Annotated in this window: 58 protein-coding genes and 2 tRNA genes (2 of these 60 only partly in view); 25 read left to right on the forward strand and 35 right to left on the reverse strand. The window is 63.9% G+C overall.

Features of this window, described 5'->3' with window-relative positions:
• The 3 genes in view from V6N07_RS14500 to V6N07_RS14510 are tightly spaced (at most 10 nt apart) and all read left to right on the forward strand, a layout consistent with a single transcriptional unit that may run on beyond the window.
• Positions 1 to 840, forward strand: partial view of a DUF2927 domain-containing protein gene (locus V6N07_RS14500; RefSeq protein WP_371157040.1) — the 3' portion only. 537 nt of this gene lie to the left of the window's left edge; only the last 840 of its 1377 coding nucleotides appear in the window; its start codon lies beyond the left edge, outside the window; its stop codon occupies positions 838 to 840.
• A gap of 10 nt (positions 841 to 850) precedes the next feature.
• Positions 851 to 1012, forward strand: a complete 162-nt coding sequence (locus V6N07_RS14505) for a hypothetical protein (protein WP_371157041.1) — start codon at positions 851 to 853, stop codon at positions 1010 to 1012.
• A gap of 1 nt (position 1013) precedes the next feature.
• The gene (locus V6N07_RS14510) at positions 1014 to 2198 is read left to right on the forward strand and encodes a VWA domain-containing protein (RefSeq protein WP_371157043.1); all 1185 of its coding nucleotides are present in this window, start codon (positions 1014 to 1016) and stop codon (positions 2196 to 2198) included.
• Between the two features lie 9 nt (positions 2199 to 2207).
• Here V6N07_RS14510 and V6N07_RS14515 read toward each other — a convergent pair whose 3' ends face one another.
• Together V6N07_RS14515 and V6N07_RS14520 are read right to left on the reverse strand one after the other, a co-directional pair.
• Entirely contained in the window at positions 2208 to 2609 is a 402-nt protein-coding gene (locus tag V6N07_RS14515) for a hypothetical protein (protein WP_371157045.1), read from the reverse strand.
• 175 nt (positions 2610 to 2784) lie between these two features.
• Positions 2785 to 3294, reverse strand: coding sequence for a DUF421 domain-containing protein (locus V6N07_RS14520; RefSeq protein WP_371157047.1), 510 nt, complete (start codon positions 3292 to 3294; stop codon positions 2785 to 2787).
• Between the two features lie 83 nt (positions 3295 to 3377).
• Between V6N07_RS14520 and V6N07_RS14525 the strand changes: the two genes are divergently transcribed.
• The 5 genes from V6N07_RS14525 (at position 3378) to V6N07_RS14545 (ending at position 7455) form a co-directional block, all read left to right on the forward strand.
• Positions 3378 to 4067: a M48 family metallopeptidase gene (locus V6N07_RS14525; protein ID WP_371157049.1), complete on the forward strand. Its 690-nt coding sequence runs from the start codon at positions 3378 to 3380 to the stop codon at positions 4065 to 4067.
• Positions 4068 to 4140: 73 nt separating this feature from the next.
• Positions 4141 to 5049: an AEC family transporter gene (locus V6N07_RS14530; protein WP_371157051.1), complete on the forward strand. Its 909-nt coding sequence runs from the start codon at positions 4141 to 4143 to the stop codon at positions 5047 to 5049.
• Positions 5050 to 5090: 41 nt separating this feature from the next.
• Positions 5091 to 5960, forward strand: a complete 870-nt coding sequence (locus V6N07_RS14535; protein WP_371157053.1) for a PfkB family carbohydrate kinase — start codon at positions 5091 to 5093, stop codon at positions 5958 to 5960.
• 215 nt (positions 5961 to 6175) lie between these two features.
• Complete coding sequence (locus tag V6N07_RS14540) at positions 6176 to 6886, forward strand: DUF502 domain-containing protein (protein ID WP_371157055.1); 711 nt, start codon at positions 6176 to 6178, stop codon at positions 6884 to 6886.
• Positions 6887 to 6948: 62 nt separating this feature from the next.
• Positions 6949 to 7455, forward strand: a complete 507-nt coding sequence (locus V6N07_RS14545; protein WP_371157056.1) for an aggregation factor core — start codon at positions 6949 to 6951, stop codon at positions 7453 to 7455.
• 31 nt (positions 7456 to 7486) lie between these two features.
• On the opposite strand, the gene murD is transcribed toward V6N07_RS14545, so the two are convergent.
• From murD to V6N07_RS14600, 11 genes are all read right to left on the reverse strand, one after another.
• Positions 7487 to 8884 (reverse strand): UDP-N-acetylmuramoyl-L-alanine--D-glutamate ligase, encoded by a 1398-nt coding sequence (murD, locus tag V6N07_RS14550; RefSeq protein WP_371157057.1) that lies wholly within the window; start codon positions 8882 to 8884, stop codon positions 7487 to 7489.
• A complete protein-coding gene (locus V6N07_RS14555; RefSeq protein ID WP_371157059.1) occupies positions 8881 to 9096 on the reverse strand; it encodes a hypothetical protein in 216 nt (71 codons plus the stop codon). Before V6N07_RS14555 ends, murD begins: the two co-directional genes overlap by 4 nt.
• 72 nt (positions 9097 to 9168) lie before the next feature.
• Positions 9169 to 10254: a phospho-N-acetylmuramoyl-pentapeptide-transferase gene (mraY, locus tag V6N07_RS14560; RefSeq protein WP_371157061.1), complete on the reverse strand. Its 1086-nt coding sequence runs from the start codon at positions 10252 to 10254 to the stop codon at positions 9169 to 9171.
• A gap of 7 nt (positions 10255 to 10261) precedes the next feature.
• A complete protein-coding gene (murF, locus tag V6N07_RS14565; RefSeq protein ID WP_371157062.1) occupies positions 10262 to 11647 on the reverse strand; it encodes a UDP-N-acetylmuramoyl-tripeptide--D-alanyl-D-alanine ligase in 1386 nt (461 codons plus the stop codon).
• Positions 11644 to 13095, reverse strand: coding sequence for a UDP-N-acetylmuramoyl-L-alanyl-D-glutamate--2,6-diaminopimelate ligase (locus tag V6N07_RS14570; protein ID WP_371157063.1), 1452 nt, complete (start codon positions 13093 to 13095; stop codon positions 11644 to 11646). The genes murF and V6N07_RS14570 overlap by 4 nt, the downstream gene beginning before the upstream one ends.
• A 55-nt stretch (positions 13096 to 13150) precedes the next feature.
• Positions 13151 to 14944 carry a peptidoglycan D,D-transpeptidase FtsI family protein gene (locus V6N07_RS14575; RefSeq protein ID WP_371157065.1) on the reverse strand — a complete coding sequence of 598 codons (1794 nt, stop codon included), beginning with the start codon at positions 14942 to 14944 and terminating at the stop codon, positions 13151 to 13153.
• Positions 14944 to 15387, reverse strand: coding sequence for a cell division protein FtsL (locus V6N07_RS14580; protein ID WP_371157067.1), 444 nt, complete (start codon positions 15385 to 15387; stop codon positions 14944 to 14946). Before V6N07_RS14580 ends, V6N07_RS14575 begins: the two co-directional genes overlap by 1 nt.
• Positions 15388 to 15391: 4 nt before the next feature.
• Entirely contained in the window at positions 15392 to 16375 is a 984-nt protein-coding gene (gene rsmH / locus V6N07_RS14585; protein ID WP_371157069.1) for a 16S rRNA (cytosine(1402)-N(4))-methyltransferase RsmH, read from the reverse strand.
• Complete coding sequence (locus V6N07_RS14590; RefSeq protein ID WP_371157071.1) at positions 16372 to 16872, reverse strand: division/cell wall cluster transcriptional repressor MraZ; 501 nt, start codon at positions 16870 to 16872, stop codon at positions 16372 to 16374. The genes rsmH and V6N07_RS14590 overlap by 4 nt, the downstream gene beginning before the upstream one ends.
• Positions 16873 to 17600: 728 nt before the next feature.
• Positions 17601 to 18680: an Mrp/NBP35 family ATP-binding protein gene (locus tag V6N07_RS14595; RefSeq protein ID WP_371157073.1), complete on the reverse strand. Its 1080-nt coding sequence runs from the start codon at positions 18678 to 18680 to the stop codon at positions 17601 to 17603.
• 30 nt (positions 18681 to 18710) lie between these two features.
• Positions 18711 to 19901 carry an MFS transporter gene (locus V6N07_RS14600; RefSeq protein WP_371157074.1) on the reverse strand — a complete coding sequence of 397 codons (1191 nt, stop codon included), beginning with the start codon at positions 19899 to 19901 and terminating at the stop codon, positions 18711 to 18713.
• A gap of 202 nt (positions 19902 to 20103) precedes the next feature.
• On the opposite strand from V6N07_RS14600, the gene V6N07_RS14605 reads away from it, so the two are divergent.
• The gene (locus V6N07_RS14605) at positions 20104 to 20325 is read left to right on the forward strand and encodes a DUF1127 domain-containing protein (RefSeq protein ID WP_371157076.1); all 222 of its coding nucleotides are present in this window, start codon (positions 20104 to 20106) and stop codon (positions 20323 to 20325) included.
• A 562-nt stretch (positions 20326 to 20887) separates the two neighbouring features.
• Here V6N07_RS14605 and V6N07_RS14610 read toward each other — a convergent pair.
• On the reverse strand, positions 20888 to 23308 hold the full coding sequence (locus V6N07_RS14610) for an ATP-dependent helicase (protein WP_371157078.1): 2421 nt from the start codon (positions 23306 to 23308) through the stop codon (positions 20888 to 20890).
• A 174-nt stretch (positions 23309 to 23482) separates the two neighbouring features.
• On the opposite strand from V6N07_RS14610, the gene V6N07_RS14615 reads away from it, so the two are divergent.
• The 9 genes from V6N07_RS14615 (at position 23483) to V6N07_RS14655 (ending at position 34057) form a co-directional block, all read left to right on the forward strand.
• The gene (locus V6N07_RS14615) at positions 23483 to 24784 is read left to right on the forward strand and encodes a DUF2254 family protein (protein ID WP_371157080.1); all 1302 of its coding nucleotides are present in this window, start codon (positions 23483 to 23485) and stop codon (positions 24782 to 24784) included.
• Between the two features lie 102 nt (positions 24785 to 24886).
• A complete protein-coding gene (locus V6N07_RS14620; RefSeq protein ID WP_371157082.1) occupies positions 24887 to 28327 on the forward strand; it encodes a pyruvate carboxylase in 3441 nt (1146 codons plus the stop codon).
• Positions 28328 to 28479: 152 nt separating this feature from the next.
• A complete protein-coding gene (locus V6N07_RS14625; protein WP_371157083.1) occupies positions 28480 to 29226 on the forward strand; it encodes a hypothetical protein in 747 nt (248 codons plus the stop codon).
• 107 nt (positions 29227 to 29333) lie between these two features.
• Positions 29334 to 29408: transfer RNA gene (locus tag V6N07_RS14630), tRNA-Gly, on the forward strand.
• A gap of 223 nt (positions 29409 to 29631) precedes the next feature.
• Positions 29632 to 30591, forward strand: coding sequence for a DNA cytosine methyltransferase (locus V6N07_RS14635; RefSeq protein ID WP_371157084.1), 960 nt, complete (start codon positions 29632 to 29634; stop codon positions 30589 to 30591).
• A 66-nt stretch (positions 30592 to 30657) separates the two neighbouring features.
• Entirely contained in the window at positions 30658 to 31566 is a 909-nt protein-coding gene (locus V6N07_RS14640; RefSeq protein ID WP_371157086.1) for a NaeI family type II restriction endonuclease, read from the forward strand.
• Positions 31559 to 32152 carry a hypothetical protein gene (locus V6N07_RS14645; protein ID WP_371157087.1) on the forward strand — a complete coding sequence of 198 codons (594 nt, stop codon included), beginning with the start codon at positions 31559 to 31561 and terminating at the stop codon, positions 32150 to 32152. The genes V6N07_RS14640 and V6N07_RS14645 overlap by 8 nt, the downstream gene beginning before the upstream one ends.
• Positions 32139 to 33206 carry a DUF262 domain-containing protein gene (locus V6N07_RS14650; protein WP_371157089.1) on the forward strand — a complete coding sequence of 356 codons (1068 nt, stop codon included), beginning with the start codon at positions 32139 to 32141 and terminating at the stop codon, positions 33204 to 33206. Before V6N07_RS14645 ends, V6N07_RS14650 begins: the two co-directional genes overlap by 14 nt.
• Entirely contained in the window at positions 33203 to 34057 is an 855-nt protein-coding gene (locus V6N07_RS14655; protein ID WP_371157091.1) for a hypothetical protein, read from the forward strand. Before V6N07_RS14650 ends, V6N07_RS14655 begins: the two co-directional genes overlap by 4 nt.
• Here the strand turns inward: V6N07_RS14655 and V6N07_RS14660 are convergent.
• From V6N07_RS14660 to V6N07_RS14700, 9 genes are all read right to left on the reverse strand, one after another.
• The gene (locus V6N07_RS14660; protein WP_371157093.1) at positions 34041 to 34718 is read right to left on the reverse strand and encodes a tyrosine-type recombinase/integrase; all 678 of its coding nucleotides are present in this window, start codon (positions 34716 to 34718) and stop codon (positions 34041 to 34043) included. The genes V6N07_RS14655 and V6N07_RS14660 overlap by 17 nt on opposite strands.
• A gap of 84 nt (positions 34719 to 34802) precedes the next feature.
• Positions 34803 to 35060, reverse strand: a complete 258-nt coding sequence (locus tag V6N07_RS14665) for a phage integrase N-terminal SAM-like domain-containing protein (protein WP_371157095.1) — start codon at positions 35058 to 35060, stop codon at positions 34803 to 34805.
• Positions 35057 to 35386, reverse strand: coding sequence for a hypothetical protein (locus tag V6N07_RS14670; RefSeq protein ID WP_371157097.1), 330 nt, complete (start codon positions 35384 to 35386; stop codon positions 35057 to 35059). Before V6N07_RS14670 ends, V6N07_RS14665 begins: the two co-directional genes overlap by 4 nt.
• Positions 35387 to 35468: 82 nt before the next feature.
• Positions 35469 to 35924 (reverse strand): hypothetical protein, encoded by a 456-nt coding sequence (locus tag V6N07_RS14675; protein ID WP_371157099.1) that lies wholly within the window; start codon positions 35922 to 35924, stop codon positions 35469 to 35471.
• Positions 35925 to 36107: 183 nt separating this feature from the next.
• A complete protein-coding gene (locus tag V6N07_RS14680) occupies positions 36108 to 36866 on the reverse strand; it encodes a hypothetical protein (RefSeq protein ID WP_371157101.1) in 759 nt (252 codons plus the stop codon).
• Positions 36867 to 36917: 51 nt separating this feature from the next.
• On the reverse strand, positions 36918 to 37190 hold the full coding sequence (locus V6N07_RS14685) for a hypothetical protein (protein ID WP_371157103.1): 273 nt from the start codon (positions 37188 to 37190) through the stop codon (positions 36918 to 36920).
• A gap of 215 nt (positions 37191 to 37405) precedes the next feature.
• Positions 37406 to 37741 (reverse strand): hypothetical protein, encoded by a 336-nt coding sequence (locus tag V6N07_RS14690; RefSeq protein WP_371157105.1) that lies wholly within the window; start codon positions 37739 to 37741, stop codon positions 37406 to 37408.
• Complete coding sequence (locus V6N07_RS14695) at positions 37741 to 39264, reverse strand: primase C-terminal domain-containing protein (protein WP_371157107.1); 1524 nt, start codon at positions 39262 to 39264, stop codon at positions 37741 to 37743. The genes V6N07_RS14690 and V6N07_RS14695 overlap by 1 nt, the downstream gene beginning before the upstream one ends.
• A 4-nt stretch (positions 39265 to 39268) precedes the next feature.
• Entirely contained in the window at positions 39269 to 39481 is a 213-nt protein-coding gene (locus tag V6N07_RS14700; RefSeq protein ID WP_371157109.1) for a helix-turn-helix transcriptional regulator, read from the reverse strand.
• A gap of 157 nt (positions 39482 to 39638) precedes the next feature.
• Between V6N07_RS14700 and V6N07_RS14705 the strand changes: the two genes are divergently transcribed.
• Positions 39639 to 40061: a hypothetical protein gene (locus tag V6N07_RS14705; protein ID WP_371157111.1), complete on the forward strand. Its 423-nt coding sequence runs from the start codon at positions 39639 to 39641 to the stop codon at positions 40059 to 40061.
• Here the strand turns inward: V6N07_RS14705 and V6N07_RS14710 are convergent.
• From V6N07_RS14710 to V6N07_RS14730, 5 genes are all read right to left on the reverse strand, one after another.
• Positions 40058 to 40762 (reverse strand): hypothetical protein, encoded by a 705-nt coding sequence (locus V6N07_RS14710; RefSeq protein ID WP_371157113.1) that lies wholly within the window; start codon positions 40760 to 40762, stop codon positions 40058 to 40060. The genes V6N07_RS14705 and V6N07_RS14710 overlap by 4 nt on opposite strands.
• Positions 40752 to 41948 carry a tyrosine-type recombinase/integrase gene (locus V6N07_RS14715; protein ID WP_371157115.1) on the reverse strand — a complete coding sequence of 399 codons (1197 nt, stop codon included), beginning with the start codon at positions 41946 to 41948 and terminating at the stop codon, positions 40752 to 40754. The genes V6N07_RS14710 and V6N07_RS14715 overlap by 11 nt, the downstream gene beginning before the upstream one ends.
• 445 nt (positions 41949 to 42393) lie before the next feature.
• Positions 42394 to 43191, reverse strand: a complete 798-nt coding sequence (locus tag V6N07_RS14720; RefSeq protein ID WP_371157117.1) for an ATP-binding cassette domain-containing protein — start codon at positions 43189 to 43191, stop codon at positions 42394 to 42396.
• Positions 43188 to 44273, reverse strand: coding sequence for an ABC transporter permease (locus V6N07_RS14725; RefSeq protein ID WP_371157119.1), 1086 nt, complete (start codon positions 44271 to 44273; stop codon positions 43188 to 43190). Before V6N07_RS14725 ends, V6N07_RS14720 begins: the two co-directional genes overlap by 4 nt.
• A gap of 119 nt (positions 44274 to 44392) precedes the next feature.
• Positions 44393 to 45412: a sugar ABC transporter substrate-binding protein gene (locus V6N07_RS14730; protein WP_371157121.1), complete on the reverse strand. Its 1020-nt coding sequence runs from the start codon at positions 45410 to 45412 to the stop codon at positions 44393 to 44395.
• A 172-nt stretch (positions 45413 to 45584) separates the two neighbouring features.
• Here V6N07_RS14730 and V6N07_RS14735 point away from each other — a divergent pair, with 172 nt between their 5' ends.
• Positions 45585 to 46781 carry an ROK family transcriptional regulator gene (locus V6N07_RS14735; protein ID WP_371157123.1) on the forward strand — a complete coding sequence of 399 codons (1197 nt, stop codon included), beginning with the start codon at positions 45585 to 45587 and terminating at the stop codon, positions 46779 to 46781.
• Between the two features lie 154 nt (positions 46782 to 46935).
• On the opposite strand, the gene V6N07_RS14740 is transcribed toward V6N07_RS14735, so the two are convergent.
• Together V6N07_RS14740 and V6N07_RS14745 are read right to left on the reverse strand one after the other, a co-directional pair.
• Positions 46936 to 48963, reverse strand: a complete 2028-nt coding sequence (locus V6N07_RS14740; RefSeq protein WP_371157125.1) for a nidogen-like domain-containing protein — start codon at positions 48961 to 48963, stop codon at positions 46936 to 46938.
• Between the two features lie 601 nt (positions 48964 to 49564).
• A tRNA-Tyr gene (locus V6N07_RS14745) sits at positions 49565 to 49648 on the reverse strand.
• 109 nt (positions 49649 to 49757) lie between these two features.
• Between V6N07_RS14745 and rlmB the strand changes: the two genes are divergently transcribed.
• From rlmB to V6N07_RS14760, 3 genes are all read left to right on the forward strand, one after another.
• Positions 49758 to 50546 (forward strand): 23S rRNA (guanosine(2251)-2'-O)-methyltransferase RlmB, encoded by a 789-nt coding sequence (gene rlmB, locus V6N07_RS14750; protein ID WP_371157127.1) that lies wholly within the window; start codon positions 49758 to 49760, stop codon positions 50544 to 50546.
• Positions 50539 to 50829 (forward strand): hypothetical protein, encoded by a 291-nt coding sequence (locus V6N07_RS14755; protein ID WP_371157129.1) that lies wholly within the window; start codon positions 50539 to 50541, stop codon positions 50827 to 50829. Before rlmB ends, V6N07_RS14755 begins: the two co-directional genes overlap by 8 nt.
• Positions 50830 to 51019: 190 nt before the next feature.
• Positions 51020 to 51493, forward strand: coding sequence for a CoA-binding protein (locus tag V6N07_RS14760; RefSeq protein WP_371157131.1), 474 nt, complete (start codon positions 51020 to 51022; stop codon positions 51491 to 51493).
• A gap of 201 nt (positions 51494 to 51694) precedes the next feature.
• Here the strand turns inward: V6N07_RS14760 and V6N07_RS14765 are convergent, their stop codons facing one another.
• The 3 genes from V6N07_RS14765 to hisA all read right to left on the reverse strand — a co-directional run bounded on the left by V6N07_RS14765 (position 51695) and on the right by hisA (position 53564).
• The gene (locus V6N07_RS14765) at positions 51695 to 52003 is read right to left on the reverse strand and encodes a phosphoribosyl-ATP diphosphatase (protein ID WP_371157133.1); all 309 of its coding nucleotides are present in this window, start codon (positions 52001 to 52003) and stop codon (positions 51695 to 51697) included.
• Between the two features lie 3 nt (positions 52004 to 52006).
• Positions 52007 to 52768 carry an imidazole glycerol phosphate synthase subunit HisF gene (gene hisF / locus V6N07_RS14770; protein WP_371157135.1) on the reverse strand — a complete coding sequence of 254 codons (762 nt, stop codon included), beginning with the start codon at positions 52766 to 52768 and terminating at the stop codon, positions 52007 to 52009.
• A gap of 76 nt (positions 52769 to 52844) precedes the next feature.
• Positions 52845 to 53564, reverse strand: a complete 720-nt coding sequence (gene hisA, locus V6N07_RS14775) for a 1-(5-phosphoribosyl)-5-[(5-phosphoribosylamino)methylideneamino]imidazole-4-carboxamide isomerase (protein ID WP_371157137.1) — start codon at positions 53562 to 53564, stop codon at positions 52845 to 52847.
• A 133-nt stretch (positions 53565 to 53697) separates the two neighbouring features.
• Here hisA and V6N07_RS14780 point away from each other — a divergent pair, with 133 nt between their 5' ends.
• Entirely contained in the window at positions 53698 to 54084 is a 387-nt protein-coding gene (locus tag V6N07_RS14780; protein WP_371157139.1) for a DUF2147 domain-containing protein, read from the forward strand.
• A 48-nt stretch (positions 54085 to 54132) separates the two neighbouring features.
• Here V6N07_RS14780 and hisH read toward each other — a convergent pair whose 3' ends face one another.
• Positions 54133 to 54771 (reverse strand): imidazole glycerol phosphate synthase subunit HisH, encoded by a 639-nt coding sequence (gene hisH / locus V6N07_RS14785; protein WP_371157141.1) that lies wholly within the window; start codon positions 54769 to 54771, stop codon positions 54133 to 54135.
• Between the two features lies 1 nt (position 54772).
• Positions 54773 to 55360 (reverse strand): imidazoleglycerol-phosphate dehydratase HisB, encoded by a 588-nt coding sequence (hisB, locus tag V6N07_RS14790; protein ID WP_371157143.1) that lies wholly within the window; start codon positions 55358 to 55360, stop codon positions 54773 to 54775.
• A gap of 189 nt (positions 55361 to 55549) precedes the next feature.
• Here hisB and V6N07_RS14795 point away from each other — a divergent pair, with 189 nt between their 5' ends.
• Positions 55550 to 55646, forward strand: the beginning of a protein-coding gene (locus tag V6N07_RS14795; RefSeq protein WP_371157144.1) for a hypothetical protein. The gene runs 392 nt beyond the window's last position; the window shows 97 of its 489 coding nt (coding positions 1-97); the start codon lies at positions 55550 to 55552; its stop codon lies beyond the right edge, outside the window.

The following is a 55646-nucleotide window of genomic DNA, read 5'->3' on the forward strand; positions in this document are numbered from 1 at the left end:
CGCAGCCGCGCCAGCGTGTTCCTGCCCTCGGATGTCAGCCCGCAGGAAATCCGCGACTGCCTGCATGAAGAGATCGCGCAGGCCCTCGGCCCGCTGAACGATCTGTATCGCCTGCCCCAGTCGGTCTTCAACGACGACAACATGCATGTCGTCCTGACGGATTATGACATGACGATCCTGCGTGCGACATATGCGCCGGAACTGGCGTCCGGCATGACACAGCAACAGGTGGCGGCACGGTTGCCGGGCATTCTGGCCCGCGTGAACCCGCAGGGGCGCCGCCCCGACACCGCCCCCGTCGCCGAAAGCACACCTGAATGGAACGCGGCGATCACCGGTGCCCTTGCCCCCGGCGGATCCGATCGCGCGCGGCTGATCGCGGCCCAGCGCGCGGTGACTGCCGCGCAGGCCGCGGGCTGGACGGACGCACGATTGCCGTTTTCCCACCTTGCCCTTGGCCGCGCGGCACTGGCGACCGACCCGGACGCGGCAATTTCGGCATTCCTGACGGCGGGCACCGGGTTTCGCGCGCTGTTCGGTGACGGCATTCACGCCGCCCATGTCGCGATTCAGCTTGGCGCCTTCTCACTGACGTCGGGACAGGCCGAGTCGGCCCTGCGGATCATCGACAGGGCGATACCTGCCGCCGATGATGCGCAGAACGCGGCGGTTCTGGCGACGCTGCTGCTGCTGCGCGCGGAGGCGATGGAAATGCAGGGCGCGCGCCCCGAAGCCGCGCGCACGCGTCGCGAAGGCCTCGCATGGGGCCGGTATGCCTGGGGTGATGACGTGCTCGCCCGACGCACGGCCGAGGTTGCAGCCCTGTCGCCGGGCGCGTAAGCCTGCAGTCATGTTGCCAATACTCACCGCAATCGCGGGTGCCGTTGCGGGTGCCCTTTATGTCCGTCGCAAGAACGGCACCGCGTTCGACATGGCACAATATGCCGCTGTCTGGGCCATCATCTTCGGCCTGCTGGGGCTTTTGGCCCTGATATTGCTGACCCGGGTCTGACGTGTTCCTGCGCTTCTTCGAGGCGCTGAGGGGCGCGGGCGTGCCGGTGTCGTTGCGCGAACACCTCGCCTTTCTCGATGGCATGGCCGCCGGCATCGTCACCTACGACGTGGACGGGTTCTATTACCTTGCCCGGACCGCATTGGTGAAGGACGAGCGTCATATCGACCGTTTCGACCGGGCCTTTGCGGCGACCTTCGCGGGGTTGGAGGCAATCACCCCCCAGGACGTGTTGGAGGCGCTGGACCTGCCGGCCGACTGGCTGGAGAGACAGGCCGAAAAGCATCTCAGCCCCGAAGAACGCGCCGAAATCGAAGCACTCGGCGGGTTCGACAAACTGATGGAGACGCTGAAGGAACGGCTGCGCGAACAGCAGGGGCGCCACCAGGGCGGGTCGAAGTGGATCGGCACGGCCGGCACATCGCCATTCGGAGCCTATGGCTACAACCCCGAAGGGGTGCGGATCGGTCAGGATCAGAGCCGCCATCAGCGCGCGGTCAAGGTCTGGGACAAGCGGGAATTCCGCAACCTCGACGACAGCGTCGAACTGGGCACGCGCAACATCAAGGTCGCGCTCAAGCGGTTGCGCAACTGGGCCCGCGACGGGGCCGCCGACGAGTTGGACCTCGACGACACGATCCGGTCCACGGCCAAGGCCGGATACCTGGACGTCAAGACGCGGCCGGAACGGCGCAACGCGGTCAAGGTGCTGCTGTTCCTTGACGTCGGCGGATCGATGGATCCCCACATCAAGGTGGTCGAAGAGCTGTTCTCAGCCTCAAGGTCCGAGTTTCGGACCTGCGAATACTTCTATTTCCACAACTGCCTGTACGAAGGTGTCTGGCGTGACAATCGCCGCCGCTGGAACGCGGTGACGCCCACGCAGGAGGTGCTGAACACCTACGGCCCCGATTATCGCGCCATCTTCGTCGGCGACGCATCCATGTCCCCTTACGAGATCGCCTATCCCGGCGGAGCGAACGAACATTGGAACGAAGAGGCGGGTCAGGTCTGGTTGGAGCGGGCGCGCACGCAGTGGGCGTCGAACCTTTGGATCAACCCCCTGCCTGAAACCCACTGGCCCCACACCCATTCCGTGCGCATGATCCGCGAGATCTTCGAGGACCGCATGGTCCCGATGACGCTGGACGGTCTCAGCCGCGGAATGCGCCTGCTGACGCGGTGACGCCCCGCATCAAAGGCGACAGGACAGCGCCCCCACAGTCAGCGCCCCGAGAATGGGCAGGCCGACGCGCGCAATCCGCCAGCTGCGCCCGGCGACGGGACGACCCGTGCCTTGCGGCATCACCACCCCGATCAGATCGCCGCGCCCGGCGTTCCACAACCAGTCGATGGACAGGATGGTCTGACGCCCCCGCATGGCCGACCTGAGGGCGTCATTCACATCGGAGGCCGACATTCCGTCCTCGGCAAGCAATTCAGCCGCCGCGACCAGCAGCGCGGCCCGTGCATCCCCCGGACGATACCGAAGGATCGCAGCCCGCCGGAACGCGAAGGCCGCTACGGGCGGGGCATCGACAACGTCCTCCAGCAGGGCGTCGAGGAAGAGGGTTTCCCAAGGATCCAGGTCAATCATCCGGCGTGTTCTCTGTCTGCTGCATGGGCATCTGCCAGCCCCGTTCTCTCTTCCACGTCGCAGATGCTGCGATCCGTCGCGAGATTTGTGGAGCTTTTCCAACATTCCCGAAGAGAGATGAGGTTTCCGGCTTCTGCCCGCAAGGGATCGCAGGCCGCAAAAACGCACAGCCCACTCAGCCGCCCGTGGCAGCCCCGCCTTGCGCGACGTTGTCGAGCAGCGTCTCGTTCAGGTCATCGCCATGCAGAACGCTGATATCGCCGGTCGTTTCCAGCACCATGGCCTTCACCTGCCCGAACTGCAGGGCATTCGCCTCGCGCAGCTTGGCCATCACTTCGGACCGCGTGATCCGGGCGTGTTTCATGTTCCGTTCGAGGAACTGGCCGTTTCGCATCAGCAACAACGGCTCATTGTCGGTCAGGGTGCGAACGGCTGCGATGCGCGAACGCGCCAGACCGATGGTCCATTGCACAAGGAACAAGGACGCCATCGCCAGCATCCCCTGCCACAGGGGCGTTCCGGGATTGAGGACCGTTCCCGCAAGCACCGAACCGAAGGACACGGTGACGGCAAAATCATAGGACGACATCTTGGAGAATGCCCGCAACCCCGCAAGCCTGACGCAGAACACCATGAAGGGAACGAGTATCGCGGCGTCCACGAGGGGGGTGATCCAGTCGGGCATTGTCATCCTCCGTCTTGCATGGGGCAAACGGACGCGGCGCGGCGGCGGTTCCCTTTGGACGCGATGCGCCCCATATCTGGACCATGTTGAAGCTGCCCATTCTCCTTCTGACCATCGGTTACGGCGTCGTGATGTGGTTCTTTTCCGCATGGCGCCTGAAAAAGCAGATGGACGAAACCTCCACCCCGCTTGCGGACCCCGGGCTGGAGGCGGAATTCGCACGCATGGCCCGCGTTCTGGATGTCGACCGGATCAAGGTGCACGTGCATGAGGTCGAGCCGGTCAACGGCCTCGCCGCGCCGGATGGCCGTATCTTCATCACTCGGGGGTTCCTGCGAAAGTACCACGCGGGTGAGGTTACGGCGGCCGAGATGGCAAGCGTCGTTGCCCATGAACTGGGGCATGTCGCGCTCGGGCATGCCCGGCGTCGTCTGATCGATTTTTCGGGACAGAATGCGATCCGCGTCGTCCTTGCCGGGGTCCTCGGGCGCATCCTGCCGGGGGTCGGTGTCTATGTCGCGAACGCGCTGGCGTCGCTGGTCGCGGCCCGGCTGTCGCGACAGGACGAATACGAGGCCGACGCCTACGCCAGCGCCCTTCTGGTCAAGGCCGGGATCGGCACGGCGCCGCAGAAATCGCTGTTCGGCAAGCTGTCCACGCTGACGGGGATGGGCGGCAACGGGATGCCTGCCTGGTTGATGAGCCATCCGAAGACCGAGGAGCGCGTGGCCGCCATCGAAGCGCTGGAGGCACGCTGGCAGATCAAGGGCTGAGACGGCCGCTGGCCGGACGTCCGATCCCCTGCTAAGGCGTCGATCCGATACGTCCGACCGGAAAGACGGCCCCTTGTCCCCTTTTGCGGCCCTCGCCGACCCGATCCTGCCGATCTTCGCGATCCTTGCCTTCGGTTTCGGCCTGGGGCGGGCCAGATTGATGTCGCGCGACGATGCAAGGGTCATCAACCGCTTTGCCATGACCGTGCTGGTGCCGATCGCGGTGTTCGGCCTCCTGGCGAATGCGCCTGTCGACAGCTTCGCCGCACTGCCGATCCTTCTCTATTCGCTGACCCAGGCCGTGATCTTCGGCGGGGGCTACCTGCTGGCCCGGAGGCTTTTTGCCGCCAGCCCGGCAGAGGCGGTGATCCTGGCCTATGCGGGCATCTTCGCGAACACCCTGTTCTACACCCTGCCCATCAGTACGCTTCTGTTCGGGGCCGACGACATTCTGCCTGTGACGATGGTCGTCGTCCTCGATTCCGTGGTGTCGTTCGGCGGGGTGATGATCATCCTCCAGATCATCAGCGATGGTCGGGCGTCGCCATTGTCCGTGGTCCGGATATTCGCACGCACGCCTGCGTTGCTGGCGATTGCAGCCGGGACGTTCGCCGCCCTTCTGCACCTGTCCCTGCCCGATGCGGTGCAGACCTTCGTGACGTTCAACGGCGTGGCCGCCGCACCGGTCGCGCTGTTTGCTCTGGGCGTGATCCTGTCGGGCACACGGTTTCGCGCAGATGGCGCGGTGGCGGTGTTTTCCGCGATCAAGCTTGTCGCCCTGCCGGTGGCGGTGTTCGCCGCCATGATTGCCGCGGGCATCGCGCAGGACACCGCGCGCCTCTTTACCTTCACCGCCGCAGGCCCCGCCGGGGCGATGGCGCTCAGCCTTGCGTTGCTGCACGGTGTCCCGACCGACCGCGTTGCTCAGGTTCTGGTCTGGACCTGCGGCCTGTCGCTGATCACCATGGCCGTTCTGGCCTGACGCGACTGGACGCCCCCGGACGTCTGGGGCAAACGGGACGGATGACACCAGACATTCTTTGCATCGGGTCTGTCCTTTGGGACATCATCGGTCGGTCCACCGCCCATATGACGACCGGGTCCGATCGCCCCGGTCGGATCACCCGCCTGCCCGGTGGCGTGGCGCTGAACATCGCGATGGCGGCGCGGGCCTATGGCATGACGCCCGCCTTGCTGTCCGTGGTCGGACGCGACACCGAGGGGGATGAACTGATCACCGCGCTGTCGCGCATGGGTCTGGTGACGGAAACGCTCTACCGGTCGGACGACCTGCCGACGGATGTCTACATGGCCGTCGAAGGTGCGAATGGCCTGATCGCTGCGATTGCGGATGCCCATTCCCTCGAAGCCGTGGGGGACAAGATCCTGCGCCCCCTCGACGGTCCCTTGAAGGGGTGGACCGGCCCCGTCGCATTGGACGGGAACCTGACACAGGACCTGTTGGCCCAGATCGCAACCGATCCGCGTTTTGCGGCGACCGACCTGCGCATCGCACCTGCGTCGCCCGGCAAGGCGGAGCGATTGCTGCCCTTCCTCACGCACCCCACCGCCACCCTCTACGTCAATCTGGAGGAGGCCGGCCTGCTGCTCCACACGGCGCAAACCGATGCGGCGGCGGCGGCGGCGGCCTTGCGCGCACGCGGCCTCTACCGCGCGCTTGTCACGGACGGTCCACGGCTGGCCGCCTGCGCACATCCCGGCGGCGTGGAGGTCGAGCGTCCGCCCGAAGTCATGGTCACCCGCGTCACGGGTGCGGGCGATACCTTCATGGCGGCCCATATTGCCGCCGAACGCGCGGGCGCAGCCCCCGAAGCCGCGCTTGGCAGGGCGGTCGAGGCGGCGGCGACCTATGTCTCGGGCGATACGTACTGACGGATCAGGCATCGCCGGATTGCGCCCCATTCCGGGCGTGACGCCACAGTGACGCCAAGGGCCGCGCCTGATCGAAAAGCGCTGCAACCGCAGGCAAACCCGATACCGGATCGATCATTTCGTCGTCAGGTCATCACCTTGCGGGCCAGTGTCTTGTTACCGCCACTTGCACGGCCTATGTCCGATCCGACCGTATCGATCCCGACTGGGCCATCATGCAACTTGGCGACGACCTTTCCCCACGGCCGGCACGTCCCGGCCTGTTCACCCGGATCAGAAACAACTTTCTGACCGGGTTGGTCGTGATTGCGCCCATCGGCCTGACGTTCTGGCTGATTTGGTCCGTCATCGGGTGGATCGACGGCTGGGTCCTGCCGTTCGTGCCCCTGTCCTATCGTCCGGACATCTGGCTTTTGCAGAAGTTCGGTCTCGATGTGGACATCCGCGGCATCGGCGTCGCCTTCTTCTTGCTGTTCACCCTGCTGGTGGGCTGGCTGGCCAAGGGTCTGATCGGGCGTTCCATCCTGCGCTGGGCCGAGAACCTCGTGCAGACGATGCCGGTTGTTCGCTCAGTCTACGGCGGCCTCAAGCAGATCGCGGAAACCATCCTCGCACAGGATCAGAGCAGTTTCGAGAATGCCTGCCTCGTGGAATATCCGCGCAAGGGCCTTTGGGCGATCGCCTTCATCTCGACCTCCGCCAAGGGCGAGATCAAGCAGCGGGCCGGCGTGCCGATGATGTCCGTCTTTCTGCCCACGACGCCGAACCCGACCTCCGGTTTCCTGCTGTTCGTCCCCGAAGAAGACGTGGTCATCCTCGACATGACGGTCGAGGATGCCGCGAAACTCGTGATTTCGGCGGGTCTCGTCTACCCAGCTGGACAAGTCCCCCCCGACGCCCCAGCTTCTGCCAAGGCGGTCAGCTGATCCGACCCGGCATGGGGTCGGGGCGATGCCGTCACCGGACCATCATGAGGATTGGAATGACCATGACCCGAACTTTCCCCCGACGCGGCGTTCCGGCCCTTGCCGCCATATTGCTGGCCACGCCGACATTTGCCGACGTGACCGTGACCTTCCGCGAGGGCGCGCCGAAGGACAGGTTTACCATCGAACAGACCGGCGAATGTGGCCTTGGGTCGACGGATGTGACGATCGACCTGTCCGGTTCCGCCTCCGGCCTTGTCTTCGATGTCACGGGCTCGGGGGCCGGGGTGCAGGTGTTTCAGCCTTTCGAACTGGTCGCGGGTCAGGACCTGCTGTCCGGGCAACCTGTCGTGCGGGACGGCGACCAGCGGATCACCCTGCCGGTGACGGGCCTGTTGGCCGGACAGACCATCGCCTTCACGATCGATGTGGATGACACCGTCGGCACGCGGGAGATCACGGTCTCCGACTCCGAAATCATCGGCGCCTCCGTACGGGTCGGGGACCGCTCGGCAGAGTTCGGCGCCGACGCGATTGCAAGGCTCTCCCTGCCGGATTGCTTGTCCTGACCCTTCGGGGCGGATGACAATTCGGCCGGGGTCAGCCTTCGTCCATAGGCACGGTCCGGGCCACGCAGGCCGCGAAATCCTCGCCTCGCCGCTCGAAACTGTCGTATTGATCGAAGCTTGCCGCGGCGGGCGCCAGAAGGACGGTATCGCCCGGACCGGCATCCTCGGCCGCGCGGGCTACTGCGGTCGCCATGTCGGTGCAAACCTCCGCATCGACGCCAGCCCCGAGGGCAAGGGCGAATGCCTCCGCTTCGCGACCGATGACATAGGCGCGGGTCACGCGATCAAGATAAGGGCGCAGGGCATCGAGGCCCCCGTCCTTTTGCAGACCACCGCAGATCCAGCGGATATTCGCGAAGGCCTGCAGCGCCTGAACCGCCGCATCGACGTTCGTCGCCTTGGAATCGTTCACGAAGGAAACGCCACCGGCCCTGGCGATGACCTGACTGCGGTGGGGCAGACCGGGATAGCTGCGCAGGCCCGCCTCGATATCGCGCGGGCCAAGGCCCAGTGCACGTGCGGCGGCCCACGCACAGCAGGCGTTCTGATGATTGTGGCGCCCCGGCAGGCCGGGAATGTCGCGCAGATCGACGCTTGCCACCTGACGGCCCTTGCGGACCTCGGACAGCCATCCCTTGCGGGCGGTCACCTGCCAACCCGGCCCGGACAGCTTGCCGGTCGATACGCGGATGACGCGATCGTCGACGGCGGACTCCTGCAGCTGACCCGCGAGGAAACGTCCCTCGGCTTCATCGACACCGATCACCGCCCGGTCGGGCCCGCCTTCGGCGAACAGCCGACGCTTGGCCGCGAAATAGCCGCCGTGGCCCGCGTGGCGATCAAGATGATCGGGCGACAGGTTGGTGAATACGGCGACATCCGGTGTCAGCGACCGGGCCAGTTCGGTCTGATAGCTGCTCAGTTCGAGGACGATGACCTCATCCTCGGCCGGCATGTCGAGATCGAGAACCCCGCGCCCGATGTTGCCGGCCAGATGCGCCTTGCGGCCAGCCTGCAAAAGAACGTGGTGCAACAGGGCCGAGGTCGTCGACTTGCCGTTCGAGCCGGTCACGGCCACGACGCGCGGGGGGCTATCCCCCCAGCCGAGGCTGCGGAAGAACAACCCGATATCGTTGTCGACCACGACGCCCGCGTCCCACGCGGCGGCGATGGCCGGGTGCGGAGCGGGATAGAGGTGCGGGATGCCGGGGCTGGTCACGAGGGTGGAAACACCTTCCAATGCGCCCGAACGGGTCAGATCACGTACCTCGAACCCTTCGGCCTCGGCGGCCTCGCGCCCCTTTGCACCGTCGTCCCAGACAACGACTGCCGCCCCCCCGGCGCGCAGGGCGCGCGCCGCCGTCAGGCCGCTGCGCCCAAGGCCCAGAACGGCGACCGTCGCGCCGTCATACCCACGCACCGGGATCATTGCGCATCCTCCTGCATGGCCAGTTCCCAACCGAAAAGGCGCATCTCCTGCCAGCCGTTCACGGGGCTGGGGGGCGGATCCCCGGCGGATGCGGCGGCATAGCCCTGAACCACCGGGATCATCAGGATCAGCAGTCCGAACAGAAGCGCCACCGCCCCGTAGCGGGCCGCCTTCGTCGAAAGGCTCAGAGGGTTCTCACCACGTGTCAGCATATCGTCCCCCCATTACGCCCCCGCGGGCCTGCCATGTCATTTACCGGCGCCGGGTCTGTCCGTTCGCCGCAGTCACCGAACCTTGAGTGTCGCCAGACCGATCAACGCAAGGATCAGCGCGATGATCCAGAACCGGATCACGACCTGCGGCTCCGCCCAGCCCTTCTTTTCGAAGTGGTGGTGGATCGGCGCCATGAGGAAGACGCGTTTTCCCGTGGCCTTGAAATAGGCGACCTGAATGATGACCGACAGGGCCTCGACCACGAACAACCCGCCGATGATGGCCCAGACCAGTTCGTGCTTGGTCACCACCGCCGCGGTGCCAAGCCCGCCGCCAAGGGCAAGCGACCCGGTGTCGCCCATGAAGACCGCAGCCGGGGGCGCATTGTACCACAGAAAGCCGAGACCACCGCCGATCAGGCCGGCGGCGAAGATCAACAGCTCCCCCGAACCCGGCACGTAATGGACCTCCAGGTAGTCGGTGAAGTCGACCCGCCCCACCGCATAGGCGATGACGCCCAGTGTTCCGGCGGCGATCATGACGGGCATGATGGCCAGACCATCCAGACCGTCGGTCAGGTTCACGGCGTTTGCCGACCCCACGATCACGATCATCACGAAGGGAAGATACAAAATCATCCCCATGTTCCACAGAACATCCTTGAAGAACGGCACGGCGAGCGCGGCCTGAAGCTCCGGCGGATGCATCCAGACCGCAACCAGCCCGGCCAGCAGGGCAATGGTGAACCCCAGCGCAAGACGGACGCGCCCCGGCACACCCTTGGTGTTGCCCGCGCTGACCTTTGCATAATCATCGACGAACCCGATCGCCCCGAAACAGATCGTGACCCCCAGAACCAGCCAGACATAGGGGTTGTCGAGACGTCCGAACAGAAGGGTCGACACGGTCACCGCCCCTAGGATCAGGACGCCCCCCATGGTCGGGGTGCCCGCCTTGACGAAATGCGTCTCAGGACCGTCATCCCGGATCGGCTGTCCCTTGCCCTGCCTGCGGCGCAGCAGGTTGATCAGGGGCTTGCCGAAAAGGAAGCCAAAGACCAACGCCACGAAGAACGCGCCACCGGCCCGCACGGTGATATACCGAAACAGGTTGAAGACGTCGCCGCCGTCGGAAAATGTGGTCAGCCAATAAAGCATGTCGTTCCTACCTTTCGCCGCTGCGGTCGGTCAGCGCGCGCAGGCCATCCACGAGAATGGCCATGTTCATGGACAGCGATCCCTTGACGAGAACCGCATCACCCGGCCCCACCATGTCGCGCAGATGCGCGGCCATGTCGGCGGCCGTATCTTCGTGCAGGCCGCGCCGCGTGGCCGGCAGTGCGTCATGCAGATGTTTCATGAGCGAGCCGACGGTATGAACCTGGTCCACGCCTTCGGTCGCGGGCCGCGCGGCCAATGCCGCGTGCAGGTCCGGCGCCGTCGGGCCCAGCTCCTTCATGTCGCCCAGAATGGCAATGCGCCGGGCGCGGGCCGGAACCTGCGTTGCGGCCAACAGGTCGAGCGCGGCACCAACGCTTGCCGGATTGGCGTTGTAGGCATCGTCGATCAGGTCAAGCGCCGGGCGGTCCGGATCGAGTGTCACGGCATGCCGCTGACCGCGACCCTCGGGCGGGGTCCAGTCGGTCAATGACAGGGCCGCGCGGGCGACATCGGCGCCCACTGCGTCGACGGCGGCAAGAACGGCCAGCGCGTTCAACGCGAAATGCGCGCCCGGCGCCCCGATGCGGAACATCAGATCCCCGTGCGGACCATGCGCCGCACAGGCCGTGCTGTCGGCGCCGGTCACGACCTGTGTCAGCCGCCAGTCGGCGACCGTCGTGCCAAAGGACACCGAGCCTTTCTCGGCCAGGATCGGCGACGTTTCGAGATCGGCGTTCCAGATCGCCGTGCCGCCGGGCACGAGCCCGTCGAAGATCGCGGCCTTTTCGCGGGCAATCCCGCCGATGCCGTCGTCGAACGCCTCCAGATGCACGGGCGCGACGATGGTGACCATCGCGACATGGGGGGCGGCCATCTTGGCCAGGGGGCCGATTTCGCCGGGGTGGTTCATACCGATCTCGACGACCGCGAAATCCGCGTCGGGCGGCGTGGCGGCAAGGGTCAGCGGAACGCCCCAGTGGTTGTTGTAGGACTTGATGGCCGCGTGGGTCCTGCCCTGCGCCGCAAGCACATGGCGCAACATTTCCTTGGTTGATGTCTTGCCGACGCTGCCGGTCACCGCGATGACCCTGGCGCCTGTTCGGGCGCGACCCGCGCGGCCCAACGCCTCCAGCGCGGCCTGCACGTCTTCGACCAGCAGAAGGGGGCGGCCTTCGCACCCTTCGGGGATGCGAGACACGAGAGCGGCACCTGCCCCCTTGTCCAGCGCCTGCGCCGCGAAATCATGCCCGTCCCGCGCAGCCTGCAGGGCGACGAACATCTCACCGGGCTGAATCGTGCGTGTATCGATACTGAACCCTGTGACGGACCAATCCCCGATCGCCTGCCCGCCCGTCGCAGCGGCGGCATCCTTTGCGGACCAAAGCGTCATATTTTCCCCTCCAGAGCGGCGACGGCGATGGAGGCCTGCTCCACATCATCGAAGGGCAGCACCATGTCGCCCACGGTCTGCCCCGTCTCGTGCCCCTTGCCCATGATCAGCAAAGCATCGCCCGGTTGCAGCACGTCTACGCCGGTCAGGATCGCTTCTGCCCGGTCGCCGACATCCGCCGCGCCCGGGGCCCCCTCCAACACCGCCGCGCGAATGCTTGCCGGATCCTCGGAACGGGGGTTGTCGTCTGTCACGATCACGTGGTCCGCATTGTCGTGGGCCGCCTGTCCCATCAAAGGACGCTTGCCGCGATCACGGTCGCCGCCCGCGCCGACGATCGCAACGATCCGCCCCATCACATGCGGGCGCAAGGCGGTCAGGGCCGTGGCCACCGCATCGGGGGTATGCGCGTAATCGACGAATACCGCAGCACCGTTCGACCGGGTCGCGGCCAGTTGCATGCGTCCCCGCACACCGGTCAGACGGGGCAGAACGGCGAAGACGGCCTCCGCCTCCTCGCCCCCAGCGATCACGAGGCCGGCCGCCAACAGGGCATTCGCGGCCTGAAAACCGCCAATCAGGTTCAGCCGGACCGAGAAGGCGCGTCCCTGCCACTGAAACAGCAACTGCTGTCCCGTCGCATCGAACCGCTGCCCCGTCAGACGCAGCCGCGCGGCGTCGCCGCGACCCACGCCGATCACCTCCTGCGTGCGCGCCTCGCACCGGCTGGCCAGGGAAGGGCCATGGGGATCGTCGAGGTTGATGACCGCCACGCCATCGACGGGCAGGATCCGGTCGAACAGACCTTCCTTGGCCGCGAAATAGGCGTCCATCGTCCCGTGGTAGTCGAGGTGATCCTGCGTCAGGTTCGTGAAGCCCGCGGCTGCAAGGCGCACGGCCTCCAGCCGCCGTTGATCCAGCCCGTGCGAGGATGCCTCCATCGCGGCATGGGTGACGCCGGCATCGGCCATGTCGGCCAGCAGGCGGTGCAGGGTGATCGGCTCGGGCGTCGTATGGGCGGAAGGGGCGTGAAACGCGCCTTCGACACCCGTGGTGCCGATATTGGCCGCCGAAAGGTCCAGCGCTTCCCAAAGCTGCCGCGTAAAGGCGGCGACGCTGGTCTTGCCGTTGGTGCCAGTGACCGCGACCATGCACTCGGGCTGCGCGCCCGCCATGAGGGCGGCGGCAAACGCCAATGCGGCGCGCGGATCCTCGACCACGACCACGGGGGCGCCGACAGGCAGAAGCGACGCACCTGCGGGGTCGGTCAGCACGGCGACCGCGCCGCGATCCAGCGCATCTGCGGCATAGGTTGCCCCGTGCACGGTACTGCCCGGCAGCGCCGCGAACAGATCGCCCGCCCGCACACGCCGGTTGTCCACGGCCAACCCGTCAATGATCAGACCATCCGGCCCCGTCAGACCAAGTTCCGACAGCGTCTTGCCCATCCGTGCCCCCTGCCTCGCGCGGCCCGCGTCTAGCGCGCAGATGCCGCCCCGTCCATCAGCGCGCGGCGGCCTGTGTCAGATATGCACCGAAATCGTCACGTCCCGGATCGAAGTCCGGACGCAATCCCATGAGGGGCGCAACCCTGCGCACGATCTCGGAGGACACGGGGACGGCCGTCCAGCCAGCGGTGCGGCGATCTTCACCGGCTGCGTTGATCTCGGGTTCGTCGAGGGTGACCACGAGGACATATTTCGGATCGTTGGCGGGAAACACGCTGGCGAAGGTCGCAATGACGCGATCCTCCCAATAGCCACCGTCGTACTTGGGCTTGTCCGCCGTGCCGGTCTTGCCCCCGACCTGATAGCCCGGAACCTCGCCCATCGACGCCGTTCCGTCGATCACGACCTGTCGCAGCATGTGGCGCGACTCGGCGGAGACGCGGGGTGACACGATGCGCGGCCCCGGCGCGGGTGGCTGACTGCGCGCAAGCAAGGTCGGCGTGACCCGCGTGCCGCCATTGAGCACCGATGCGTAGCCGACCGCGAGGTGCAGGGGCGAAGCGGACAGGCCGTGGCCATAGCTGACCGTCATTGTGGTGATATCGGGCCACCGTGCGGGCACGAGCGGACGAATGCCGGGCGCTTCGGTCAGCTCCAGCTCCGTCGGCTCCATGAAGCCGAGCGAACGCAGGAATTCCTGCTGCCGGTTTGCGCCGATGTCCAGCGCCATGCGCGCCGTGCCGATGTTCGACGACTTGCGGATGACATCAGCCACCGACAGGCGCGGACCATAGTTGTCGAAATCCCGGATCTGGAACCGTCCCTGACGCATCGGACCGGCCGTGTTGATCATCGTGCCGGAGTTCGTCAGCCCCAGTTCCAGCGACTGCGCCGCGGTGAAGATCTTGAAGGTGGAGCCGAGCTCGTAGAGGCCCTGGACCGCGCGATTGAACAACGGGCTGTCGCCCGGATCACCCTCCGTCGCGGGGCGTGGACGGTCGTTCGGGTCGAAATCGGGCAACGAGGCGAGCGAGATGACCTCACCCGTATGGATATCCATCAGGATCGCGGCGGCGCCCTTTGCGTTCATCAGGCGCATACCGCCCGACAGAACCTGTTCGATCGCCGTCTGCACGGGGATGTCGATGGACAGGCGCAGGGGCGCGCCTTCCTGCGCGGGGTCGGACAGATAGGTATCAAAGGTCTTTTCGACGCCCGCGACGCCCTTGATCTCGGCCGCGCGCACATCCTGTTCGCCGTAACGTGCCCCGCCCAGCAGATGCGCCGCCAGCGGGCCATTCGGGTAGAGGCGCATCTCGCGCCGCCCGAACAGAAGGCCCGGCTCGCCCAGATCATGCACGGCCTGCTGCTGCTCGGGCGAAATGTTGCCCTTGAGCCAGAAGAACTTGGACCCGGAGGTAAACCGCCGCTGCCACGTTTCCGCATTCATGTCCGGAAAGATGACAGACAGGCCCTGCGCCGCGGCGATGGGATCGACCATCAGGTGCGGCTGTGCATAAAGCGCCGTGGCCGTGACGTTCGTGGCCAGCACCCGCCCCTCGCGATCGGTGATGTCCGCCCGCTGGCTGACGATCGCTGCACCGGACAGGGACCCGGTCGCAGGCTCGCGCGCTTCGGATGCGGCGATTGCGCCCATCTTCAGACCGACAACCACGAAGCCGAGCAGGAAACAGGAGGCGGTGAACTTGAGCCGCCGTTCCGCCCGCATCCTTGCCTTTTCCGGGTTTTCGCGCGGCAGGACCGGCGTGGGGTCCGGCGCGCGCGGAACCGTCGGCGTCACCGGAACGAAAGGATCGGAGGGTTGCGGGCGGCTTCGGCGACGGAACATCACGGCAATTGCTCTCCATCATCGGCAAGGGTCGGCGGTGCGATCACGGTTGCGGCGACATCGGCCCCATAGCGGTGGTTCATGATGATCACCTCGGACACCATGTCCTCCAACAGATCATCGGCCATAACGTCGTCAAGGGGATTTGGTACGTCTGGCGGGGCATAACCCACCTGCTCGGTCAGGGCGAAGTGATCGGGCGACAGGGGCATCAGGCCAAGGCGCTCGAAGTTCATCTCGGCCAGCGCATGCAGACGGTCAGGGCGGTTCAGGTAGGCCCATTCGGCGCGCAGCATCGACAGCTCCTGATGGCGCTCCCCAATCTGGCGTTCGAGGCTGGCCACCGCGCGTTCCGTGGCGCGGGTCTCATAACCTTCGCGGTAAGCCCAGAAGCCCAGGGCGACGACGGCAAAGACGGACAGAGTATAAAGCAGACCACGCATGGCGTTACCTTTTTCCCTCGGAATTGACGGCCTCTGGCAGGCCGAGTTGACGGCGTGTGACCTCCCCCGCGGGCGCATCCGTGCGACGCGCCAGTCGCAACCGCGCAGAACGGGCGCGCGGGTTGGCGGCCACTTCGGCCTCGCTGGGTGAAATGGCCCGGCTGACCCGGTCGAAACCGGGGATCAGGGCGGCGCGTTCCGGCAAATGGCGACTGCCACCGCCGCCCGTATCGGACCGGGCCGCAAGGAACCGCTTCACCGCGCGATCCTCGACCGAATGAAACGTCACGACCGCAAGCCAGCCGCCGGGCGCCAGCGCGCGTTCGGCGGCATGCAGCCCCTCGATCAGCTCACCAAACTCATCGTTCACGGCAATGCGGATCGCCTGAAAGCTGCGGGTGGCGGGATGGCTCTGACCGGGCTTGGACCGGGGCAGGTTCGCGGTGATCGTCTCGGCCAGTTGCAGGGTCGTCGTATAGGGCGTCTCTTCGCGCGTGCGCAGGATCGCGCGGGCGATGCGGCGGGCGGCCCGTTCCTCGCCGTAGCGATGCAGGATATCGGCAAGCACCCCTTCGGGCGCGGTGTTCACCAGATCGGCGGCGGTCGCCCCCTCGTCGCCCATCCGCATGTCGAGCGGGCCGTCGCGCATGAAGCTGAAGCCACGGTCCGCCCGGTCAAGCTGCATGGAGCTGACGCCCAGATCGAGGACGACGCCGTCCACGCCCTGCGCAACCTCGTCCATGCGGGAGAAGACGGTCTTGACCGTCCGAAGGCGATCACCGAACGCCGCGCCCCACTCCGCCGCCATCTCATGCGCAAGGGGGTCGCGGTCCAGCCCGATCATCAGGTCGGCGCCCGCATCCAGCATGGCGCGGGTATAACCACCGGCGCCCATCGTGCCATCGATCCACGTTCCCGACATGGGCGCGACGGCATCGAGGATCGGCCGCAAGAGGACCGGAACGTGAGGGGCGGCCGTAGCCGTCATTGCGTCGGTCCCGTGTGCGGAAGCAGCGTCAGGGGCGAGGTGTTCACGGGTTGGTTTGCCATCAATTGCGACAGGACGCTGACGGCAGCGGAGGGCGCCTCAGGGGAATAGATGCGGAAACTGTCGCGGTACCCGGCAAACACGGCCATGTCGGTCAGACCCACGAGATCCCTCAGGCGCTTGGGCAGGACGAAGCGGCCGTTGTCGTCGAGGGTCACCTCTTCGATGTTGACGAAAAGGTATTCCTCCAGCGCCTGACGCTCGATGCTGCCGGGCTGCATCTCGTCGATGCGGGCGGACAGGACCTCCATGCCCGCGAAGGTATAGGCTGTCAGGAATGCTTGGTTGTCGGAATGGGCGATGAACATGGTGGCGTTCTCCCCCTCTTCGCGGTCCGGGTGGTTCGCCTCCAGGGCACGACGGAAAGATGCCGGAAAGGACATACGTCCCTTCGCGTCGATCTTGACGTCCTTCTTGCCCCTGAAAACGTCTCTCACCTGGTTCGACGCCCTTACCTGTTCGAAGGGGGACCGGGCGGCCCGCCCTGATGTTTCTGTCACCCGCCGGAACGGCAAACGGCGGTTCGGGGTCTGCCGTCCCGAACCGCCGCCTGTGCCCCGTTAGTCCGGGCATCCGTCACGCGCAGTCACCTGGGGGGATGATGTGCTCGATGCGCGTCGCGGATCTTCATCGTCTGGAGACGTTGGAAGTGCCTTAAAGCCTGCCTCAATGTGCCGGTTCGGGTTCGTTTTTCTGTGACCCTGTTTCCGTCGTGCTCCGTGAGGAGAGTGATGACATGACCACGCGGGGCAGACCAGATGTTTCTTGGGAATTTGGACCGCCGCGTTTATCCACAGATTGGGGATAAGCTGTGTGTAAGGCGATTTTGATACTATATGTAGTAAGTCTTTTGTCGGATGGTAGTATTTGTTGATTTTCAGAAAGTGGTAATTATTCCCAGCCCGTCATAACCTCGTGGCACAAAACCCACATTTCACGGCAAACTACAGACCGTTTCAAATTCGGGCATCCTGCGAACCCTGCCCTTTCACAGCTGCCGCGGAGCGGCGTCTATCCACGAGATTCAAGCGCTTAGGACGCATGCACCCTCGGGGTGACAGAATCACCCTGACGATTCGCAGTCAACGGCACAACAAAGATCCCGCGCCGACGGATGTCGGGGCGGGATCAGGTCGGATGCCAGGATGCCGGTGGTGGAGTCGCCTCAGGCGAGGTCGTCGGACACGAGCTTGCGCGCGATTGTGGCATAGGCCTCGGCCATGTCGCCGTCTTCTGCCGCGATCGGCCGGCCCGCATCCCCTGCAAGGCGGGTGTCGAGATCGATGGGCAGCGCCCCGAGGAACGGCAGCCCGAGGCGCGCGGCCTCGGCGGCCACGCCGCCGTGGCCGAAAACATGGGATTCGTGACCGCATTTGGGACAGTGGAACGTCGACATGTTCTCGATCAGGCCAAGCACGGGTGTCTTGAGGGTCGCAAACATGTCCAGCGCCTTGCGCGCATCCAGCAGGGCCACATCCTGCGGTGTGGACACGACGATGGCCCCCGTCACCACCGCCTTGGTGCAAAGCGTCAACTGCACGTCACCTGTACCGGGCGGCAAGTCGACGATGAGAACATCCAACGGCGCGCCCCCGGTGTGATGCGTCCATTCGACCTGACCCAGCATCTGCTGAAGGGCCCCCATCAGCATCGGACCACGCCAGACCACGGCCTTGTCCTCGCCCAGCATCAGGCCGATGGACATCAGCGTGACGCCATGGGCCTGAAGCGGATGGATCGTCTTGCCATCGGGCGAGGCCGGACGTTTGGTCGCGCCCATCATCCGCGGCTGACTCGGCCCGTAGATATCCGCATCCAGCAGGCCGACCTTGCGTCCCTGCCGCGCCAGCGCCACGGCAAGGTTCGAAGAGACCGTCGATTTCCCGACGCCCCCCTTGCCCGAGGCGATGGCGATCACGCGCTGCACGCCCGGTACGCGCATGGGGCCATCCTGTGGCTTGGGGTGTCCGCCGACCTTCAGGGACGGCGGCTGCTTCGTCTCGGTCGGGGCGGACAACACTGCCTGCACCTGGGAAATGCCGGGCAGTTCGGCGATCAGGGACTGCGCGGCCGCGCGAATCGGCTCCATCTTGCGGGCAATGTCCGGATTGGGGGCCTCGATGACGAAACTGACGCTGCCCTCCCTTATGGTCACGGCGCGCACCATGTCGCGGGACACGATGTCCCCGCCATCCGGCAAGGTCAGCCGGGACAATTCTGCAAGGATATCGTCGCGCGTGGCCATGAACTGTCCTCCGGGGTCATAGGGTCGACGTTAGGTGGCGGCGTTTTGCGCGGAGCGCAAGGTCAGCACGATGGTCACGGCGCCACCCAGGCACCCTGCCCCGACCAGGGTCAGCGGCAAACCGAACAGGCCGGCAAGCCCGCCCATTGCGCCGGACCCCAAGGCGACGGAACCGATGCCGACCACGACCCACAACGACATCACCCGGCCCCGCAGGTCGTCGGGCAGATCCTGCTGCACCGCCGCCTGCAGGGTGACACCGCAGAAGGTAGAGGCAAAACCGAGTACCGCCGTCCACGCCAGGGCCGCCCACCACCCCGTCGCCAACCCGAGCGGCAACAGGGCGCAGACACCCGCGATCAGGACGCACCGGAGCAGGCGTGTGACGCCGGCCTTGCGGGCAGACGCCTTGGCAAGGGCCGCCAGCAGCGCACCGCCCCCTGCGGCGGCCGTCAGCAGGCCCAGGCCTTCTGCCCCCCGATCATGAACGCCTTCGGCCATGACGGGCAAAAGCTCCAGGTAGCCCCGAACCGGAATCGCCATTGCCGCCGTCAGAATGACGGCTTGTCGCGCGACCGGTGTCGTCAGGATATATCGGCCTGCCGCCCGCACCCCCACCATGATCGGATCGCTGCCTGCACCGGGCGGCAAGGGCCGTGGGTCCATCCACCGGACGGCAAACAGCATCGGCAGATACAGCGCGGCCGAGGCCCAGAGGGTCGCCACCGCACCGACGGAGGCCAGCGCGGTGCCCGTCAGAGCAGGCGCAATAAGCCGCGCCATGTTGAAGTTGAGGGCCGACAGGGCCACGACGCCGGACACATCGGCGCGCGGCACGAGGCGCGGTCCGAGTGACATGCGCACCGGATGGTGCGCCGAGGAGACGACCCCGACCGACAGGGCAAGAAACGCCAGACCACCCTGCCCCAGCGCCCCGCTGCCGGCCAGCACGGCCGCAAGAACGAGAAGAGCCAGCATCGCGGCAGAGGTTGTCATGATCGCCCGCCGGATATCGGCCCGATCCACCAGCACGCCGAAGACCGGTCCGGATACCAGCACCGGAACAAGGCCCAACGCCGCGATCAGACCGACATAGGCAGCAGACCCCGACATGTCCCATGCCAGCCACCCCAAAGTGACCCGCTGCGCCCAGAGGGCCTGCGTCAGCGGCACCGCAGCAATAAAGTAGGCACAAAAGCCCGGATGGGACAAAGCGGACATGGGCGTCAGACCGGTATTGTAACGGTGGTATGAAGGCTTCCCTTAGGAAACATATGCAGATGCTGCATAGCGGCATTGAACAACCTAGGCGTTGTGCAATCGCAGCATTCGACCCAAATAGGTCTCACGAAACACGGACACCGGCACTTCGGTCGGGACGTGGTTGGGGGCAAAACGCCCCTTCATTGAGAAAGGGTCTATCATGGCTTTCACCACTTACGGCAATACGGCCGGCGCTTCCATCTCCCTCCGTGACCGTCTGGTCGCGCGCCTTGCAACGCTTCGCACCGATTGGGCCAACTGGCGCCTGTATCGTCAGACCGTCAACGAACTGTCGGACCTGTCGAACCGCGAACTGGCCGACCTCGGCCTGAGCCGGTCGATGATCCGCTCGATCGCCCTGGAAGCTGCCTACGGCAAGTAAGAATACCTGTTTCCGTCACTGTCCTTTCCTCCCATCGGACAGTGCGGAACGCAGTCCGGCCACTCCTCCCTTAGGCCGGGTTGCAGCCTGAAGGTTCTTTCCTCCCAAGGAACCTCGGGTTCGGCCTCTCCCTCCCGAGAGGTCTTCGAGACCGGACCGGCGGCGCCCTCCTCCTCCCTTTAGGGCGTCGTCGGGACCCGGTCGGAACAAATCGGACGACAAGCGCGTTCGACTACAGATTTCGACGGTTGGCGCTCCTCCCAATAGCCGACCGATCGAATAGATCGCCGCTCCTCCTCCTCCCTTGGGGTTGGCGATCACACTTTGAACGGCGGCGCTCCTCCTCCCTTAGGCGCCGTCGTTCTTTGTTTTTCAGCCCCCTGCTTTTGCGCAATTCGGCATCTGGCGTTCGGCATCGACGTCAACGCCATTGACGCGTCGATGGACGTGTTTTCGTCCGGCGTCCGGCGCCGGGTCATGGCCGCGCATTTCCCGTAGAGAGATACAACGCCGCCGCATCATGCGTGCGGCCGTCGAAACCTGACGCCGCCGGTCCGTCCGATCAAAACGGAACGTCGCCCGCCTGGTCCGCGGGCAGCAGGAATCGCCCGACGATCTTCTTGGATCCGGCCTTGTCGAACGCAACGTCGAGCTTGTCGCCCTCGATCGCCTTGACGGTGCCGTAACCGAATTTCGTGTGGAATACCCTGTCCCCTTCCGAGAACGCCGAAACGACGGTGGCATTGATCGTCAGGTTCTTGGCTTCGCTCGGCTGACGCATCGGGCGTTGCGCGTTCGTCTGCAGCCGCTTCCATCCGGGAGAGTTGTAGACATCCGCATTGGCCGCCTTCTGCGGCATATCCGATTCGACACCGCCCGACATCGCCGCGTGTTGCGCGGCGGCCATGCCCGTCGCGCCGAACCCGCCGCCATAAAGACCCGGAGGCGTCAGAACCTCCACGTGGTCTTCGGGCAACTCGTCGACGAACCGGCTGGGCAAGGCTGACTGCCACTGGCCATAGACCCGGCGATTGGCGGCAAAGCTGATGGTGGCGATACGTTCGGCGCGGGTGATGCCGACATACGCCAGCCTGCGCTCCTCCTCCAGCCCCTTGACGCCGCTCTCGTCCATCGACCGCTGCGAGGGGAACAGGCCGTCCTCCCAGCCGGGCAGGAAGACGACCGGAAACTCCAACCCCTTGGCACCATGCAGCGTCATGAGGGTGATCTTGGGCTCCTCGGCCTCCGACTCGTTGTCCATGATCAGGGAGACGTGTTCGAGGAATCCCTGAAGGTTCTCGAATTCGCCCAGCGAATTCACCAGTTCCTTGAGGTTCTCGAGCCGCCCCGGTGCTTCGGGCGTCTTTTCGTTCTGCCAGAAGGTCGTGTACCCGGATTCGTCGAGGATCTCCTCGGCAAGGCGGATATGGTCGCGCCCGTCCAGCATTTCGGCCCGCCACCGCGCCAGCCCGTCGACCAGTTCCTGCAACGCCTTGCCGCCGCGCCCGCCGATCGTCTTGGATGTCACGCACAGACGCGCCCCTTCCAGAAGCGACAGGCCGTTCGACCGCGCCATCACCTGAATCGTCTGCTGCGCCTTGTCGCCCAAGCCGCGCTTGGGGGTGTTCACGATCCGCTCGAACGCCAGATCGTCGTCGGGCGAGACGACCAGCCGGAAATAGGCCATCGCATCGCGGATTTCCAAACGTTCGAAGAATCGCGGTCCGCCGATGACGCGATACGGCAGGCCGATGGTCAGGAACCGGTCCTCGAAGGCGCGCATCTGGTGCGCGGCACGCACGAGGATCGCCATATCGTCCAGCGAGAACGGGTCGAGGTTGCGGGTGCCGCGCTGCAACGCCTCCGCCTCCTCCCCGATCCAGCGGGCTTCCTCATCGCCGTCCCAATGGCCGATCAGGCGGACCTTCTCGCCCTCCTCGGCTTCGGTCCAGAGGGTCTTGCCCAGCCGCCCCTTGTTTCCCGCGATCACGCCCGAAGCGGCGGCGAGGATATGGGGGGTAGAGCGATAATTCTGCTCCAGCCGGATGATCTCGGCCCCCTCGAAGTCCTTCTCGAACCGCAGGATGTTGCCCACCTCGGCCCCGCGCCAGCCATAGATCGACTGATCGTCGTCCCCCACGCAGCAGATGTTGCGATGCCCGCCCGCCAGAAGGCGCAGCCAGAGATACTGGGCGACGTTCGTGTCCTGATATTCGTCCACGAGGATGTAGCGGAACCATGTCCGATACTTGGACAACACGTCGTCATGCCGCTGAAAGATGTCGATCACATGCAGCAGCAGGTCGCCGAAATCGCAGGCGTTCAACGCGAGCAGACGATCCTGATAGGCCCGATAGAGTGCGACGCCGCGCCCGTCGAAGGCCTGCGCCTCGGAGGCGGGAACCTTGTCCGGCGTCCAGGCGCGGTTCTTCCACTGATCGATGATCCCCGACAGCATCCGGGGCGGCCACTTCTTTTCGTCCATGTCCGCGGCAACGATCAGCTGCTTGAGCAGGCGATTGACGTCGTCGGTATCGAGGATCGTGAAGTTGGAGCGCAGGTGCATCTCCCGCCCTTCGCCGTTCACCATGACGGTGCGGCCGACCAGTTCGGCGTGGCGCCGCAGCAGCTTGACGCAGACGGAATGGAAGGTGCCAAGCCACGGCATCCCCTCGGCCGCCTGCCCCATCATGCCACCAATGCGGGTGCGCATCTCGCGCGCGGCCTTGTTGGTGAAGGTCACGGCCAGGATCTCGTTCGGGCGTGCCTTGCCCTGTGCCATCAGATGCGCGATCCGCGCCGTCAGGGCGCGCGTCTTGCCGGTGCCCGCCCCGGCCAGCATCAGGACCGGCCCATTGAGGGTGTTGACCGCCTGCAACTGCGCCGCGTTCAGCCCCTCCAGATAGGGGGCGGGACGCGCAGCCATGGCACGGGACGAGAGGCTTGCCGCCTCCATCGCATCGGAGTCGTCGTGATATGTCATGCATGACCAATAGAACGGGCGGGACCGCAAGGAAAGCCCGCGTTCACGATGCGTTCGCATCCACGCGCGTTCATGGGCGGCTATCCGCAATCACGATGGCGTTTTGCCTCGCTGTTCCCATAGGCTATCTCGCAGTTGGCCGCTGACGGCCATGAGGGGACAAGGACGCCGCCCGTGTTGCAGGACATCATTCGCTCGACCGGTTCCTTCGTGGCGAATCGCCTGCTGGCTGGGATCTGGGGGCCATCGCTGGCCGCGATGATCCTGATGTTGCCGCTGGCCTTGGGCATGGGCCTGTGGGACCGGTCCGGATTGTCGGACGGGATCGCACGGATCGCCCCGCCGCTTGCCTTCGATGCGGCGGCGGCGTCGGATCACTTCGATGCCCTGCTGACGGTTCAGATTGCCATCCTCGGGCTGTATTTCTCGATCACGCTGCTGGTGCTGACGCTTGCCGCATCATCCCTCGGAACGCGGCTGATTGAACGCTGGATCGCCCGGATCGAGATCCGGTTCACCTTGATGCAATGGATGGCCCTCGTGACTTTGTCGCTGATGGGGCGGTTCTTCGTGGCCGAGGACGTCGTCGTGCCCCGCGGCCTGATCCTGCTGGATCTTGCCCTGACACTGGCGGCACTCGGATGGTTGGGTTTCGGGTATCATCGGCTGGCACGGACCGCGCATGTCGATACCTCCGTGGCGGATATCGGCGAGACATTGGCGCGGGACCGACGCGATTGGCCGATGTGCGACGGGCCCGATCCCACCCGCAGCCCCGACCACGTGGTCCATGCCACCTCTGCCGGATACCTCGGCGCGTTCGACAGACAATCGCTGATCGACGCGGCGCGCGACGCTGGCGCCCAGATCGCGCTACGGATCCCCGACGGGGAATTCCTGAACGAGGGCGATCCCTTGGCCCATGTATGGGGGGCGGGCGACGCGCTGGACCGCGTGATCCTGAAAACCTGCGAGATGACGGCGTATCGCAACGACCATCCGACCGGCCCCTTCGGCCTGACCCTTCTGGTGGAACTTGCCGCCCGTGCCCTGTCGTCCGGCATCAACGACCACCAGACGGCCGCCACCTGTGTCGACTGGATCGGTCAGGGTCTTTGCGGGTCGCTGCGCAACCAGATGCGCAGGGACGGATGGCTGGCGGATGATGATGGCCGCGCGCGGCTTCATGTGCCCGATAGCGGGATCATACCGCAATGGCGCCCCTACCTGACGGTTCTGCACCGCGCGACGGCACCGCACCCCTTCGTCGCCGGTCGCCTGATGGATGCCTATATCGCGGCCCGAAAGCGGGCGCGCGATGACCGGGATCATGCGGACCTGACCGACATGATCGGCGAGGTCGCGCAAGGCGCGCTCCGTTCGGCCACGCCATTCGAACGCGACGCCTTGACCGCACGGATGACCGCGGCGGACATTGCGCCCGCGCCAACCGGCACAGGTGTCAAAACGGGCTGACGCGCTGTCGAAACACTGTAGACAAGCGCCGCCGCGCATGAACCTGTTGCCGCAGTGCGGCATAACAGTTACGAAAACGTCACGGATATCCGAGGGATCGACATGGCCAACTTCAAGAAAATTCTGATTGCCAACCGTGGCGAGATTGCGATCCGCATCATGCGCGCCGCAAACGAAATGGGCAAGAAGACCGTCGCCGTCTATGCCGAAGAGGACAAGCTGGGCCTCCATCGCTTCAAGGCGGATGAGGCCTACAAGATCGGCGAAGGGCTTGGTCCGGTTGCCGCCTACCTCGCGATCCCCGAAATCATCCGCGTGGCCAAGGCCAGCGGGGCGGATGCGATCCATCCGGGCTATGGCCTGCTGTCCGAGAACCCCGAATTCGTCGACGCCTGCGTCGCCGCGGGCATTACCTTCATCGGGCCAAAGGCCGAAACGATGCGTGCCCTGGGTGACAAGGCCAGCGCGCGGCGCGTGGCGATCGAAGCCGGCGTGCCGGTCATTCCGGCGACCGAAGTCCTCGGCGACGACATGGACGCCATCAAGAAGCAGGCGGCCGAGGTCGGCTATCCGCTGATGCTCAAGGCCAGCTGGGGCGGTGGCGGACGCGGCATGCGCCCGATCTTCGGCGAGGACGAGCTGGAGGAAAAGGTGTTGGAAGGCCGGCGCGAGGCCGAGGCCGCATTCGGCAACGGCGAAGGCTACCTCGAGAAGATGATCCAGCGTGCCCGCCACGTGGAGGTTCAGGTACTGGGCGACAGCCACGGCAACACCTATCACCTCTATGAGCGTGACTGCTCCGTGCAGCGCCGCAACCAGAAGGTCGTGGAACGCGCGCCGGCCCCCTACCTGTCCGAGACGCAGCGCGAACGCATCTGCGCGCTTGGCAAGAAGATCTGCGAACACGTCAACTACGAATGCGCCGGCACCGTCGAGTTCCTGATGGATATGGACTCTGGCGAGTTCTATTTCATCGAGGTGAACCCCCGCGTGCAGGTCGAGCATACCGTGACCGAAGAGGTGACGGGCATCGACATCGTCCGCGCGCAGATCCTGATCGCCGAAGGCAAGTCGCTGATGGAGGCCACGGGCGTGGCCTCGCAGTACGACGTCGAACTGTCCGGTCACGCCATCCAGTGTCGTGTGACGACCGAAGACCCGCAGAACAATTTCATCCCCGACTATGGCCGCATCACCACCTATCGGTCGGCCACGGGCATGGGCATCCGGCTGGACGGGGGCACCGCCTATTCCGGTGCGGTCATCACCCGCTACTACGACAGTCTGCTTGAAAAGGTCACTGCCTGGGCCCCCACGCCCGAGGCGGCGATAGCCCGCATGGACCGTGCGTTGCGGGAATTCCGCATCCGGGGTGTCAGCACGAACATCGCCTTCGTCGAGAACCTGCTGAAGAACCCGGTCTTCCTGTCGAATGAATACCACACCAAGTTCATCGACGAGACGCCCGAGCTATTCGATTTCAAGCCGCGTCGCGACCGTGCCACCAAGATCCTGACCTATGTGGCCGACATTTCGGTCAACGGACACCCGGAAACAGAGGGCCGTGCCCGACCCGCCGCCGATGTCCGCGCGCCCGTGGTCCCTGCCCTATTGGTGGACACGCCGCCGGACGGGTCCAAGCAGATTCTCGAACGGGAAGGTCCGAAGGCCCTCGCCGACTGGATGCTGGCGCAGGATCGCCTGCTGCTGACCGACACGACCATGCGCGACGGGCACCAGTCGCTGCTGGCCACCCGGATGCGGTCGATCGACATGGTCCGCGTGGCGCCCGCCTATGCCGCCAACCTGCCGCAACTCTTCTCGATGGAATGCTGGGGCGGCGCGACATTCGACGTGGCCTACCGCTTCCTGCAGGAATGCCCGTGGCAGCGTCTGCGCGATCTGCGCAAGGCGATGCCGAACCTGCTGACCCAGATGCTGCTGCGCGCGTCGAACGGCGTAGGATACACCAACTATCCCGACAACGTCGTGCAAAGCTTCGTGCGTCAGGCGGCCGAAACCGGCGTCGACGTCTTCCGCGTCTTCGACAGCCTCAACTGGGTCGAGAACATGCGCGTGGCGATGGACGCCGTGATCGAGACGGGCAAGGTCTGCGAAGGCACCGTCTGCTACACTGGCGACATGCTGGACCCGGCGCGGTCCAAGTATGACCTGAAATACTACGTCGGCATGGCCAAGGAGCTGGAGGCCGCGGGCGCCCATGTTCTGGGCCTCAAGGACATGGCAGGCCTGCTGAAACCCGCCGCGGCCCGTGTCCTGATCAAGGCCCTGAAGGAGGAGGTCGGCCTGCCCGTCCACTTCCACACCCACGATACCGCCGGCATCGCCAGCGCGACGATCCTTGCGGCGGCGGATGCGGGCGTCGATGCGGCCGACGTCGCGATGGACAGCCTGTCGGGCAACACGTCGCAGGCGACCTTCGGCACCATCGTCTCGTCGCTGAAGGGCGATGCCCGCGACACGCAGATCGACATGTCCGCCGTGCGCCGGATCGACGATTACTGGGATGCGGTCCGCGCTCAGTATCTTGCCTTCGAGAGCGGCATGCAGGCCCCCTCCTCCGAGGTCTACCTGCACGAGATGCCGGGCGGTCAGTTCACCAACCTCAAGGCGCAGGCCCGGTCCATGGGGCTGGAGGAACGCTGGCATGAGGTGGCGCAGATGTATGCCGACGTGAACCAGATGTTCGGTGACATCGTGAAGGTCACGCCGTCGTCGAAGGTCGTGGGCGACATGGCCCTGATGATGGTGGCCCAGGGGTTGACCACCGCGCAGGTGGCGGACCCCAAGGTCGAGGTCAGCTTCCCCGACAGCGTCGTCGACATGATGAAGGGCAACCTCGGTCAGCCCCCCGGCGGCTGGCCCAAGGCGATCCAAAAAAAGGCCCTCAAGGGCGAGGCCCCGTCGCTGGAGCGGCCCGGCAAGCATCTGCCCCCCGTCGATCTGGAGGCCGTGCGTGCCGAACTGGCCGAGAAGATCGGCGAGGAGGTCGATGACGAGGACCTCAACGGCTACCTCATGTATCCCAAGGTCTTTACCGATTATGCCGCGCGGCATCAGACCTATGGCCCCGTGCGCGCCCTGCCGACGCCCGTGTTCTTCTACGGGATGGAGCCGGGGGACGAGATCGAGGCCGAGATCGACCCCGGCGTCAGCCTCGTGATCCGCTGCGTCGCGCGCGGCGACACGACCGACGACGGCGATGCGCGCGTGTTCTTCGAGTTGAACGGCCAGCCCCGCGTCATCCGCGTGCCGGACCGCCGCGTGGCAGGCACGGCCGCCAAGATGCCAAAGGCCGAAGTCGGCAACCCCAACCACATCGGCGCCCCGATGCCGGGCGTCGTGGCGAGCGTGGCGGCGCAGCCGGGTGGCGTCGTGAAGAAAGGCGACCTGCTGCTGACGATCGAGGCGATGAAGATGGAAACCGGCCTGCACGCGGAACGCGATGCCACGATCAAGGCGATCCATGTGACCCCAGGTGCCCAGATCGATGCGAAGGACCTTCTGATCGAACTGGAATGACCATGCGACCACGGGCGGCGCAAAAACGCCGCCCGTGATCCGCCATTGTTTCCCAAAATGCGCCGTATCTGCCTTGGTTTCGGCGCAATACTCGCATGCTCCCGCCGCAGGAAATCGGTAGGCCGGTCTCGTCCCAATTTACGAGTGCCGCCATGCGAACGTTGTTCAAGTCATTCAAGGAATTCCTAGCCGACACGCGCGGCGCAATCACCGTCGACTACGTCGTCCTGACGGCCGTGACCGCCGGGGTCGGCATCGCCGCATCCGACCTCGTGATGGACGGCTACCGTGCGCTTGCGGCAAACGTGAACGGCGAATTGTCCGGCGAAGTCGTCAGCGCCGAAGAAGGCGGGGGCGAGACCGAGTCCGGCCTGTCCCTCGGCGTCACTTTCACGACGGCCTTCAACAACGATGCCAATGGCTGGTACGGCGGGTCCGTGACGGACGTCAAAGGCATCGGGAACGTCATGCAGATCGCCGGCAGCCGCGGTGCGCAGAGCATCGTGCAGGAATTCGCCATCGAAAAAGGCGTGGCTGAGGCGACCTTCTCGTTCGACCTGTATGCGCTCGACAGTCTGGATGATGAATCTGGGATCATCTTCATCGATGGCCAGGAGGTCGGTCGCCTGACCAAGGGCAATTCCGGAACGACGTTCACCCCGTCGACGGTGGCCGGCATCACCGTGACCGGCAAGGTCGTGGACGAGAACGTCTCTCTCGGTGGCAACATGAGCGATGCGCACAATTGGGTCGACAGCATGGCCACGGTCTCGATCACGGTCGCGAACCCCAACGAATACGTCGCGCTCGGCTTTGGTTCTGACGCCGATCAGAACGTCGGAAACGAAAGTTTCGCGGTCGACAACTTCACCGCCACGGGTCTTCAGGCGACCTCCTGACCGCGGCTGGTGCGACGTAGGGGCAAGATGAGAAAAACCGTCATGAAAGTCGCATTTTCCGCTTGCGCCGGAACGCCGGGTTTTCTAATTGATCGCTACCAAACGGTGCGGGCGTAGCTCAGGGGTAGAGCATAACCTTGCCAAGGTTAGGGTCGGGCGTTCGAATCGCCTCGCCCGCTCCAAAATAACCGAATACCCACGGTTAGTTAGACAAGGCCGCCTTCGGGCGGCCTTTCTCTTTTCGGCGCGCGGGGTAACATTGGGGTAACAGATTGCTACCCAGTCGGGCTTGCCGGAATCAGACTTTGCCGGTAAGAACAAATTAAGAACATTCATGCAGCATGGGTTCACCTATTGATCTAGCTGACCACAACGGGTTGTATGTGCAAAAAGAGGGTGGGCCACATGCTGACATCTTTAGAACTTTGTGCTGGTGCTGGCGGCCAAGCCCTTGGGCTGGAAAACGCGGGATTCGCCCACACTGCCTTGGTCGAGATAGACAAGCACTGCTGCAACACCCTGCGCCACAACCGGCCTGAGTGGAACGTCCTGGAAGAAGACATGCGAATCTTCAAGGAGCGCGCGGCTGACTACAAGGGTATGGACCTTCTAGCCGGTGGCCTGCCGTGTCCGCCCTTCTCCGTCGCCGGCAAACAGCTTGGCGAACAGGATGAACGCAACCTGTTCAGTGACGCTATCGACATCGTGGATGCGGCCCGGCCTCGCGCGGTGATGATTGAGAATGTGCGCGGGTTCTTGGACGCCGTGTTCCACGACTACCGCGAACGGCTTAAGTCACAGTTAGACAAGCTAGGGTACAAGACAGACTGGCGGCTCCTGAATGCGTCTGACTATGGCGTTCCCCAACTCCGGCCACGCGTTGTGATCGTCGCGGTACAGAAGGAGCGTGCCGACTTTTTCGACTGGCCAGAGCCAAACCCACACAACCCTCCGACCGTTGGCGAAACGCTGCAAGACCTCATGGCCGCCCGTGGCTGGCGCGGTGCAGAGGACTGGGCCGCAAAAGCTGACGAGATTGCACCAACAATCGTCGGCGGCTCCAAGAAGCACGGCGGTCCCGACCTTGGCCCTACCCGTGCCCGTGCCGCTTGGGCCACGTTGGGCGTCGAGGGGCGGACCATAGCACCCGAAGCACCGGACCCCTTCCACAATGGTATGCCGCGCCTTACGGTGCCGATGGTAGCCCGCATACAGGGCTTCCCAGACGACTGGCACTTCACGGGGGCCAAGACCAACGCCTACCGTCAGGTCGGAAATGCGTTCCCGCCTCCGGTGGCGCAAGCTGTATCGGCTCAAATCGCAAAGACATTACGCAAGCGTGTGTTGCGCGTGGTCAGCGCCTAAACTTCCAAACACCCCGGATTTGTGACAGCTTATTGAGAACACAAAGATTCTCAGAGCGGCAAGCGTTTGAAAAAGAACATTCCAGAAAGCGTTGTCGTCGCGGGCCACCGTGACCACGAATTGCTGACCACCATTGCGGACGACATTGCGAAACGCGCTGGCGGCGATGAAGCACTGGCGTCTAAGTTTGCCGCAATGCTACGCCAGTGCGTCGATGATGTAATTATGACACCTAAAACCGGGCGGCGCTCGTATGATGAGTTGGAGAAGACCGAAAAGACCTACATCGGCACCCGCGTAGAGATTGAATTGCGCGCCATGCTGAGCCTGCCCAAAGGTAAACTGGATACCATGATCCTTGGGCATGATGTGGACATCAAAAACACGATGGGCAGCAATTGGATGATTCCCACCGAAGCGGTGGACCATCCCTGCATTCTGGTGGCGGCTGACGAGGTCCGTGCGACCTGCTTTCTGGGGCTGATCGTGGCCCGGCCCGACTATCTGACGCTTGGCCAGAACAAGGACTCCAAGAAAAGCGTTTCGGCGCTGGGGTTCGCTAACATACTTTGGCTTCTGCTGGACCACCCGTATCCGCCCAACTTCTGGCGCACCGTCGCGCCCGATGCGATCGAACGGATATTTGCAGGAAAGTCGGGCAATCAGCGCATGGCAAACCTGTTCCGCGAGGTGCAGCGCGAACCGATAACCCGCGACGTGGTGGAGGCCGTGGCGCAGCAGCAGGACTTTATGCGGCGCATTAGATCGGACAACGGCAGGGGCACGCGGGACCACCTCGCCCGCGAAGGCATCCTGTTGCTGTCCGGGCACTACGACGCTCCGTTGATCGCGGCGTTGGGCTTGCCCGAGTGTTCCGGCAGTGAGTTTGTTTCCTATCGGCCAGTGTCGCAGCGCGAAGCCGATCTGGCGGTAGAACATGGAATTGCGCTAGATTGGCACCCGACTGATGGATAGTAACGAACTGCTGCGACGCCTCCGCAACGATGGTCATGTTGATTTCGTCAATAACTGTTTGTTCGATGACTACGCGTGGGTTTGCCCTACCCGAAGTGGTGATGAGTACGAGGATGTAAGAAGCCAGTTTAGCGAAGTTTTCGGAAACAGCCCGTCGGACATCGCGATAGTCGGAAGCGGGAAGTACGGCTTCAGTATGTCTCCGCAAAAGAGCTTTCGCGCTTTTCAGCCTGACGATACGCAATCGAATGTGTCGGACATCGACCTAGTGGTGGTTTCCCGCGCGCTCTTCAACGAGACATGGCGGCACCTTCGGCGCGCAGACTACAATGGTGCTGTAAATGCGAGAAAATATTTTCAGGAGGACGTTTTTCGCAGATTCATTACTGTTGGGACTGATAATGTTAACGATACGGCCTACCTGCGAGACCTGACAAAATTGCTGAATAGAGTTCGAAAAACTGCGACGACGAAATTCGGCATCACTCAAATTGTTAAGCTGCGGGTGTACTGTACATGGGCGGACGCAAAATCTTACCACGTCTGGAGCCTGCAAAAGCTGGGAGAGCAGCATGGGATTCAATAACGAAATACAATCCTCAAGACCAAATGTTACAGAAATTCTCACGAAGATGCGTGCGTCTGAGTATTTTGTTGATCGGTCTTTTCAAAGGAGACTTGTCTGGACCGACAAACAGAAGGTGAGACTCATAGAAACTGTGCTGATGGAATATCCGATGCCGGAGATTTATGTTTGGGAGCAGGTTCCAGATGCTGAAACTGGACAGCAGAAACTGAGTATCGTTGATGGACAGCAGCGTCTTTCAACTCTCAGAGAGTTCACAAGCAATGAGTGGCCGTTGAAAGCGGCGTTTCTCGATTCTGAGCATCAAAATGTAGCATACGCAGACAAGTATTGGAAGGACCTCAGCAGCCAACAAAGAACCGCATTTTTCCAATACAGCCTCAATGCGCGACGCATTCCAAGTTCTGTAAATGAGGGTGAAATCAGAAATATTTTCGCCCGCCTCAACGAGACGGATCGGTCGCTCAATCCGCAAGAAATGCGCAATGCAACCCTAAACGGTGAGTTTTTGACAGCTTCTCTTGAAGTTGCCGACAGCGATGAAATGAAGGCTTTAGACATCTTCACTAAGGACAATGTGCGTCGTATGGCTGATGTTGAATTCGCCAGCCAACTACTGGGCTACGAAAGAAAAGGTATAGTTAATGACACGCCCAGAAGTATGAACGAATTGTACGACGAATTCACCAATGAATATCAGGCCGCCGCGGCCGATACTGCGAAGTTAAAGCGATCACTAAAGAAAATAAGCGAGATCTTCCAAAACAATGACGTACGTAGCTTCTTCGAGACACAGAACTACGTCTACACGTTGCATACCTTGCTAGATACGAAGACCGGTATTTCGGCGGCAGACTGGCAAACGCCCCTCGCCCACTTTGTGACGGCATACAAGGCAGCACCGATTGAAGCCGATGACGAAGCAGCAATTGACGACAACCTTCGTGAGTTTAGGCAAGGTGCAAGTTCGCGCACACGGAGCAAGTCAAGCCGGACGCAACGCCTGTTCGGGCTGAAGAAATGGATAGAGGCTAACTATCCTGATCTGACTTGACCCTGTTCCTCACCAAAGTCTGGGGCTGGGACGTTCCCGTGGGGCCGCTGCAATTCAGCACGAGCGGCTGGCGGGACAACGCGCTGCGCCAGCTAGAGGGCGGCGACCGTGTGGTGCTGGTGGGCACCACGGGCGAGCAGACCCCCGACGATATGAAGGGTCGCCTGCTCGGCGTCATGCAGCCTTCGCGCGAGCCGGTCATGTCGATGGACTTCGACGTGCGGGCGCGGCCCGGCGACTTCGTGGATGGCGAATACAAGTGGCCGGTGGGCCTGATGAACCTGCGCGCTTGGTCTCTGCCAGAACGCCCGAAGCTGAACCAGATCAGCGACCGCAAGTTCAGCATGGACTCGGCGCAGGGCATCGTGCCGCTCATAGACGACGAAGCCGCGCGCGTACTGGCACTCGACTGGCGCGAAGAAGCCCTGATGCAGCCAACCGCGCAGGCGCAGGTACGCATGGCCAAACGACACGGCACCGCTAAGCGGACCGCCCCGCCGCCCACGACGACGCGCAGGGGCGTCATGCACATGCGGCGGGCACCCGCCTACACCTACGCCATGCGGGTCGCTGGCGCCCGACCCAGTGCCTTCAAGATAGGTTGGGCTTTCGACTTCAAGCAGCGGGCGCGGCAATTCAATCACGCGGCTCTGCCCGGTCTCGGCGGGTTGGAGTATCAGCCTTTTCGCTTCCACCTCTGGGACACCGCGCGGCAAGCCTATTCGATGGAGCAGGCGTTGCTCGCGCACCTGTCGGATCGGGTTCATTCCGACAACGGAGAAGTCGTCACGGGACTGAGTGACGACGCGCTCGACGCCGCATGGTTCGCGGGCGTCAGCGGTAAGCTGTGAGCCGCTTCAACGGCGAGTCCTCGAACGACCGTTCCAGCCGCACATAGGTCGCCAGCGTGCCGAGGGACTTGTGCCCCGACTGCACCTGAATATCCGGCAGGCTCAGGCCGTCCTTGGCCAGCGACGTGATGCCCCCCGCGCGCAGGGAGTGGCCGCCCATGCAGGCGGGGTCCATGCCCAAATCCTGCGCCGCGCGCTTCACCACTCGGCCCACCGCGCCGCCGCGCAGACGGTTCGGGCGCACGTTGCCGTGGCGGTCCACGCCTCGGAACAGGGCCTCGCCGGGGGCTATGCCCGCCGCCTCCACCCATCGCTCCACCGCCAGCACGGGGCAGTATCGGGGGGCGCTGCGCCGGTACGGTATCGCATAAGGCAATTCCTCGTCGCCCATGCGGCTTGTCTTCGAGCGGCGCAGCTTGATCAATAAGCCTTCGTTAGTGATCGTCGCGTAGCCCGTTCCGTCGCCGCCGGGGCCGAAGTCCAGCCCCACTATCTCGGACCGGCGGCGGCACCCGTACACGCCGACGCAGAGAATGGCGGCATCACGGATCGCGCGCGTGGTATTCGGCGCGGCGGCTATCAAGGTATCGAGGCTGGCGATCAGAAGCGGGCGCTTGCGCACCGGCTCGGCCCCGTGTTCGGCCCGTATGCCGCGCAGCACCCGCTGAACCTCCGCATGGCGGGCGGGGCTTGGCCGGGTGCCGACGCCGGGTTCGCCTATGGTATGGCCCTTCCCCAGTGTCTCTTAGTTGGCGGTCAGCGCGGCGCAGGCAACCTCCACCGATTGCGGCTTCACCGACTGCGCGAGGAACACGAACCAGCGGCGCACGTCGCGGTGGTCGGCCTTCCACACATCGGCGGGGGCGCAGGAGTCCGTGAAGCGCCGGAACCACCGGCCATATTCGCGCAGGGTCTTGGGGGCGTAGCCGCTGGTGGTACGGTAGCGACGGGCGGCCTCATCCAGCGCGACGATGTCGCCGCCGGGGCGTGCGAGGGCGCTCATGCCGCTTTGTACTTGAGGCACTGCATAGACTTGCTCCGGCGGGCGACGATCTTGCCGCCTTTCTTGAGCGCGTCGAGGATGGTCTGAACCGCGTCCACGGGCGCGGCGTGGGCGTCGGCCACCTGCGCCGCGCTGCGATACTTGCCCAGCGACAGGGCTTCCAGCACGTCCGCCTCGGTGGGGTCCGGCAGGTCGGCGCGCAGTTCTTCGAGGGTTTCGGCCAGCTTGGCCTTGGCGACGCCGGTGAGTTCCACCGGCTCCATGCCCTTGATCTTGCGGACCTTGTTGATGCGCTCCACCAGTTGCGCGGCGTTGAGGTTGGTCATGGCTGTTTTCTCCTGTGTGCTGGGGCGGCGTGCCCCGGTGCATTCAAGTTGGCAGGAGGTCTCTCGCGGCGAAATTAGCGTTCTAGAGAAAGTCCTGATACATCAGATGCTTGTTCACGCCGTCCGCGTTCCACTCGATGAAGATGCCGCGCATCAGCTCCGGTGTCATCAGCAGGGCGTCTCCCTCGCTGGCGGCTTCAAGCGCGGCATAACCGTAGCTTTCGGTGATCGGGAACGGCAGGTCGTTGAGCAGCGCAAGCGCCTTCCCGACGAAGAGATAATAGGTGGCATACTGCATGTAGCGGAAGTTGCGATACCAAGCCCTCCGCCGCTCGCCGCGTTCCTTTGCAAGGATCGTCGTCATGCTGTCGAAGGTGCGATAGAATGCCAGCGCGGCCTCTGCCCCCGGCTCGTCGCGGATGCGGTGGGCCAAGTGGTCCACCCAATGCACCACCTCTTCCGGCATGATGCGCAGCGGCTTGCGGTCGGTGTAGGTAAGATCGTCCTTAAGGGCGTAGGCGCAGGCGGCGTCGTTCATATTCTTCCTCCAATGCGGGGTCGTCCGGCGGCCCCAGTACCGCCCCCAGCCGGATCACGCGGCCCGCCGGGGGCCGGGGTGGCCGGGTGCCCCAACGATAGGCCGGTGCCCACACCACGGGCGGCACGGGCGGTTGCAGTAGCGCAGCGGCCCGCCGGAGCTGGCGGGCCATCGAGCGGCGGCTCAAGCCGGAACCTTGATGCGGATGTTGTCCGCCGGGTTGCGGCTGTCACCGATCAGCTTGCGGGTCATCGCCAGCGACAGAACGTAGCCGGGGTTTTCCACATCGGGCGCGGCCATGCGTTCGGCCAGCGGTATCACCTGCCCCAGCGCGCGGTCCAGAAGGCGGTGCATTTCCCGCCCGTTGGCCAGCCGCGCCCAGTCTTCGGCACGATGCGCTTCGGCATAGGCCCGCAGAGCCGCTGCGACGACCTCTGGGTCGGCACCCGCCAGCATCCCGAGGCCGGGGTCGGCGGCGGCTTGCAGGGGCAGCAGGTTGCCCGCCTTGGCCTGCCGGGTCAGGAAGTCGCGGCGTTCGGTATCCGACAGGCCTCGCAGATAAGCGCGCATCTCGCCCGCCTTTACCGCCGTGCCCGCATCGTCGGGGAGTGCCGGATACAGCGCAGCCTCGGCGCGGTCCATCGCGGTGGCCTCTGCGTCGGAGTCGGTCTGCATGGCCTTGGCAGAGGAATGCAATTCCCCGGCCAAGGCCCCGATCCGCTTCTTGCGCGCCACATCGTTCAGGTCGGGGTCGGCGGCCACCTGCGCCGCCTTGGCGTCGGCCACGGTCAGCGCGTCGTGCAGGTCCGACAGGATGGTGCCCAGCTTGTAGGCCGGGGTGCTGGCAACGCCCCCGTGGGGCACCTTGGCGGCAGCTCCAAGGTAGATGCTGGCTCCGAGGAAAGGCACGGTGAGCGGGATGTTATCGAATGTGTCTGCCATCTGGTTCGTCCTTTGTGGGTTAAGCGATCGCCAGACGGGCGGCCCGGCGACCTAGTGTTGCGTCGGGGCCTCCGCGAAGAGGTCGTCGGACGGGGGTTGCATTCCGGCCCGCTCCATGATCGCGCGCTGGTTCCGTTCCAGCACGTCCTGCTCGTACAGAGCGGACCACGCCTTGAGACCGTGGATGCCCGCGTAATAGGTCTTGTTGTCCAGGGTGCCCCGCATCCGCGCGTGGTACAGGCGAGCGACCTCCGCCCGCGCGTCGGATAGCGTGGTAAGAGGCCGCTGCTTGTGCAGGTAAGGAGAGGACGAACGGGTACCCATGCGCCCATTAGGGCAGGCCCGGACGGGAACGAAAGATGAAGTCGGGAGGGCAAACCGAAAAAAATCGGCACCGCCGATCCGACGTTTACCGGGACCAATTTTGCCGCCACCGCAGGGGGATGGTTTCGATCCGGCGGGCAAACTATACGTAAGCAGATTTAACGTAATAATTAATAATTTATTATTAGCTTCAATCCCCTCACGTAAATAGGCCACTACCGCTGCTCCTGCCTCGAAAGCCAGAACCGCATTGCGGCGGCAATATCGGCCTCCGAGGGGTTGTCGCCCAGCTTGCGAGCGAAGGCCTCTACGGCAGCCCCCAGCCGCTCTGGCGACCGAATGCGGCACAGCGCCCCCCATGCATAGGCTACGTCCGCCGCGACGGCTGGTGTGCAGGGTTCGCCCCGCATCACCGTGTAGAAGTCCGAGGCACTAAGCGTGCCATCCATCTGCAATCCCTCATAGGCCCGCCTGCGGCTGCCGAAGTGCGACAGGATCGCGTCGATGGTCTCTTTCTTCACCGCAGTGGTGCGGGTCCGGCTGGCAGGCATCAGTAGCCCTCCTCTTGCTCGAAGTTGGGAACGTCAAACTCCTCCTCGGAGTCTTCCTCTGGATAGGGAGGCCAAAGAGTGTCTATGTCGGTTCCCTTCACGGTATCCCGGCGAGGTTCGGCACTCCACTTACGGAGTAGGAAAAGAACAGTGCTTTGACTCAACTCGCGGAAGTTCCAAACCTGCAAACGCTTCATGAAGTGGAGTTGCCCCAGCTGAATCCACGGTTCCCCATCGACCCGGTGCAAGACGACCGCCCCGTCCAAAACTGCATCGGTCACTTCTGTCTTCCGAACGCGGACGTATTCGTACAAGTATTCGCGCAACCGCCCCACCGGGCCGCTATCGGTGGCGGAACTGACCTCTTCCACGTTGCGCAGCAGGTCTTTCACCAGCGCCGTCCAGTCTTTCTTCGGCATCTCGTCCAGCAGCACGCTCAGGTCTTCCACGCATCGGCGGATGAACTTGCCCTGATTGAGCAGGTGTTCCGTATCGGGCAGCAGCACGGTCTTGCCGTTCACTTCCACCGTCCAGAGCGGTTTCAATTCATCGGGTATCTTGCGCAGGTTCGCGACGGGCGGCGCATCCCCGATGCCGAATTTGCGGCGCAGGCATTCCATGCAGTTGCAGATGGGTTTCAGGACGCCGTTGCAGGCTGGCTCGTAGTCCTTCCGCAGCACGTTCTTTTGGATCGTCCGCACTTCGGCGTCCGGCAAGGGCGGGTCGAAGTGTTCCTCATTGGCGTCGCGCAGCACGTCCGCGAACCGTTCCGGCTCGTCGGTGACGCGCCTCGTATTGATCGCGTACTGGTGCATCCACTCGTTGCGCTCGCCGTCCAGCACGCCCTCGGCCATCTTGCGTTCGATGCAGGGTTGCCACTCCGCGTAGGGTCCGGCGTCCGTTTCCAGCGCCCTAAGAGAGTCCACTTCCGTCGCCACTTCCGCCGCCTTGGCGCACCACGCCACCTGATCCACGTACTCGCCGCGCCACAGGCCCCGGCGCGTGGTGCCGCAGAACGGCAGTGTCACGGTGCGGCCCGCGCCCTCCTTCTTCGCGGTGGCTGGGAACAGGTCGTACTTCTGCACGCGCAGCGCGGCGACGAAGGCGAACAGCACCGGCTGCACCTGGGCCATCGGCGTAGGCTTGCGGAAGAAGAACCAGACGTAGGCCCCGCCCGACTTCGACTCCGACACGAGGCAGGGCCATCCGAACTCTCGCGTCTGTGTCTCAATCCGCGCGGCCAAGCCGGGTTCGCCGTACTGGTCGATGTCGATACAGGCCCAGCGAACCTTGCTCTTGCCGTCCACGAAGGGGCAGACCGCCAGCGCGGGCTGGCCCAGCAGGTGCCGCCGAAAATCAGCCTTATCGGGCGCGCGCTTTTCCGTGGAGAAGGCGAACTCCACCTTACCGTTGTTGCGCACCTCGCCGGTCGGCTGCCCGAGGGCCAGCACCGACTGGTCGCATGGGAACGCCCGCATCAGCGCGTCCGGGCTGATGCTGCCCTTCTTGTTGGCCAACGGCATGGCGTCACCGCGCGTTGATGCGCGCGTTCAGCCAGTCGGCCACCTCGCTTTCGAGCCAGCCGACGCGGTTGCGCCCTATCTTCACCTGCTTGGGAAATTTACCAGCCTTCATCAGCCGGTGAATGTGAACGCGCGAGTAGGGAACCATCTTGTTCAGTTCCTGCCACGCGATGATCCTCGGGATCGTGGGTCGGTCTTCGTGAAATAGGTCTGCCATCGCGGGTGCTCCTGTATGGCGGTGTGCCCATGTTGTGCAGTGGCTTTACCCCGGCTCGCAAAACTCGTGCTTTTGGCAGGGCCGCAAATCACGAGTTTTGAGCGCGCAGTTCCGGCGGGGTAGCGACTTCCTATTCGCAAACAACGGAGTGACGAAAATGGAGAAACGAGTAAAGGAACCTTTCGACCTGCCGAAGCCGCTGGGTTTCGCGCAAGAATATCAGCTATTCAGATTTCAGCCGTGCCTGATCCGCATCCTTGAAAACGGCGTCCACGAAGACGGCACGCCCCTTCGTCCTTGGGGACTGCGGAAGAAGATAATGTACGAGCTGATGAAGAATGCCTTCCGGCGATTCGAAGACGACGACATGGAAGAGGTTCTATACGCCGCGAACGAGGCGCGCTTCTTCCCACCGCTGTCCGACGAAGAGATGCAGGAAGTGCTGGACACCATAGGCGATGGGACGTTCTTCAATATGGTGGATTGCGACGGCTACATCGGCCTCTACTGCAATCGGGCGCTCTGCGAGACGAAGCCTGTCGGCCTCGGGAAATGGCCACGGGATGAGTGGTACGACTAATCGGCGGTGGGGCGGCGCGCTCGTCGCCCCTTCCGCGCCCGCGTCTCCAGAATACTGCGTACTCCGCGCGCCGCCTGCACGCCCTTCGCCTCGCGCACGATCCCATACAGAAATGCCGTGTAAGGGTCCATGGGGTGGTGCGCCGGGGAGGCGCTGTCCGCAGGATTGCCGTGTTCGTCGGTGGTCGGGTTCTCGTCGAAGCGCCACTTCTTCGATCCGGGCCAGCACTCATCCAGCGTCGCCACGAGTTCGAAAACCTCCTTATTCGTGTTTCCGTCGATCTTTGCCGGAGCATGCGCCGCGCGGATCAGCGCGTGCAGGTCGTCGAAGGCGTTCAGCAAGTCGAAGACGATTTCGGCGGCGCGTTCCCGATCCTCGGCGCGCCGGAGGGTAACTGCCGCTTCGACTAGGTCGGTCTGCGTGCCCATGTGATCCAGATGCTCCGAGACGGTCTTTGCCGCGCGGCGGAGGGTGTCGAGCGACCCGCGCTCGTCCAACTCATCCCAATATCCCTCGCCCTGCGCCCGCAACACGCGCTCGACGGCTTCCGCCACCGCGTCGGGGTCCGCCCCGTGTCGACTGGCAATTTTGCGTACCTCGGGAATCACATCCGGGAGGCGGTCGGGACGAGCCTCCCGCATCCCACGAGCAGGAAGGTCGCGCAGAAATGCCTCGAAGGCTTTCCGCTCTTTAGCCTTCATCCCCCACCACCTCCCCCAGACGTTCGCCCCACGCCGTCAGCGCCACTTTCTTTTCCTCGATGTAGGTGTACCGATTGTATCGGGTGGTCACGCCGCGCGGGGCGTGGTTCAGCACCCTGCCGATAATGTCGTCCACCACGCCGAGGGCCGCCATGCCGGTGGCGCAGGTGCGGCGCAGGTCGTGGTAACGCCAGTCGCCGAAGCCCACCGCCGCGTCGAACTCCGCCTTGGCTTTGCTGTAGCCGCGGATATGGTTCGCCCCGGCGCTGGTAGAAAAGATATGCGGTCCCGATTGGCGGGGGCACTCCGCGAGGATCGCCAATGCGATCTCGCTGAGTGGCACCACATGCGCCCGCGCCGCCTTGGTCCGTTCTTTGGGCATCACCCATGTGTCGCCTTCCACCTCGTCCGACGTCATTGCGGCAACCTCCGTCCGGCGTTGCCCGGTCGCCAGCAGCAGCCGCGCCCAGTGGCCGAAGGGGTAGCCGATTTCCAGCGCAGCGTTCCAGACCGCCCGCACCTCGTCGTCGGACAACACCCGGTCGCGGGACACGGGGCGCACCGGCGGCTTGGCGCGCATAGCCGGGTTCACCTCCACAATGTCGTGGTCCAGCGCCCAGTTGTACATCGCGCGCAGAACCTTCAGCACATTCTCCGCCGCCACCGGCCCGCCCGTGGCCACGCCGCCCCGACCCTTGCCGCCCGACTTGTCGCCACGCTTCACCGCTACCTCTTGCAGCATCTGCGTCACATCTAGCTTGCTGACCCTATCGGGCCGCCGGGTGCCCCAGCGCGAGACGACGTGCACCTGTAGCTGCGATTCTTGTGCCCGCCACGTCTTGTTGTTCGGTCGGCAGTGCTGTTCCACGAAGGCGCTGGCCAATTCTTCGACTGTGGTGGTTCGCGCCGCCTTGGGCCTGCGCGGGTCCACCCCACGCTGCAGGGTTTCCATCTTGTCGCGGGCGATCTTTCGGGCGTTGGCAAGCCCCAGTGCAGGGTATCGGGCTTCCAGAGTTTCCCGCACCTGTTTGCCATTCACCCTGTAAATCAGACACCAAGACTTCGCCCCGCCGCTGGCCACGCGCAGGCCGAACCCCGGCAACAGCCCGTCCCAGTATTCAGTGCGGCCCGCGTCGGGCGGCTTCACTTTATCCACGAAGGCGGCGGTGAGGTTCTGCTTGGGCATGGCGGATGCCGGGAGTAGCTTCGGGTCGGCGGGTAACAAACGGGGTAACAGTTAGCCCGTAAACCCACGCTACCGCATGTTACCCGGCGTTCGCCAGAAGTATTCCTAACGCAACAAATTCAAGCAACTAGGTTATCCGGCGAGGGTTGGGGTTACACTCAAATCGGCGCTTGCCAAGGTTAGGGTCGGGCGTTCGAATCGCCTCGCCCGCTCCAATTTGGTCCTGCTTACCCCAGCAGGTCAGCAAAGGCCGCCTTCGGGCGGCCTTTCTGCTTTTCCGGACCGGCTTTCCGGACACGTGTCGCTTTCATCCATGCCAATGCCCCTGCGCGTTCGCCGGGTCGGTTTGCCATTCGGCCGTCAGGCGTCCCTCGACACGATCAGGCCCCGTCCTGATGTGCAGAACGGGGCCACAGCGGCGTCTCGGGACGAAGACGGGTCGATATCAGGTCTCTGGCGCCTCCTTGGCACCTGTCATGAAGGCCACGGCATCGGACATCGTGTAGTCCTTCGGATCGATCACGCAGAGCCGTTTGCCCAGCCGGTGCACGTGAATGCGGTCGGCAACCTCAAACACGTGGGGCATGTTGTGGCTGATCAGGATGATCGGAATGCCGCGCGACCGGACATCCAGGATCAACTCCAGCACGCGGCGCGATTCCTTGACGCCAAGGGCCGCCGTCGGCTCATCCAGGATGATGACCTTGGATCCGAAGGCCGCCGCCCGGGCGACCGCCACCCCCTGCCGTTGTCCACCTGACAAGGTCTCGACCGCCTGATTGATGTTCTGAATGGTCATCAGGCCCAGTTCGGACAGCTTGTCACGGGCAATACGCTCCATCTCGGGGCGGTCCAGCTGTCGCAGGAACCTGCCTCGGAACCCCGGCTTGCGGATTTCGCGCCCCATGAACATGTTGTCGGCGATCGAAAGCGCGGGCGACATGGCAAGCGTCTGATAGACCGTCTCGATCCCTTCCTTCCGGGCATCGGTGGGGGATGTGAATTGGATCTTGCGCCCCTCGAGGAAAACCTCCCCCTCATCCGGGATAACCGCGCCCGAGATGGCCTTGATCAGCGACGATTTGCCTGCGCCGTTGTCCCCGATCACGGCAAGGATTTCACCGGGGTAGAGGTCGAAGTCGCAATGGTCGAGCGCCGTGACCCTGCCATATCGTTTGACCAGTCCACGGCCCTTCAGGATGGGTTCGATAGACCCGTTCGCGATGTTTTCCATCAAGCTCATGCCGAAATCTTTCTGATCCACTGGTCTACCGCGACGGCACTGATGATCAGTGCGCCGATGAGGAGATACGTCCACTGCGCGTCGGCCCCGGCAAGCCGCAGGCCCAGCGTGAACACCCCGACGATAAGTGCCCCGAAGAGAGGCCCCATGATCGATCCGCGCCCACCGAACAGCGAGATTCCCCCGATCACGACGGCCGTGATGCTTTCGATGTTCAGCAACTGGCCGGATGTCGGGCTGACCGATCCGATACGACCGATCAGGGCCCAGCCCGCGATCGCGCAGATGAAGCCGGTCGTCGCATAGACCGAGATGAGCGTGCGCTTGACGTTCACACCCGACAGCTGCGCGGCCTCGGGGTCATCGCCCACCGCGTAGATATGCCGTCCCCAGGCCGTATGCTTGAGCATGTAGGCCAGAACGGCAAAGATGAGGACCATGGCGATCACGCCAAAGGTGAATGTTGCCCCACCACGGCCATCCGCATCGGCCCCGATCTTGAAGGTCGCGCCGAGGAACTGCAAAAGCGGCGCGTTCTGCTCAATGTCCTGCGAACGGATCGTCTCGTTCGCGGAATAAAGGAAGTTGGCGGCCAGAACGATCTGCCACATCCCGAGCGTGACGATGAATGGCGGCAGCTTCATGACGGCGACCAACCAGCCGTTGAACGACCCGATCAACGTCCCGACCGCAAGGCCGATCGCCACCGAGATCTCGACCGGGATGCCATAGCGAAACGTGAACTGCCCCATGATGACACTGGACAGGACGGCAATCGCGCCAACGCTCAGGTCGATGCCCGCCGTCAGGATCACGAGGCTCTGGGCCGCGGCGACGATCCCCACGATCTGCACCTGCTGCAGGATCAGCGTCAGCGCGAAGGGCGACAGGAACTTGGACTGCAAGAGGATTGCGAACAGGACGACCGAGGCGATCAACACGAACAGCGGGACCAGCGCCGGGTTCACGTGCAGAGCATGCTGCAGCCGGAAAAAGGCCCCCTTGCGCTCGGAAAAGGTTGCCACCTCGTCGGCTGTCGGCGGCTTGATGGCGGCTTCGTAGTTGTCGGAGTTGCCGGACACAGCACGATCCCCTCGATTTTCTGGATTTTCGATGCAGCCCCCTTCGCAAGAGGGCATTCGGGGCGGGAGATTCTCCCACCCCTGTCGCCGCTTCCTGAAACGGATGCGGACGGGTCAGATCAGCCCCAGCACAGGTCCTTGCCTTCGGAGACCGAGATGCTGTCGACGCCGTCGGCGGGGGAGTCGGTGACAAGCGCGACGCCCGTGTCGAAGAAATCCTTGCCCGGCGTATTCTCCGGCAGGGTGCCGTCGGCGGCGTATGCGGCAATCGCCTCGACGCCCAAGGCCGCCATGCGCAGGGGATACTGCTGCGACGTGGCGCCGATCACACCGTCGGCGACGTTCTGCACACCGGGGCAGCCGCCATCGACCGACACGATAAGGACGTCGTTCTCGCGCCCGATGGACCGCAGCGCCTCATAAGCACCGGCAGCGGCAGGTTCGTTGATCGTGTAGACCACGTTGATGGTCGGATCGACGGCAAGGAGGTTCTCCATGGCGCGGCGCCCGCCCTCTTCGTTTCCGGCGGTGACATCGTTGCCGACGATCCGGGGATCATCCTCATCGCCGTTCACGTTCGGATCGGCCAGATCGATGCCGAAGCCCTGCAGAAAGCCCTGATCCCGCAGAACGCCAACCGTCGGCTGGGACACCGCGAGGTCCAGCAGCGCAATACGCGCATCGGCGGCGGCATCCCCCAATTGTGCCGCGGCCCATTGGCCGATCAACTCGCCAGCGAGGAAGTTGTCCGTCGCGAAGGTTGCGTCGGCGGCGTCGACGGGGTCGAGGGGCGTATCCAGCGCGATCACCAGCAGACCGGCGTCGCGCGCCTGTGTCACGGCACCGACGATCGACGACGTGTCGGACGCAGTCAGCAGGATGCCCGACGCGCCATCCGCGATGCATGTCTCGATCGCCGCCACCTGTGTCTCGTGGTCGCCGTCGATCTTGCCGGCATAGGACTTGAGGGTGATGCCTGCCTCGGCGGCGGCCGCCTCGGCACCTTCGCGCATCTTGACGAAGAAGGGGTTGGTGTCGGTTTTCGTGATCAGGCAGGCGGAAACGGAATGGCCATCCGCCATCGCGGAACCGGCGGTCGTGATAGCAGCAAGTGCGCTGCCGATAAGCAACTTTTTCATGATGTCCTCCCAGACGATTTGCATGCCGGGGCCTCCACCCCGACAAAAGGACGGCCTGCGTAGATGAGCCGCTGTCCTTTCTAAACGCGATCCACAGGACCCTGTCAATTAATTAGTTAAGTTTTCTTATTTATCAGTTTACCAAGGTTTCGCGCCTCACTACGATGTCGCCATGCAAGGCGGACCCGTCAGATCCATCAGCACTGGGCTGAGCCAGAAAGGCGTTCGTGATCATAACGAACGGCTTCTCCTGTCGCTGCTGCAACGTCATGGGCCAATGCCGGGCAGCGATCTGGCGCGCTTGGCCGCCCTGTCGCCGCCGACCGTGTCCAGCATCCTCAGACGCCTCGAAGCCGAGGGCATCCTTGAACGAGGGGACCCGGTGCGCGGCAGGGTCGGCAAGCCGTCGATCCCGATGCGCCTGTCCTCGGACGGCGTATTTTCCTTCGGCCTCAAGATCGGACGCAGGTCCGCCGATCTGGTTCTGATCGATTTCAACGGCACACTGCGTAAGGAGTGGCAGCTGACGTATCAGGTGCCTGTCGTCGCCGACATCCTGACCTTTCTGGAAGACGGCGTGCGCAGCATCGTCGAGGACATGGAGCCAGCCCTCGCGCTGCGGATCTGTGGCCTCGGGATCGCTGCTCCGTTCGAGATGTGGAACTGGCCCGACAGGTCCGCCGATTTCGCCGCCGCCGCCGCAGCCTGGTCAGACCTCGACATCAAGGCCGAAGCAGAGGTCCGGACCGGCCTGCCCGTCTTCCTGCTCAACGATGCGACCGCGGCCTGTCACGCCGAGCAGACGTATGGACGCGGCAAGGAGTTTCAGGACTACGCCTATTTCTTCATCGGGGCGTTCATCGGCGGCGGCGTCGTCCTGAACAACTCGGTCTTCGAAGGACGTCAGGGCAACGCGGGCGCGCTTGGATCCCTGCGCAGTATCGGCCCCCACGGGGAAAGCATGCAGCTGGTCGACATGGCCTCCATCCATCAGCTGGAACTGCGCCTGCATGAGGTCGATCTCGACCCCCAGCAGCTCTGGCTCGATCCTGAAAGCTGGTACAGCCTGTCGCGATATGTGGACCCTTGGCTTGGCCAGACGGCGCAGGAACTGGCCAAGGCGGCCCTGTCGACCTGTTCCGTCATCGACTTCGAGGCAATCCTGATAGACGGCGCATTTCCGGCATCCATCCGCAGCGATCTGGTCAAACGTGTGCGCCGCTATGTCATGACCCAAGACGCGCGCGGTCTGATCAAACCCCGCATAGAGAGCGGCAGCATCGGTGGCAAGGCCCGCGCCATCGGGGCCGCGACACGGCCGATCGGGGCGCAATTCATGATGCAGGCCAGCCTTGCGATGACAATCTGACGAAAGTCGCCACCCCGGCCCAGGCAGGCCGGGGAAGCGGATCTTCAGGCCGGTCGGCGGCGGCGGGTGCCGCCTTGGACTCAAGAAACCCGAACCGGAACATGGGCGCCGTCGGCGATTTTGCCATCCACGCCCGTTCCATGTCGATTCCCCGTCAGAACAGCGTCAGGTCGATGAATTCCCCGTCGGTGCCCAGCGGGCTGTCGGGCAGATACATCACGAGTTGTTCGATCTGTGACGGGTTGTTGAAGGTGAACATGGTCTGAGCAATGCCGCCCGACGGACCGATCCGCACGAGCGAAAGGCTTTCGTATTCGGCAACACTACCGTCCAGATCGTACATGCGCTGCCCGACAAGGCGCATGGATTCGCTGGAAAAGGCGGTTCCGGTCAGCACAAGGATATCACCGTCATCGGCGCTGTAGTCTTCGATGCAGGATACATCGGCGCTGTAGGACGTGGTCATGAACCGGTCCGCCCCGGGCCCGCCGGTAAGCGTGTCGTCACCAAGGCCACCGAACAGGAAATCGTCACCGACACCGCCGTTCAGCAGGTCGTCACCGGTGCCGCCGAGCAGGGTGTCATTGCCGGTGTTCCCGTCGATGATGTCGTTCCCGTGCCCACCGAAGACCGAGTCATCGCCGTCGCCAGCGTAGATCGTATCATCCCCCAGATCGCGGGAGACGTCGGATTCGACGACATTTCGGTCATCACCCAGGATTGTATCATCGCCCGAACCACCGGCGATCAAATCCTCGCCGTCACGCCCGCGTAAATGGTCATCCCCATCACCGCCGAGAATCTCATCACGGGTATGCCCACCAACGATCCTGTCGTCGCCCTCCATCCCGTAAAGCTCGCTCGTGTAGTAGTAATAGCTATAAGCGTCGCCGTCTTTCAGAATGATATCGTCGCCCGTACCGGCATAGACAGTGTCGCCCCCGGACCCTGCGTAAATCGTGTCATCGCCAGCACCAGCCAGCACGTAGTCGTTGCCGGAGCCGCCATTAATCTGATCGTTACCGTCGCCTGTATACAGCGAGTCGCGTCCGTCGCCGCCCAACAGCAGATTGTCACCATTGCCGCCATAGATCAGGTCGTTGCCATGACCGCCCTCGACCGTGTCGTTGCCATCACCAGAATTCAGCGTATCGTTTCTATCGCCGCCATCGATATTATCATCCCCGCTGCCGGTGGTGACGTAATCGTCGCCATCTTCGGCACTGATGCGGTTTGCCCCCTCGCCGGCATGGATCGTATCGTCTCCGGGCCCCCCGGCGACGGTATCATCCCCCTCGCCGGCGCCAATCGCGTCGTCCCCCGCGGCGCCCTGGATCAGATCATGGCCGGTGCCGCCGATCAGCTGATCATCGTCGTCGCGGCCAAGCAGCGTGTCGTCGCCCGCCCCCCCGATCAAGGTGTCGGCACCTGAATCACCGTCCAACCAATCGTCCCCGTCCAGCCCCTGCAACACGTCGGCACGCAACCAGCCATCCAGCGTGTCATTCCCATCGGTTCCGACAAGGCGCCGCGAAGACAGCACCAGATCCTCTGCCGTCAGCTCTCCATCCTCGATGCGGAACTGCCAAACACCATAGACGCCGGTATTGCCCGTGATGTTGTCCCATGTGCTCGGGGTCGAGTTTATATAGCCGAGCGGCGGGCGCACCGTTTCGCCATCGAACCGAAAAAAGCTCGCGTTTGTCCGTTCCGGGCGATTTTCATAATAAGGCGACTGCATGTCGTCATAACGAAAGATCACCTCGGCATCGGCATCACCCCGATCGATGATTTCGACCTGAAAGCTGTTGAGGCCTCCACGCCATCGGCCGTTGGACACTCCATTCCATGTAACAATCAGAGAGTCGCGGGCCGTATCCGCATTGATCCAGACACCGCGATCGACAACATCTGCCGAGTCACGATCAATCTCCTGCGAAAAACTGGTAGCTGCGATATAGGTATCCTGCCAGCCAAGACCATTGCCGAACTGGATCCGACCATTCGCGTTGACCCGCATCCCGGTGTAGACGGTATCGCCCAAGGTCAGACCGTCTTCGAAGATGTCCGAAATCTCGAACCAAGTCCCCCAATAATAATTGCTGTTTGGCGCGCGAACGCCGCCATCGCCCGCGAAAGGCAAAAGATCACTGCTGGTAAAGGTGGAAAAATCGATACTCATCGCTTTATGCAACTCCGCTTTTGCATTGCTTTATAATATGTTAGGATAATTGGCATTCTTGCACAATGCGCCTTTGAACCCCGTTTGCACAGGGACACCCTTAAATAGAAGAAAGCAGCTTTTACCCTGCCCCTGCAGGGGCGCGATCCGTCGCAACCGTTAATTTTCCTCCGGGATATTGCCGATACAAAGCGAAAGGCGCACCACGTAGGAAAGTTCGATCATCGGCATGCGCTTTTGCGGATCCTTGCCATGCTCGGTGGATATCCGCGAACGAGACAAAGCAATCGTGCACAGTCAACTCGCAGATTGCGATGACTGACGCAGCGGAATGGATGATTTCCCGAAAATCTGCGCATCGACTTAAGTCACAAGCAAACACGGCCAATATTCTGCATTCGGAAAGAGCGGAACTTCCACTAGCTCCTCGACCATCTCAGATTTGGCCGGTTTCGCTCATCAGTTCTGCTTGGGATGCTCAAATTGGAAAATCGCTTTCGCACCGCGCATGGATGCCAAAGAACGTATTGACCAGACGAGGCCAAAGGCGGCATCGGGAAGGGTAAACCCTTCGCGGCCAAGCCGATGACCTCGTGAAAAATGGTGGGCGACCCTGGAATCGAACCAGGCGTGAGTCGCCTCGAGGGAGTTACAGTCCCCTGCCACACCTTGCGGCCTGTCGCCCACTGCGCGCCGAAGTACTCACCTTCGCCGATGGGGTCAAGCGGTGTTATGGCCTGTTTCTCGGGCGGGTGCTAAGGAAGGCATCCAGAGCTGATCCGAAGGTGAGAGAGATGGCGCAAAAGCCGAAATGGGTGGTCGAGAAGGAGCGGGACAGGCGTGCCGCGGCCAGTGCGACCGTATGGCTGTTCGGCCTGCATGCGGTGCGGGATGCCTTGCAGAACCCGATGCGTGATCGCCTGCGCCTGGTGCTGACGAAGAATGCGGCTGATCGTCTGGGCGACGCCGTCCCTGCCAGCGGCATGACCCCGGAAATCGCGGACCCACGACGCTTTCCCGTGCCCCTCGACCCCGGCAGCGTACACCAAGGCGCAGCGCTGGAGGTCAAACCACTCGATTGGGGCAAGCTGGACGACCTTGCCCGCCCAGGCCCCGGGGCCCCGGTCATCGTCCTGCTCGACCGGGTGACGGACCCGCACAACGCCGGCGCGATCCTGCGCTCTGCCGAAGTGTTCGGCGCCCGTGCCGTGGTCGCCCCTGCCCGCCATGCCGCGCCTGAAACCGGCGCCTTGGCCAAAACGGCAAGCGGTGCACTGGAGCGGCAGCCATATGTCCGGGTTGGCAATCTTGGCGACGCGATGGAGCGGCTGAAGGATCTTGGCTACACCATCGTCGGCCTGGACGGCGAGGCGCCGGAAACCCTGCACGAGGCGGCGCAGACGCTGGCGACCACGCCGACGGCCATCGTGCTGGGGGCCGAGGGGCCAGGCCTTCGCGACCGGACCAAATCGCTGTGCGACCGCATGGTGCGCGTCGACCCGGCGGGGGCCTTCGGGTCCCTGAACGTCTCGAACGCGGCCGCTGTCGCCCTCTATGCGCTGACGGAGCCTCGCGATGCCTGACGCCAAGGTCGCGACCTGCTGCTACTGCAACCGTCGCACCACATTGCGCGCCACGGCGAGCGATGGTCATGCGCTGGCCTGTGCATCCTGCGGGGCGCCGCTGACCCGGATGAAATCCCTGCGCCCCGAAACCGCACGGGCGGCGGCGGCCCATCCACCGGTCAAGCACCCCGTTCCGGTGAAGAAGGACAAGAAGAAGAAGTCCAAGAAAAAGACCCGAAAGGGCATGTTCCATCGCCTGTTGGAGGAGGCATGGGACGGCTTGGAAGACATCTTCGACTGACCCCGAAACCGGGTCCCGGAAAAATTGTCGAAATGACATGGCCGTGAGGGAACCTTTTCCGATCCATGACGTTTCCTAGATACCTGAGAGGGCGACGTCGGAACACGCGTCCTCAGTTCACTGTCCCTCGTTCCACACTTTGGCCCGCGTCTTCATTGCCGCGGGCCTCTTTTTCTGCTCCGCTCCGATCATGACCTCAACGCCCTCCGACGCGCTGCTGCGCGATGTCCTGACCCGCGCCCGCTCCGTCGCCTGCGTGGGGGTCTCGCCCAATCCCGTCCGGCCCAGCCACTTCGTCGCACGGTATCTGTCCCTGCGCGGTTACCGCGTGGTGCCGGTCAATCCGACATGCGCCGGCACGACCCTGTTCAAAGAAGAGGTCGTGCCGGATATCGCCAGCATTTCCGGTCCGGTCCATATCCTCGATATATTCCGCAAGCCGGAGGCCGTGCCCGCCCTCGTCGAAGACGGGCTGGCGCGATTGCCTGATCTGGTCTGCGTCTGGCTTCAGATCGGCATCGTCAGCCCCGAAGCCGAGGCAATGTGCGCCGCCGCCGGTGTGCCCATCATTCAGGACCGTTGTCCGAAGATAGAATACCAGCGGCTTTTCGGAGAGTTGCGCCAGGGTGGTTTTGCGACCGGCATCATCAGTTCGCGACTTTAGCGCCACGCTTGAACGCTTTGTCCCCGATTGAGCGACCATCCTGTCTGGACGCCCGCCACGATTCTCCCTAGGGTTGATGCGTTGTCGGGTGGTCGGTTTGCAGGTTGGCTGCCGTGGCAATACGCAAGACGGCGCAATGGATCCGCACCCAGCGCGTCGTCTTGCACTTCTGGCATCGCTCTTTCGTCAGCAGACCCGCGCCTAGCGCGATGCCTTTTCGGCAATGCCGGACGTGCCATCGCGGCGGGCCAGTTCCTGCATGACCTGATCCAGCGTCACGCCTCGCGCCGCCAGCATCACGCAGAAATGGAACAGGACGTCGGCGCCCTCGCTTACCAGGCCGTCGGCATCACCCTTCACGGCCTCGATGATGGCCTCGATCGCCTCCTCACCGAACTTTTCCGCGCATTTCTCAGGCCCCTTCGACAACAGTTTTGCCGTCCAGCTTTCGCTTGGGTCGGCGTCTTTGCGGGCCTCGACGGTGGCGAACAGGCGATCGATCTGGTGCATGGGTCACTCCATCCGCATGGGAATGCCGGCGGCCGCCATATGGGCCTTTGCCTCGGCAATGGTGTAGGTGCCGAAATGAAAGATGGACGCGGCCAGAACCGCACTTGCCCCGCCTTCCGTCACGCCTTCGACCAGATGGTCCAGCGTGCCGACACCGCCGCTGGCGATGACTGGGATCGAGACCGCATCCGATACCGCCCGCGTCAGCGGCAGGTTGAAGCCCGCCTTCGTGCCGTCACGATCCATGGAGGTCAGCAATATCTCGCCCGCTCCCTTCTGCATCGCCTTCCGGGCAAACTCCACGGCGTCGATGCCGGTCGGCTTGCGCCCCCCGTGGGTGAAGATCTCCCATCTGCCGGGCGCGACCGTCTTGGCATCGATCGCGCAGACGATGCACTGACTTCCGAACTTGTCCGCCGCCCGCGCAAGGACGTCGGGGTCGGCCACGGCGGCTGAATTGAAGCTGACCTTGTCTGCCCCGGCCAGAAGCAGGTTGCGCACATCGTCGACGGTCCGCACGCCCCCGCCAATCGTCAGTGGCATGAAGCAGGCCTCTGCCGTGCGCGTGGCAAGATCATACATGGTGCCGCGGTTCTGATGGGTCGCGTGGATGTCGAGAAAGCACAGCTCATCCGCGCCGGCGGCATCATAGGCCCGCGCCGATTCGACGGGATCGCCCGCATCGACCAGATCGACGAAGTTGACACCCTTCACCACACGGCCATCGGCCACATCGAGGCAGGGAATTATGCGCGTCTTCAGCATGTCGCGTTCCTAGTGGCAGGCGATGCGAGGGAAGATACCACCGCACCCTTGGATGAAAACAACAGGGCGGTCGGCGTCAGTCGCGAAGCGCGGCGAGCGCCGCGCCCAGATCGATGGCCCCATCATACAGCGCCCGCCCCGAGATGGCCCCTGCGATGGTGCCCTGCGCCTTTAGGCGTTGCAGATCGCCAAGGGACGACACGCCCCCACTTGCGATCACGGGAATATCGACGGCGCGTGCCAGTGCATCCGTCGCCTCCACGTTCGGGCCGCCCATGGCACCGTCCCGGTCGATATCCGTATAGATGATGGCCGCGACGCCCGCGTCCTCGAACCGGCGGGCCAGATCCGTGGCCGTGACGTCGGTTTCCTCGGCCCAGCCCTTTGTTGCGACCATGCCCTTTCGGGCGTCGATACCGACCGCCACCTGCCCGGGAAAGGCACGGGCCGCGGCGCGCACCAGATCAGGATCCTCGACAGCCACGGTTCCAAGGATGACGCGGGCCAACCCCTTGGACAGCCACCCTTCGATGGTCGCCATGTCCCGAATGCCGCCGCCCAGCTGGGCCGGCACATCAAGCGCGGCAAGGATCGCCTCGACCGCCGCGCCATTGACGGGTGCCCCCGCAAAGGCGCCATTCAGATCGACAAGATGGACCCATTCGCAGCCCGCGTCCTGAAAGCTGCGGGCCTGCGCCGCCGGATCGTCGCTGAACACCGTGGCGCTGTCCATCTCTCCATGCACGAGGCGCACGGCCTGGCCGTCTTTCAGATCGATGGCGGGATAGAGGATCATGGTGCGCTCCGTCGGACTGCTGTCGCGGCGCTTGTGCCGCAATCCTCCGCCAGAGGGAAGCATCTGCCGAAACGTCACACTTGCACGCCAGCCGTCGCTGATCGCAGGCTGGGATCAGTCTGGGAGGATATACATGAAACGCTTCACACTCACGTTGCTGGCCGCACTCGGCCTTGCCGCAGCCGCTTCGGCCGATCCGATCGAAGGCGTCTGGCAGACGGAGCCCGACGACGGCTCCTATGCCTATGTCACCGTCGCGCCCTGCGGGGGGAACTATTGCGGCACCATCACGCGGACCTTCGATTCAGGCGGTGAATACAATTCGCCGAACAAGGGACGACAGATCGTGCGCAACATGGCGGCGCAGGGGGGCGGCGCCTACGAAGGACAGGTTTGGCGTCCGTCCAACGACAAGGTCTACCTCGGCAAGATACAGATCAACGGAAACCAGATGGCCCTGCGCGGTTGCGTGGCCGGCGGCCTGATCTGTGCCCGCCAGAACTGGGTCAAGATCCAGTAGAGCACTGGCCGGGGCTCGGGCGATCCGGACCCCGGCAATCCGCCTTCGTCAGGGCATCCAGCCAAGGAAATTGGCGATCAGGCGCAGGCCCGTGGCTTGGCTTTTTTCGGGGTGGAACTGTGTGCCGATCACGTTGTCCCGCGCCACGATGGCCGTGACATCACCGCCATAGTCCACATGCGCAAGGCGGTCCGACGCCCGTGCCATCGTCATCGCATAGGAATGGACGAAATAGGCGTGGTCGCCCGTGGCCAGCCCCGTCAGCACCGGATGCTCCCCGGTCAGCACAAGGTCGTTCCATCCCATGTGCGGCACCTTCAGCGCCGGGTCCGAGGGCACGATCCGATCGATCGTTCCGCCAATCAGGTCGAACCCCGGCACGTCCTCGTATTCCCGCCCAGTCGTGGCAAGCATCTGCATGCCCACACAGATCCCCATGAACGGCCGTGCGCGTGGCCCGACCGCCTCCAGCACGGCATCTTCCAGCCCGTCGAAGCCTTGCAGGCCGCGCCGACAGGCCGGGAAGGCGCCATCTCCGGGCAAGACGATCCTGTCCGCCCGCGCCACATCCTCGGGCCGCTGGGACACGAGGATCGTCCCGCCATCCGTCTCGGCCGCCATCCGTTCGAACGCCTTCTGGGCCGAATGCAGGTTGCCGCTGTCGTAATCGACCAGAACCGTCAGCACGTCACAAAGACCCCTTGGTGGATGGAATGGCATCGGCCTTGCGCGGATCCTGCTCCAATGCATCGCGCAAGGCGCGGGCGACGGCCTTGAAGGCGGCCTCGGCGATATGGTGCGAATTGATGCCACGCAGGCAATCGACATGCAGGGTGATGCCGCCGTGTGTCGACAGGGCCTGGAAGAATTCGCGCACGAGTTCGGTATCGAATGTCTTGATCTGCGGCGCGGTCATCGCGACCTCCCACGCAAGATAGGGCCGCCCCGACAGATCCAGTGCCGCCCGCACCAGCGCATCGTCCATCGGCAGCAGACAGGACCCATAGCGGCAGATCCCGCGCTTGTCGCCCATCGCTTGCGACAAGGCCTGTCCCAGCGCGATGCCCACATCCTCGACGGTGTGGTGATCGTCGATGTGCAGGTCCCCTTCGCAACGCACCTGCATGTCGATCAGGGCATGGCGCGCCAACTGGTCCAGCATGTGGTCGAAAAAGCCGACGCCTGTCTGATTGTCGTAGGTGCCCGACCCGTCGAGGTCGAGGGTGACCGAGATGTCGGTTTCAGCGGTCTTTCGGGTGATCGTGGCGCGGCGCATGTGGGCATGGCTCCGGTCATTTGCGTTGTGGCGATCTATAGGCGCGACATGGCACCGGCGAAAGACCCGGCGCGCAAGACCCCGATCTGCGCCGGAAAGGGGGCAAATCGGCCCGTTGCCCCCTCGAAACGGGGTATGTCGATCGCCTGTTGCACTGCTACGCTCTGCCGATCACGGGAGGGATGGGACATGTTCGGAAAACTTTGTGCAGGGACGGTCATGGCGTTGGGTCTGTCCGGGATGGCGACGGTTGCGGCCGCCTGTCCGGATGTGCGGCAGAATGGGG

The organism is Jannaschia sp. 2305UL9-9 (assembly GCF_041403465.1).
In the GTDB taxonomy this organism is placed as follows: Bacteria; Pseudomonadota; Alphaproteobacteria; order Rhodobacterales; family Rhodobacteraceae; genus Jannaschia.

Coding starts and splice junctions, on each gene's coding strand:
- V6N07_RS14715 (WP_371157115.1), bottom strand. CDS start 41,948: ATGCCCAAGCAGAACCTCACCGCCGCCTTCGTGGATAAAGTGAAGCCG.
- V6N07_RS14555 (WP_371157059.1), bottom strand. CDS start 9,096: ATGCTGACACGTGGTGAGAACCCTCTGAGCCTTTCGACGAAGGCGGCC.
- V6N07_RS14760 (WP_371157131.1), top strand. CDS start 51,020: ATGACCTCAACGCCCTCCGACGCGCTGCTGCGCGATGTCCTGACCCGC.
- V6N07_RS14525 (WP_371157049.1), top strand. CDS start 3,378: ATGTTGAAGCTGCCCATTCTCCTTCTGACCATCGGTTACGGCGTCGTG.
- V6N07_RS14580 (WP_371157067.1), bottom strand. CDS start 15,387: ATGCGTGGTCTGCTTTATACTCTGTCCGTCTTTGCCGTCGTCGCCCTG.
- V6N07_RS14755 (WP_371157129.1), top strand. CDS start 50,539: ATGCCTGACGCCAAGGTCGCGACCTGCTGCTACTGCAACCGTCGCACC.
- V6N07_RS14645 (WP_371157087.1), top strand. CDS start 31,559: ATGGATAGTAACGAACTGCTGCGACGCCTCCGCAACGATGGTCATGTT.
- V6N07_RS14695 (WP_371157107.1), bottom strand. CDS start 39,264: ATGCCGTTGGCCAACAAGAAGGGCAGCATCAGCCCGGACGCGCTGATG.
- V6N07_RS14515 (WP_371157045.1), bottom strand. CDS start 2,609: ATGATTGACCTGGATCCTTGGGAAACCCTCTTCCTCGACGCCCTGCTG.
- V6N07_RS14685 (WP_371157103.1), bottom strand. CDS start 37,190: ATGGGTACCCGTTCGTCCTCTCCTTACCTGCACAAGCAGCGGCCTCTT.
- V6N07_RS14730 (WP_371157121.1), bottom strand. CDS start 45,412: ATGAAAAAGTTGCTTATCGGCAGCGCACTTGCTGCTATCACGACCGCC.
- V6N07_RS14540 (WP_371157055.1), top strand. CDS start 6,176: ATGCAACTTGGCGACGACCTTTCCCCACGGCCGGCACGTCCCGGCCTG.
- V6N07_RS14605 (WP_371157076.1), top strand. CDS start 20,104: ATGGCTTTCACCACTTACGGCAATACGGCCGGCGCTTCCATCTCCCTC.
- V6N07_RS14665 (WP_371157095.1), bottom strand. CDS start 35,060: ATGAGCGCCCTCGCACGCCCCGGCGGCGACATCGTCGCGCTGGATGAG.
- V6N07_RS14675 (WP_371157099.1), bottom strand. CDS start 35,924: ATGAACGACGCCGCCTGCGCCTACGCCCTTAAGGACGATCTTACCTAC.
- V6N07_RS14520 (WP_371157047.1), bottom strand. CDS start 3,294: ATGCCCGACTGGATCACCCCCCTCGTGGACGCCGCGATACTCGTTCCC.
- V6N07_RS14575 (WP_371157065.1), bottom strand. CDS start 14,944: ATGTTCCGTCGCCGAAGCCGCCCGCAACCCTCCGATCCTTTCGTTCCG.
- V6N07_RS14570 (WP_371157063.1), bottom strand. CDS start 13,095: ATGGGCAAGACGCTGTCGGAACTTGGTCTGACGGGGCCGGATGGTCTG.
- V6N07_RS14710 (WP_371157113.1), bottom strand. CDS start 40,762: ATGAAGGCTAAAGAGCGGAAAGCCTTCGAGGCATTTCTGCGCGACCTT.
- V6N07_RS14505 (WP_371157041.1), top strand. CDS start 851: ATGTTGCCAATACTCACCGCAATCGCGGGTGCCGTTGCGGGTGCCCTT.
- V6N07_RS14670 (WP_371157097.1), bottom strand. CDS start 35,386: ATGACCAACCTCAACGCCGCGCAACTGGTGGAGCGCATCAACAAGGTC.
- V6N07_RS14595 (WP_371157073.1), bottom strand. CDS start 18,680: ATGGCCACGCGCGACGATATCCTTGCAGAATTGTCCCGGCTGACCTTG.
- rsmH (WP_371157069.1), bottom strand. CDS start 16,375: ATGACGGCTACGGCCGCCCCTCACGTTCCGGTCCTCTTGCGGCCGATC.
- V6N07_RS14635 (WP_371157084.1), top strand. CDS start 29,632: ATGCTGACATCTTTAGAACTTTGTGCTGGTGCTGGCGGCCAAGCCCTT.
- V6N07_RS14780 (WP_371157139.1), top strand. CDS start 53,698: ATGAAACGCTTCACACTCACGTTGCTGGCCGCACTCGGCCTTGCCGCA.
- hisF (WP_371157135.1), bottom strand. CDS start 52,768: ATGCTGAAGACGCGCATAATTCCCTGCCTCGATGTGGCCGATGGCCGT.
- V6N07_RS14545 (WP_371157056.1), top strand. CDS start 6,949: ATGACCCGAACTTTCCCCCGACGCGGCGTTCCGGCCCTTGCCGCCATA.
- V6N07_RS14705 (WP_371157111.1), top strand. CDS start 39,639: ATGGAGAAACGAGTAAAGGAACCTTTCGACCTGCCGAAGCCGCTGGGT.
- V6N07_RS14610 (WP_371157078.1), bottom strand. CDS start 23,308: ATGACATATCACGACGACTCCGATGCGATGGAGGCGGCAAGCCTCTCG.
- V6N07_RS14765 (WP_371157133.1), bottom strand. CDS start 52,003: ATGCACCAGATCGATCGCCTGTTCGCCACCGTCGAGGCCCGCAAAGAC.
- rlmB (WP_371157127.1), top strand. CDS start 49,758: ATGGCGCAAAAGCCGAAATGGGTGGTCGAGAAGGAGCGGGACAGGCGT.
- V6N07_RS14735 (WP_371157123.1), top strand. CDS start 45,585: ATGCAAGGCGGACCCGTCAGATCCATCAGCACTGGGCTGAGCCAGAAA.
- murD (WP_371157057.1), bottom strand. CDS start 8,884: ATGATCCCGGTGCGTGGGTATGACGGCGCGACGGTCGCCGTTCTGGGC.
- mraY (WP_371157061.1), bottom strand. CDS start 10,254: ATGCTTTATTGGCTGACCACATTTTCCGACGGCGGCGACGTCTTCAAC.
- V6N07_RS14690 (WP_371157105.1), bottom strand. CDS start 37,741: ATGCCTGCCAGCCGGACCCGCACCACTGCGGTGAAGAAAGAGACCATC.
- V6N07_RS14720 (WP_371157117.1), bottom strand. CDS start 43,191: ATGAGCTTGATGGAAAACATCGCGAACGGGTCTATCGAACCCATCCTG.
- V6N07_RS14680 (WP_371157101.1), bottom strand. CDS start 36,866: ATGGCAGACACATTCGATAACATCCCGCTCACCGTGCCTTTCCTCGGA.
- V6N07_RS14625 (WP_371157083.1), top strand. CDS start 28,480: ATGCGAACGTTGTTCAAGTCATTCAAGGAATTCCTAGCCGACACGCGC.
- hisA (WP_371157137.1), bottom strand. CDS start 53,564: ATGATCCTCTATCCCGCCATCGATCTGAAAGACGGCCAGGCCGTGCGC.
- V6N07_RS14650 (WP_371157089.1), top strand. CDS start 32,139: ATGGGATTCAATAACGAAATACAATCCTCAAGACCAAATGTTACAGAA.
- V6N07_RS14740 (WP_371157125.1), bottom strand. CDS start 48,963: ATGAGTATCGATTTTTCCACCTTTACCAGCAGTGATCTTTTGCCTTTC.
- V6N07_RS14600 (WP_371157074.1), bottom strand. CDS start 19,901: ATGTCCGCTTTGTCCCATCCGGGCTTTTGTGCCTACTTTATTGCTGCG.
- V6N07_RS14700 (WP_371157109.1), bottom strand. CDS start 39,481: ATGGCAGACCTATTTCACGAAGACCGACCCACGATCCCGAGGATCATC.
- V6N07_RS14535 (WP_371157053.1), top strand. CDS start 5,091: ATGACACCAGACATTCTTTGCATCGGGTCTGTCCTTTGGGACATCATC.
- V6N07_RS14620 (WP_371157082.1), top strand. CDS start 24,887: ATGGCCAACTTCAAGAAAATTCTGATTGCCAACCGTGGCGAGATTGCG.
- murF (WP_371157062.1), bottom strand. CDS start 11,647: ATGACGCTTTGGTCCGCAAAGGATGCCGCCGCTGCGACGGGCGGGCAG.
- hisB (WP_371157143.1), bottom strand. CDS start 55,360: ATGCGCCGCGCCACGATCACCCGAAAGACCGCTGAAACCGACATCTCG.